This window comes from Pedobacter sp. R20-19 (assembly GCF_000708265.2).
In the GTDB taxonomy this organism is placed as follows: Bacteria; Bacteroidota; Bacteroidia; order Sphingobacteriales; family Sphingobacteriaceae; genus Pedobacter.
On the sequence record NZ_JCKI01000001.1, the window covers coordinates 692058 to 749728 of the forward strand.

Here is a 57671-nt window from a genome sequence, read left to right on the forward strand (position 1 = left end):
CGGTTTTTCCCATCACCAACATAAGCAGATGAACCTGTTTTACGGGCAATTTCAATTAGTATAGGTACGAAGCCATGGAAATCACCTTCTCCATGTACCGATGGAGATAGGCGAACAACGGATACACAAACATTCTTTGCGGCAAGGGCATCAACTGCTTTTTCTGATGCAATCCTGGGATTTAGACCACCATAATCAGGTAGTTTATCTTCCGTAGCAAGTTCATCAGGGCTAACGATTAGTGTGCCTGAAGTAACAATAAAGGGGCGATTGGTTCCCACAAGTATATTTCCTATGGTTTCTATAGCGATGCGATCAATCTCACATACGGCTTTAAAACGGGTAAAATCATGAATAAACCCTAAATGTATAATCCCATCAGCAGCGTTTGCACCCTGGCGTAAACTTTCCAGGTCTTCCAAATCACCTCTATGCACTTCGGCTCCTGCCAGCAATAGTGCTTTCGCTGCAGCCTCATTGCGGGCTAAGCCCAATACCTGATGCCCGGCATTAATTAATTCTTTTACCACGGCTGAACCAACAAAACCTGTTGCTCCTGTTACAAAAACTTTCATAGCGAATTGTTTTAATTTCTTAAATAATGTTATATGAGTTTGGATAGGAGTTATCATATAAATTGCTCCCAAATCACTATACAAAACTCCATCCTTTTTAAGGATACAATTTAGCCAAATCCATTTTTCATTTAGCTAAAACACATCTTATGGCTGATGCACAAAAAAAGCTGATGCGTTTTATGCATCAGCCTGTATTAGAAGTTAAATTTGCTTAAACTTTCTTTGCATTATTCTGATTTTGCTGCATGGCCATCATTTCTTTCATGGTTTTGTTCATGCCTTCGGTACTGCCATCAAGAAAAATAACGTTTCCTTCACTGTACTCTGCAAACTGTTTAATGGCTTCCGTCCACATGGTAAATAAGATTACAGAAGTGTCCAGATTGGCTTGCTGCATTTCATGTGCGGCATTAGTCATACCCTTTGCTACCTCTTCTCTAAATAAGGCAATTCCCTGCCCACGAAGTTGTGCCGCTTCGCGTTCTGCTGTTGCAGCAATTTTAATCGCATTACCGTCTGCTTCTGCACCTTTGGTTTTGGTAATTAATAAAGCCTGACCTTCATTTTCGGCAGCTGCCTTTAAGTTATTTGAAGCCACCACGCGGCTCATGGAGCGCATAATTTCTTCATCGAAAGTAATATCGTTCAATTGCAAATCTTGTAAATGATAACCCCAGCCATCCAAAACCTGATCTATTTGTTCTTTAACATGCAATACAATTTCATTGCGCTGTGCTAGCACGTTGGCCTGTTTTTGAGTGGCTACATATGCCCGGATAGAACCCTCAATGGTTCTAATTAAGGCTTGCATTAAATTGGTGGCATCAACAAATTTAAAGGCTACGTTTTTGATGGTTTCCTCATCCTGGTTTACAACAGAATATAAAAGCATCGCCTTGAAATAAACATTTGCCTGATCTTGTGTTACCGCTTGAAAAGATAATTCAACGGAGCGATTTTGAATAGAGATTCGCGAATAGATTTGTTCAATAAGCGGTATTTTGAAATTTAATCCTGGCCTTAGTTGCCTGCGATATTTTCCGAAAACAGTTACCACAGCTATAGTTCCTTGCTTTACCGTAACAAACGAGCTAAACAGAATTACAATTCCGAGAAAGATAACGATGTAAATGATGTATTGCATAATTAGATTTTTTTTGAAGTTAAAAAAAAATCATACAAATTACATGAAGCTTTTTGTAGCTTTATTTTTTCCTAACTTAATATTACATGAAAAAGAATTTATTTCTTCCTGCGGCGGCAATATTGTTATTTGCGGCTTGTCAGAATGATAAAAACCATCAGGCTACAGAAACAGATCAGAGAACTGTATTTTTTGATACTGCCGGAATGGATTCGACAGTAAAACCAGGCGATAACTTTTTCCTTTACGCCAATGGAAAATGGATGAAAAATGCGAAAATCCCACAAACGGAAACGGGATGGGGCTCTTTCTATACTTTATATAACGATAATCTTAAAAATTTAAGAACCATTCTGGAAAATGCTGCCAAAAGCAATGTTGCAAAAGGAAGTAATGAACAAAAGGTTGGTGATTTTTATGCCAGTGGAATGGATTCTTTAACCATTGAAAAGCTTGGTGTAATGCCTGTAAAACCGCTCCTGGCCAAAATTGATGGTATTAAAAATGATGAGGATCTCATTAATTTCGTATCTGAAGGTTTTAAAAATGGCCAGGGAGATTTATTCGGTTTTGGTGTTGATCCGGATGATAAAATGAGTTCCAAAAACGTACTTATTTTTACTCAAACCGGGCTCAATTTACCAGAACGTAGTTATTATCTCGATCAGGATGATAAGGCTAAAAAAATCAGATCTGAATATTTAAAGTACATCACCAAAGTGTTTAGCCTTTCCGGAGATTCTACTCAAGCTTCAACCTATGCAGACCATATTCTAAAGCTAGAAACTATGCTGGCAAAATCACACTCAACACCAGTTGAATTGCGTGATCCGCAGAAAAACTATAATAAGCTGGCAGTTGCAGATTTTCAGAAACAAATTCCAAATATCAATTTTAATACGGTACTGAAGAATATTGGAGCATCAACAGATAGCATCATTGTTAGACAGCCAAAATACTACCAAACATTATCAACTTTGATTAAAAGCCAGCCTATTGAAACCTGGAAAGAAAAATTAAAGTTTGATGCATTAAATAATGCCGCAAATGCACTGACCAAAGCATTTAGAACGGCAAAATTTGAGTTCTTTAGTAAAACATTGTATGGTCAGCTTGCACAAACTGAAAGATGGAAAACAATGGTTAACAATACGGATAATAACCTTGGCGATTTATTAGGACAGCTTTATGCCGAACAATATTTTAAGCCTGAAGCTAAAAAACGGATGCTTGAACTGGTTAATAACCTGCAGAAGGTATATGAAGAACGAATTAAAAAAGTAGATTGGATGTCTGCCGAAACCAAGAAAAAAGCCCTTGAAAAGTTAAATGCCTTTATAAAAAAAATAGGCTATCCTGATCAGTGGAAAAAGTATGATGATGTAGAAATTTCAAGAAATACCTATTTCGCTAACCTTCAATCGGCCAGAAAACACAGTTATAAAGAAATGATGGCTAAGTTGGGTAAAACAGTTGATAAAACAGAATGGTTTATGACACCTCCAACAGTAAATGCATATTATAATCCGGCTTATAACGAAATTGTGTTTCCGGCAGGGATTTTACAATTTCCATTCTTCGCTTTCAATGCAGATGATGCCATTAACTATGGTGCTATTGGTGCAGTTATCGGTCATGAGATGACGCATGGATTTGACGATCAGGGCAGACAATACGATGCTGCAGGTAATTTAAAAGAGTGGTGGACAAAAGAAGATGCTGCGAAATTTAAAACCAAAGCTGATAAGGTGGTTGCGCTATATGATAAGTTTACGCTTTTGGATAACCAACATGTAAATGGTGCCTTAACTTTGGGTGAAAACCTAGCCGATATTGGTGGTTTAAATATTGCATATGATGCCTTTAAATTAACAGACCAAGCCAAAAGCGATAAAAAGATCGACGGCTTTACACCAGATCAGCGTTTCTTTTTAGGTTTCGCACAGGTTTGGAGAATGAAAACCAGAGATGAATCGATGCGTGTTCGCATTAAAACAGATCCACATAGTCCGGAAATGTTTAGGGTTAATGGTACAGTTTATAATATGGAAGCTTTTTATAAGGCATTCAACATACCAAGTACAGCAAAAATGTATTTAGCACCAGAAAATAGGTTAGGTGTTTGGTAATTCATAAAAAACTGAATATAAGCCACGTTTCTAAAAAGATCGTGGCTTTTTTGTGCACTTTAAAACAAAAGTAAGAATTTGTTGTATTTAATCTATTAATCTAAAATCAATGAACATAAAACGCACTTTTGGAACTATATTAACTATTCTTGGAATTGTTGGACTTATCTACGCCGGATACGGATTTGTAAACCACAGCACAGCTACAAGAGGATTATTCGTATATGGAATTATTGGATTGATATTTTTCGTTTCAGGAATTGGGCTTGTTAAAAATACCAAAGACGAGAGTTAAGCCTACACTGATCAGAATCTCCTGAATTTTAAATAGCTATATTTTAGTATAGTGTTTCTTTAAATAATACTGATGGTGATCATGATTGCAGTCATGATTCAATATGAAAGAATGATGTTAATAACATCTTATTCTCCATATTTAAAATCCAATATAAAATATATTACGATAGCTAAACTTATCAATATAATTGGTGCCAATTTATTTGATGGAGAAAATGCCATAAAAATTGGTAAAATAATTGCGGGCAAAAGAAGGACATTACCCTTATGTTTGATCCATTTATCTTTCATATTATGATCGTTTTCTTTTGTGCTTAATAATCTGATATTGGCTAAACGCAACAACGCATCCTGCTAATATAATCACTCCTGCAGATAAAAGGTTTTTAGGATTTTGGTTGATATAATAAGCCGCAACCAAAACTAAAATTGCAGCAGCAATTCCAATAATATAATGAAGTATCAATCCTTTTTTCATAAACAAAGATTCGTAAATAAACTGTAACTGTTGTAACAGGAAGTTAATTTTTTAAGGTAATCCTATTATTTTCAAAGTTCAGCTGGTGACCTGTAAAATCGATATCCGTTAAGGATTTAATGCGTTTAAAGGCACCTTGGTTTTCATCTAATGTTAAACGGTTAATTTTGTCCTGTTTAACAGAAGTTATATCAGCAAATAAGAAATCGCCTTTTGCATTTATTTTTAATTGAAGTAATGGAGCAATTCCATTATTGCCTTTTAGGCTAAACATGCCATAAGTACAAAAATTACCCAAACTATAAGCAATAAATTTATGCTTATAAACCTCAACAGCTCGGGTAACATGCGGGCCATGACCTAAAACTACATCTGCACCAGCATCAATGACGGCATGTGCAAAGGCATATACATTTCCACGGTTTTCATTATAGAAAATTTCATTTTTACGGGGTACATGCTCAAAGCGTGCTCCTTCACCGCCACCATGAAAAGATACAATTACAATGTCTGCCATGGTTTTGAGACGGGTAACCAAAGCTTTGGCATCAGCTACTTTATTAATGGAAACAGTATTCTCATTTGGAGCAAAGGCGCAAAAAGCATATTTAATACTATCCTTTTCAAAAATTTCGAAAGGTTTATTGAGTTGACCTGCATAATGAATTTGTAAGGAATCTAAAATCCTCGCAGTATTTTTCCTACCCTTGGCATCAAAATCGCCAACATGATTATTCGCAATACTCAATACGTTGAAGCCAGCCTTTTTATAAATTCCGGCATAACGTTCAGGCATTCTGAAAGCATAACAATTGTTTGGATTAATCCCATTACATTTTGTAGAGTTTCCGGAGTTTAAAAAGCAACCTTCAAGGTTTCCAAACACAATATCACCTTTTAATAAGCTGTCCACAGCCTGAAAACTATTTACCGCGTCATCTGGAGGAAGGTTTTCTTTTGAGGGGAAAGCTGAACCGAGCATTATATCGCCCACAGCAGTAATGGAGATGGTATCTTTAATTTTTCTGATCAAAGTATCCTGCTTTTGTACCGACACTTTAACCTGTGCATCATTGCTTGTGCAGCTAATGAAAATAACGATAGCAATAAAAGAAAATAAGAGTGTGTTATAAAATTTCATTATAATTTTTGGTGTATAAAAAAATCCTCCAAAATTACTTCTGGAGGATTATATCTATTCAATCTAGGATTGTAAATCTACAACCTTAAATCGTATTATTCTACTGTAAATTCCTTTTTGAAGGATTCCAATACCCGGCCGCCCTTATAAAAATAACGACTGTAGTATGGCTCGTTTAAATTGCTGATTACCACACCTCGTGAACTTGATGCATGCGCAAATCTGTTATCACCTAAATAAATTCCTACATGAGATATACTTCTGCTTCTAATCTTGAAAAAAACCAGGTCTCCCTCTTTTAAATCTTCTTTAGATAACGGGTCTACCATGCTGAAGATATCACGTGAATTTCTTCTGATTGTGGTGTTGAAAACTTTGTCGTATATCGCTTTGGTAAAAGCAGAACAATCAATCCCTTTTTTGCTTGAACCACCATAACTGTAAGGTGTTCCAATCCATTCGTAAATAAATTTATATAATTTTAAATTCGAAGTCGCATCTACCGCTACACCCATTACTTGAGAAAAGTACTGTGAAGCTAAGTTGTCAGGATCATTTAAGTCTTTACCAGATTCTTTTGTTTTTGTTTGCGCAAATGCGGCTGAGAACGTGCAAATAGCGATTAAGGATGAAAACAAAAATTTTTTAATCATGTTATACAGTTATGTTTGGGTATTCACTTACACAGTAACGTAAACCATTTTGGCTTATTGTTGATTGTCAAAGGTATCAATTATACAAATGTCATCCAAATGTTTGTGTTAAAAAGCAAAAGTTATTAACATCTCCACGTTGTGACATGTTGGTAAACGATATTTTAAAGTTAAAATTATCTCGCTAAAGAAAAGAATTTTGAAGGGTTTTTTAATATGATTGTACTTAAGGTTGTAAATAATGGCTAAATTAATCAGTATTTATCATGTTAGGGTCTAATCCCTTTAAAAGCGCAAACTAATTTCTGGATTTTTTTGACAGCGGTGCCTTGCTTATGATGTGTTTGAAGTGCAGTTTGTTAATTGTGGCAGGATAAAGTTTTGCAGAATAAAATTTCATAATCATTAGAATAAGGAATTTGTTAAATTGTGAAATTAATCATCTGTGAAATTGCCTTTCTAGAGGAATAAGTAGATATGAAGCCCAAATGGTTAAGTAACAAAAGTTAAATGTAATTTCATAGCTGATATTATGATGTTTTTACATTAGAAAGTGCCAAAAATTATAATAAAAAAATTAGATTTGCTGTCGCAAAAAAACAAATACCCTAAAATGAGTGCAGTAGAAATAAATAAAGATACCTGGTTAAAGTGGTTTGAGTCGATGTTGCTAATGCGCAAGTTCGAAGAGAAAACTGGCCAGTTATACGGACAACAAAAAATACGTGGCTTTTGTCATTTATACATTGGACAAGAAGCTGTGGTTGCAGGAGCAATATCTGCAATGCAAAAAGGTGATTCGATGATTACTACCTATCGCGATCATGCTCATGCTTTAGCTTTAGGTGTAAGTGCCGATAGCATTATGGCAGAAATGTATGGTAAAGCTACAGGTTGCTCTAAAGGTAAAGGTGGTTCTATGCACATGTTTAGCAAAGAACATAATTTTTATGGTGGCCATGCAATTGTTGGAGGTCAGATTCCATTAGGTGCTGGTGTTGCTTTTGCAGAAAAATACAAAGGAACAGATAATGTTAATATTTGTTACATGGGCGATGGCGCAGTACGTCAGGGTGCATTAAACGAAACCTTTAACATGGCTATGTTGTGGAAATTGCCAGTAATTTTTGTTTGTGAAAATAATGGTTATGCAATGGGTACTTCGGTACAACGTACTACAAACATGACTGATATTTATAAAATTGGTTTAGGTTTTGATATGCCTTGTGCGCCAGTTGATGGGATGGATCCGGTTGCCGTTCACAATGCAATGGACGAAGCTATTCAACGTGCCCGTAAAGGTGAGGGGCCAACTTTCTTAGAAATGAGAACTTATCGTTACCGCGGTCACTCTATGTCTGATCCGGCTAAATATCGTACTAAAGAAGAATTAGAAGATTATAAAGCTAAAGATCCTGTTGAACTGGCAAGAGAAACGATCCTGAAAGAAAAATATGCGGATGAGGCATGGATTGAAGAAGTAGAAACGAAAGTTAAAGCGATAGTAGATCAGGCCGTAAAATTTGCTGAAGAATCTCCATGGCCGGAAGTTTCCGAATTATACAAAGATGTATACATGACGGAAAACTATCCTTATGTAATGGACTAATATTTTAAAGATTTCAATTAATTAGATATAATGGCTGAGGTAATTAAAATGCCCAAAATGAGCGACACCATGACCGAAGGGGTTTTGGCGAAGTGGCATAAAAAAGTGGGCGATAAAGTGAAAAGCGGCGATGTTTTGGCAGAAGTAGAAACTGACAAGGCAACAATGGATATGGAATCTTACTGGGATGGTACCCTTTTATACATTGGTGTAGAAGAAGGAACCGCTGTTCCTGTTGATGCGGTTATGGCCGTTATTGGTAAAGAGGGTGAAGATTACAAAGCGGCTTTAGAAACAGAAAAAGGTGGTGCAGAAGCTGAAAGCGAAAAGCCAAAAGCTGAAAGTGCTAATGCGTCTAAGGCTGAAGATAAAAAAGAAGAAGCTGCTCCTGCACAAGGTGGTGGTTTAAGTGAAGAAGAATTGGCAGAAAAAGGTGTTACAGTAATTCGGATGCCTTTGCTAAGTGATACCATGACAGAAGGCGTAATTGCTGAATGGCATAAAAAAGTTGGTGATAAAGTAAAAGATGATGATGTTTTAGCTGATGTAGAAACCGATAAGGCGACTATGGAAGTGATGGGTTATGCAACGGGTACTTTACTGCACATTGGTGTTGAAAAAGGTTCAGCTGCTAAAGTAAATGGTATTATTGCCATTGTTGGTCCGGAAGGAACAGACGTTAGCGGAATCTTAGCTGGAGGAGCTCAAAGCGCTAAGCCTAAAGCTGAAAGCGAAGAAAAAACCGAAGCCCCTAAAGAAGAGAAAGAAACAACAACTTCTGATGCAACTTCAGCTCCGGTTGCAGAAGGTTCTTCTGATAGCCGTGTAAAAGCATCTCCTTTAGCAAAGAAAATTGCCAAAGACAAAGGCATTGATTTATCGCAGGTTGCTGGTAGTGCTGAAGGTGGTAGAATCATTAAAAAAGATATCGAAAACTTCAAGGCGCCACAAGCAGAAAGCGAAAAGCCAAAAGCAGAAAGCAGCGAGCAACCTAAAGCAGTTGCAGCAGCCGCTCCGGTAATTCCTACTTTTGTTGGTGAGATTAAATTTACTGAGCAACCTGTTTCGCAAATGCGTAAAGTAATTGCCAAACGTTTAGCTGAAAGTTTATTCACTGCTCCACATTTCTACTTAACAGTAAGTATTGATATGGATAATGCAATGGCTGCCCGTACTGCAATCAATGCTGTTGCTCCAGTTAAAGTTTCATTCAACGATATCGTAATCAAAGCAGTTGCTGTAGCATTGAAGAAACACCCTGCAGTTAACTCATCATGGGGCGGAGATAAAATCCGTTTCAATGAACATACCAATATTGGTGTAGCGATGGCTGTTGAAGATGGTTTATTAGTGCCTGTTGTGCGTTTTGCCGATGGTAAATCATTATCACATATTTCAGCTGAAGTAAAAGATTTTGGTGGTAAAGCAAAAGCTAAAAAATTACAACCAGCAGATTGGGAAGGTTCTACCTTCACGGTATCTAATTTAGGTATGTTTGGTATTGATGAATTTACTTCAATCATCAATTCTCCTGACGGTGCAATTTTATCGGTAGGTGCAATTCAGCAAGTTCCGGTAGTGAAAAATGGAGCAGTTGTTCCAGGTAACGTAATGAAGTTGACTTTAGGTTGCGATCACCGTGTGGTTGATGGTGCAACCGGAGCACAGTTCTTGCAAACCTTAAAAGGGTTATTAGAAGAGCCAATCAGATTATTGGCGTAGTGTGAATTGTCATCCTGAGCTTGTCGAAGGATCTCATAAATAACAAAAGCCATCCTCAAAAAGGATGGCTTTTTTGCGTTCAATACCATTTCTACATTTGGATGATAATTTTACTATTTTTGAAGAGACCTTAACTCCAACTTAATGAAAAAAATAACTTTTTTCGCACTTTGTGCTATTGCGTTACTATCCTGCAAGCAAAAAAACAAACAGGATAATGCAGTTAATAATCCACAGTTTGCTGCAATGTGCGAGCAATATTATCAGGAAGGTTTAAAGCTTAACCCTATTGGCGCAACCTATATTGGAGATGAGCATTATAATGATCTTTTGCCGAATGATGGTTCGCAGACATTTATCCGATCGGTGAAAGACTATAACCAACGTTATCTTGATAGTTTAGGTAAGTATGACCGGGAGGAATTATCTTCAGAAAATGATAAACTTTCTTATGATTATCTGAAAGATCAATTGAGTATTAACCTGGAGGGATTAAAATACCATTCAGAATATCTTCCCTTTAACCAGATGTTTGCTTTACCACTAACCATCGGGCAGTTAGGATCCGGTACTGGTGCGCAGCCCTTCAAAACTGTGAAAAATTATGAAGACTGGCTGAAACGGGTAACTGCATTTTCAGTGTGGGCCGATACGGCAATTGCTAATTTTAAGAAAGGCGCAAAAGCAGGTATAGTGTTGCCGAAAGCACTTGTCGTTAAAATGATTCCTCAAATGCAGAGCATGGTAGTTTCTAATCCTGAAAAGAGTCTTTTTTATGGTCCGATAAATGCCTTGCCTGAAAGTTTTTCAGCCGCTGATAAACAAAAAATTACAGCAGAATACCGCAATGCAATTACCAACGTCATCGTTCCGACTTATAAAAAGTTAGGTGATTTTCTTCAGCATGAATACTTGCCTAAAGCCAGAACAACTTCTGGATATTCGGCCATGCCGGGCGGTTTGGCATGGTATACTTACCTGGTAAAACAACAAACCACGACCAATAAGACGCCTGAGGAAATTTATCAAACGGGATTAAAAGAGGTGGCACGGATTAAGGGACAAATGGATAGTATCAAAAACCTGGTTGGTTTTAAGGGTGATTTAAAAGCATTTTTTGAATACATGAAAACGGATAAGAAATTTATGCCTTATCAAACACCAAAAGAAGTTTTAGCTGCTTTTGAAAGCATCCATCAACGGATGAAACCGAATTTAAAAAAGATGTTTGACGTGGAGCCAAAAACACCTTTTGAGATTCGCCAGACGGAAGCTTTCAGGGCTGCCTCTGCAAGTGCTGAATATAATCAGGGTTCAGCTGATGGTAAACGCCCAGGGGTATTTTATGTGCCCATTCTGGATGCCAGGACATTTAATACGACTTCAGGAATGGAGTCTCTATTTTTACATGAAGCTATTCCGGGTCACCATTACCAGATTTCTTTAACTCAGGAAAATAAGTTGCTTCCAAACTTCCGCCGTTTTGGTGGTCATAATGCTTATGTTGAGGGTTGGGCACTTTATTGCGAATCTTTAGGAAAGGAACTAGGTTTATATCAGGATCCTTATCAGCATATGGGTGCTTTGGGTGATGAAATGCACCGGGCGATTCGTTTGGTTGTTGATGTTGCCATTCACACGAAAAATATGAGCAGGGAACAAGCTATTAAATATATGACGGATCATGAAGCAATCAGTACAGAAGGTGCTACAGCTGAAATTGAGCGTTATATGGGAATTCCTGCGCAAGCCTTGGGTTATAAAACTGGAGCAATGAAAATCCGCGAACTGAGAAGTAAATATGAGAAACAACTAGGGGCGAAGTTTAAGTTAGCGTCCTTCCACACGGCAGTTTTAAAGGATGGTTCTTTCCCGCTTTCGGTATTTGAATCCAAAATGGATGCATGGGCGGAAGGACAAAAGTAGATATGTTGTCACTTCTAATCTCATAGTGAGTTTGTCGAAGTTATGCTAAGCATTTAGATAAGATAAGTATGACAATCTATGGTTATTTTGATAAGTGTTTTTTAAAGGTTATTTGGTCAAAGCTTAACTAGCATGAGCAATATTTTAAATGAGCTAATCAATAACGTGGGCTATTTTTCTAATTATTGGTCCACGTTATATGGTGCATGGACAAAAAATGCTTAAATTAGCCCATGTATTAATATTATAGATTACAAATGGCTAAACTACATAAGATACCAAATTTGCCATTACAACAGGATGTTGAAACAAAGGCCGTATTAAAAAGACTTAATATGGTACGTTCTGCATTAGCTGGATTGAATGGGGTAGCAGAAAGTATCCCAAATGAAAGGATAATATTGAATACTCTTTCTTTACAGGAAGCAAAGGATAGTTCTGCAATAGAAAACATTGTTACTACACATGACGAGCTTTATACTAGCGATAGCATTACTCGTCAATTTACCAGTCAAGCGGCGAAAGAAGTTTATAATTATGCACAAGCTCTTCTGGAAGGGTTTGATCAGGTTAGAGAAAGTGGACTCATCACCATAAATCACATTCTTAAACTGCAAGCCTTGCTTGAAGAAAATGATGCCGGATTTAGGAAAGTACCGGGAACTGCTTTAAAGAATGATCTGACGGGTGAGACTGTGTATACTCCACCTCAGGAACATGATAAAATCATTGAATTAATGAGTAATCTTGAAACATTCATTAATGATGGAGAACTCACTGATCTTGATCCGGTTGTGAAAATGGCCATTATCCACCATCAATTTGAAAGTATCCATCCATTTTATGATGGAAATGGAAGAACCGGACGTATTATAAACATTCTATATCTGATAAAAGAAAACTTGCTTAAGTTGCCAATACTTTACTTAAGTAGATATATTAATCAAAATAAAACAACCTATTATCATTTGTTGCAAGAAACAAGGGAAACTAATAATTGGGAGCCATGGATTCTGTATATGCTTGATGCTGTTGAAGAAACCGCATTACAAACTTCATATATTATTAAGGAAATCAAAAAGCTTATGTTACTTCATAAACAAAAAATCCGATCTGAGCTTCCCAAAATCTATTCACAAGACTTGATTAATAGTCTTTTCAAACATCCTTATACGAAAATCGAGTTCATAAAAAATGATCTTAGAATAGCAAGAAAAACTGCAGGGAGATATCTTGATCAACTTTGTGAAACAGGATTAATTACAAAGAATAAGATTGGAAAGGAAAATTATTATTTTAATAATGATTTAATTGAACTTCTCATTAATGTGAGCAGTTTAAAAAAGGAAAAGGTTGAGCGCATCAACATTATAACTGAACACAATTAAATTTTTAAATGGCATAAACGTGGGTCAAAAAATAAAAAAAAGACACACGTTTTTAGTATGTGGACAAAATATATAAAAATTGACCCACGTAAGTCTTAATGATTTGAGAAGCCCACTTGCCTGTAAAGCAGATGTAAATCCTTCAAAAGATTAAGCATCTTCAATAAACAGAACAAACCCTTTCCATCTTGCTTTGTTAATAAATAAACATCATAATTATGAACAAAGAAAAATTAATACAGGAAGCTTACCTTGTATCACATACAATAGCGGAAAATGGAGACTTTCCCAATAATCCAAAATTACCTTTAATGATTTATAAAGGAGCTTTTCTGATTCATCCTGATGAGACCGAAGAAGCGATTAAAAAAGTCTTCGCCCAGAACGGATATACAAATGCCTGGGTAGATGGAATTTTTGATTACCAACATTATCATAGCAATACTCACGAAGTGATGGGCGTTTACTGCGGTAAAGCAGAAGTTCAGTTTGGTGGGGAACATGGCGTATGCATTGAACTTGATAAAGGTGATGTTGTGATGATCCCGGCAGGTGTAGCACACATGAAATTGCATGCTAGTAAAGACTTTACCGTTGTTGGGGCTTATCCAAATGGAGCAGAGTATAATATGAAATACGGTAAGCCTGAAGAGCGCCCGCAAGCTGATGAAGAAATTGCTAATGTGAAAAATCCAGATAATGATCCTGTTTATGGTAGTAAAGGTCATTTATTCGAATGCTGGTACAACCAAAAATGCGCAAATGTTTAAAACTCTTTCCAATTAACCGTCTAAAATTCTTTAATTTTCGGGTTTTAAATCCCTACTTTTTAATATAAATGAATTTTAGATATATATGTTCAGCATTAGCCCTCTCCATAACTTTATTAACAGCTTGTAATAGTAAAAAGGCTGAAGAGAAAAAGGCAGCTGATGCAAAAATCCGCGTGAAAGAAGATGATAAAGCGGATAGTATTTTAATTGCATACGATCCTGCAAAAGGAGATAAGTGGATCGCTGATTTTGTACAGAACCTGCATAAAAAATATGGGTTTAATGGAAATATGCTGGTTGCGAAGGATGGTAAAATATTATATGAAAAAGCAATTGGCTGGGCAGATTATTTACATCGCGATAGCTTAAAGATAAATTCTGAGTTTGAACTGGCTTCGATTACTAAAACTTTTACCGGAACAGCAATTATGCAATTGGTAGAAGCTGGTAAACTGTCGTTAAACGATAACGTAAAGAAGTTTTTTCCAAACTTTCCTTATGATGGCATTACCGTAAAATTACTTCTTAGTCATCGTAGTGGAATGATGAATTATGTTTATTTCATTGATGACATCTGGAGAAAAGAAAAACGCCCGATGAAAAAAGGTGTAACCAACCAAGAGGTAATGAACGTGATTGCCGAACGCAAACCAAATCCTTATACTAAACCAGATAATCGCTTTCATTATAACAACTCTAATTTTATGGTGTTAGGAGCGATCATTGAAAAGGTTACAGGACAGCGCTATTCACAATACATGATGGAACATGTTTTTAAACCTGCAGGCTTGAAACATACGCATGTATACAGCACTACCGAATATGAAAAAATTCCGGTTGATGTGGTAGGGCATGATCGAACATGGAAGTATTCTGTTGCACAGAATTTTTTAGATGGGCCAGTGGGAGATAAGGGAATTTACAGTACATTACACGATTTGGTTCTATTTGATAAGTATCTGAAAAATGGACGATTAATCACTAAAAAAAGTAGTGATTCATCATACGTTGGGCGTAATAAGCCTGTAAATGGTCACTTTAACTATGGCTATGGCTGGAGGATGTTTGATGGCGAAAAGATGGATAAAGTAGTATATCATACCGGATGGTGGCATGGTTTCAGGCACATCTATGTTCGTGATTTAGATAAAAACATCATCGTAATATTTTTAGGAAATTTAACTAACGGAAGTTTAATGCATCTGGATGATTTATACAAACACTTGAATATGCCAATCATCCGTAAAGGTGCTTATCATGGAAACGGGAGCTTACCGGGCTCCGATGAAGATTAATTTTTATGGCAAAGACAAAATGGATTATTGAGCCAAATACGCTCACCATTTATCCGAAACGGAATTTACGGATAGTTGGATTGGTTTTTTTTATTCTCTTTTTGGGGCTTGTTTACTTTCTTTCTACCCAAATGAATGGCTATTCTCAAAACACTACCTTAACTTACTGTGGGGTACTATTAATGGTTCCTTTACTTTTGGTATTGATGGCAGAATCCAAATTAATCTTTAATGGAACAGATAGAAAATTATATCGGAAGATTGGTTTTTTACCCGTTGGTTCTATTCCATTTGATGATATTGCTGCTGTTGATTCTTATGAAGTTTATGGTGGAGGTTACAGCTATCGGTTATTTAAAAAAAGCAACAGACATGGAAAAGGCTTGGCGGTGTCTAATGGTTATAGTAAGGTTACCGATGCTAATCTGATTCAATATCAGAATGAGGTTTTACCCAAAATTGATGAACTTGTTTTTGCTAATGCACCTATAATTCCGAAGCAAACCATTTATGATTTTGAATTCTTTAAGGAAGAAGGAGGCGTTTATCAATTAAAACAACAGAAAATTGGTGGTGTTATTTTTGGTTTAATCATGATAGGCATTACTGTTGCCATTTTACTCAATCCAAATTTTATGGCTGATGAAAATGCCTTTAAAAGGATTTTGGTGACTTACTTTCCACTTATAATTGGCCTGGTGTTTTTCTATATGATTTTTTCGAGTGTTAAATTTGATAAAAACCAACAAAAGTTAATCCACTCTACTTTCGGCGGACGTAGGGTGAAGGAATATGCTTTTAACGATATTATCCGTTTCCAGATTATTAGAAAAACTACCAACCTCATTTATTCAGGTACAGAGGTTAATGCAGAGATTTATCTGCCAGTTAAAGATAAAATGCATGTCATGTCTTTAAAGAGTTTTATGGGTACAAAAAAGATTGATCGCTTTCTTGATGAACTTAATACTATCCTTGGAAGAATTTAATTGGTTGATGGATCTGAAATTTAACTTACAAACCTATCTGTAGCAAAATTATTGCTGCTATCCTTTTTCTTTTGCAAACCAATTCAACTTAGTTTCGTTTACTATTAAAATAACAATATGTTCGATAAATTATTTGCAGCACAACAAAAGGCTGAGGAAATTAAAAAACGTTTAGATACCATTTCTGTATTTGGTGAAGTTGAAAATGGCGCTATTAAGATTACAGCAACGGCTAATAAAGCCATTACTGGTGTAGCTATTGATGATGAATTTTTAAAAAATGCAGATAAGGAAGAATTAGAAGAATTACTTTTAACCGCAATTAATAAAGCACTTGCAAATGCTGAAGAAGTAAGTGCTACGGAAATGCAGGCCTCAGCACAAGATATGCTGGGTGGTTTAGGTGGCATGTTTGGGCAATAAGTACAAGCCTAAGTACTCTTTTACATTGTTCAGTATATAATAATTAATCCCAATAATATGAAATATACTTATTATGGTCAATCATGCTTTTTAATCGAGGCAGATGGCAAAAAGTTTCTATTCGATCCATTTATAAAATCTAATCCACTGGCAAAGGATGTTGATACCTCTAAAATTGAAGCAGATTATATTTTAGTAAGTCACGGGCACGGTGACCATGTAGCTGATTTAGTGGAATTGGCTAAGCAAACTGATGCACAGGTTATCGCCGTGGTTGAGGTGGCTAAATGGATAAAAGCTCAGGGTATAGATAAAGTTACTGACATTAATTTCGGAACACAAACCATGCCTTTTGGTAAGTTGCGTACCGTTTGGGCTGTTCACAGTAGTTCAAATCCTGATGGAAGTTATGGTGGAAATCCGGCTGGTTTTGTATTGGAGCTGGAAGGCAAGCAAATCTATTTTGCTGGTGATACCGCTTTAACTTTAGAAATGAAATTATTGGCTGAATTGCATCATCTGGATTATGCCATCTTACCAATAGGGGGGCATTACACCATGGATGTAGATGATGCTGTTATCGCTGCAAAGTATGTTGATTGTGATCAGGTAATTGGTGTCCATTATAATACTTTTCCTCCAATTAGTATCAATGAGGAAGATGCAGTAGCTAAATTTAAACGTGAAGGCAAAACGTTACTACTTCCGAAAATTGGTGAAACCATTACTTTATAGATTTCATTAGGAATAGTTTATTCTGATTGATGAGAACACCAACCAGCGGTAAATAAAAAAAGGGTTCCAACTTTCGTCGGAACCCTTTTCAATTATAAACTAAACCTAATTTTTTTTAGCGGCAGTTTTATTTGCTTTATAGCGCATATCTGGTGTACCGTCTTTTTTGGTTTCAATCTTAGTTACTGCTTTAGTTTTATTTTCTTTAAAACGTTTATCTGGCGTACCATCAGCTTTAACTTTGGTAGTTGCAGTAGTTGTTTTTGTTTCTACCTTTTTAGCTTCTTTTTTAGCATCAGCTTTTGCTGGAGCAGCTGTAGTTTTTACTTCTTTTTTAACAACAGTTTTAGCTTTTGCTGGAGTTGTTGTTGCAGGTGTTTGAGCAAATGCTGTAGATAAACCAAATGCTGCGATTGCGATTAAACTTAATAACTTTTTCATGTCTTTAAAATTTTTTGTTTTACTCGTTTATTTGTTGATGTAAAATTCATCAATCGTAATGAAGTTTTAATGAAGATAAGTATTTATTTTTAATGTGCAGCCAGCCAGTTATCTCCTTCACCAATCTCTACTACAATAGGAACGGTTAATTTAATGGCATTGGCCATTTTATCCTGAATAATAGATTTCATCACTTCTTTTTCCGATTTAACCACATCAAAAACAAGCTCATCATGTACCTGCATGGTCATGGTTGACTGCAAATTTTGAGCTTTCATTTCTCTATGTATATTAATCATTGCAATTTTAATCATATCCGCTGCCGAACCTTGAATAGGCGCATTAATGGCATTTCGTTCAGCAAAACCACGTACCGTTTGATTGGCAGAGTTAATGTCTCTTAAATAGCGTCTCCTGCCCATAATCGTCTCTACGAAACCATTTTCCCTGGCAAAGTTCATCGTATCGCTCATATAACGTTTAATCCCTGGATACTGAGCAAAATACTGTTCGATAATGTCGGCGGCTTCTTTGCGGGGTATACCCAGGTTTTGCGATAAACCAAAAGCTGATTGACCGTAAATAATCCCAAAGTTAACTGCCTTTGCATTTCTTCTTTGCGTACTATCTACATCTTCAATGCTTACGCCATATACTTTCGCTGCGGTGGCGGTATGAATATCAATACCATTGTTAAAGGCATCCAGCATGTTTTCTTCTTTACTGATTTCGGCAATTATCCTCAATTCAATTTGTGAATAATCAGCTGACAGGAGGATATGGTTTTCATCTCTGGCGATGAATGCCTTACGCACTTCCCTTCCTCTTTCAGTGCGGATCGGGATATTTTGAAGGTTAGGATTATTGGAACTTAACCGGCCTGTTGCAGCAACAGCCTGGTTATATGAGGTATGAACGCGGCCCGTTTTTGGATTAACCATTAAAGGTAGCGCATCAACATAAGTAGATTTTAGTTTTTGCAACTGCCTGAAATCTAAAATATCTTTCACAATATCACTTTTACTTGCGAGTGCCATAAGCACATCCTCGCCGGTTTGATACTGTCCGGTTTTTGTTTTTTTGGCTTTAGGGTCAAGCTGAAGTTTATCAAATAAAACTTCACCCAATTGCTTAGGAGAAGCTAAATTGAAGGTTAAGCCAGCCTTTTCATAAACGCTTTGTTCTGCTTTACGGATTTCAATTTCCAATTCAGCGGAATAAGCTTTAAGTGTATCCATATCAATGCGAACACCTTCTTTTTCTATATCAGCAAGAACATATACCAAAGGGTTTTCTATTTCTTCTGCAAGCTTAGCCGCATTAAGTTCTACCAGTTTAGGTTCAAAGATATGGGCTAGCTGTAAGGTTACATCAGCATCTTCAGCGGCATAATCTACTACGTCTTCCACCGGAACATCACGCATGGTGCCTTGATTTTTCCCTTTTGGCCCAATAAGTTTGGTGATTGAGATTGGTGAATAACCCAGGTAATTTTCAGACAAAATATCCATCCCATGTCTTGTATCCGGATCAATCAGATAGTGCGCCAACATGGTGTCAAAAATTTTCCCCTGAACTTCTACACCATACCATTTCAGAACCAAAATATCATACTTCGTATTCTGTCCGATTTTCTCAATTTCCGGATTTTCTAAAACTACCCTAAACTCATTAACAATGGCCTGTGCCTCATCTCTAACTGCAGAAAGCGGAATATAATACCCTGTTCCGGGTTTAACGGAGAATGATAAACCTACCAGATCAGCAATGTTGGCATCCGTTCCGGTTGTTTCGGTATCAAAAGAGATTTTAGGTTCTGCTAATAAGAGCTTAATTAAATCTACACGTTTTTCAGCTGTATCAATCAGCTGATAATTGTGTTCAGTGTTTTCTATCGTTTTAGCGGGCAGCTTTTCTGCAGGTTCTTCTTCTAAGGTATTGGTGTACTGGATAGATTCTCCAGATTGATTGCCAAATAAATCCGTTTGTGTACCTTCTCCAAACCTGGCAGTGGTAACAGAGAATTCGTCACCAAAAACGCGGCGACCTAAAGTTCTAAATTCGAGTTCAGTAAAAAGGGGTTCAAGCAAATCGCGACTAGGATCGCAGATTTCTAAACTGGCCTCGTCTAATTCTACTGGAACATCAAGGATAATGGTAGCAAGTTTTTTAGAAATTAATCCCTGTTCAGCAAAGTTTTCTACGTTTTCACGTTGTTTACCTTTAAGCTCATGAGAGTGGGCAATGATATTTTCCATAGATCCATAAGTCTTAATTAAAGACTTGGCGGTTTTTTCACCGATTCCCGGAATTCCCGGAATATTATCTACTGCATCACCCCATAAGCCTAAAATATCAATCACCTGGAGTACATTTTCAATTTCCCATTTAGCCAGTACTTCTTTAACGCCCAAAATTTCCATGTCGTTACCCATACGGGCAGGCTTATAAATAAAGATATTTTCAGATACCAGTTGAGCAAAATCTTTATCAGGCGTCATACAAAAAACCTGATAACCCTTTTGCTCTGCTTTTTTAGCTAGTGTACCAATAATATCATCGGCTTCATAACCATCTGATGTAATTACCGGAATGTTAAAACCGGTAATGAGTTTAATGACGTAGGGCATTGCTGCCGCTAAATCTTCTGGCATGGCCTGGCGCTGTGCTTTATAAGCTTCAAAGGACGTATGTCTTTCTGTTGGCGCATCCGTGTCAAAAACCACGGCCATATGGCTTGGCTTTTCTTTCTTTAAAACATCAAGCAGTGTATTGGTAAATCCCATAACAGCAGATGTATTAATTCCGGAGGAAGTGAAACGGGGGTTTTTACTTAATGCAAAATGAGCCCGATACATCAGTGCCATTCCATCTAAAAGAAAGAGTTTTTTCATAAAATATTGATTACACGAATAAAAAGGATTACTCCGGTTTATTGTTTACTTATTCGAGTAAAAGTAACCAAAGTTAGCCAAATCATTAAAATGCTTTTTCAACAAAATCTAGTGAAAGCAAAGGATTAAAAAAAATGCAACTTTATGGTTTAAATGATAAGATTTAGGTTTGAGTTCACGTTATTTGTATAAAGGCTATTCATATGATAAAGTTTCTATTTGCTGTATCTCTTTTCTTATTCTCAATAACCCATCTTTTCGCTCAGGATTTTATTGTGAAAAATAATGACGATGTGATTCGTGGTACCATAAAAGGAACAGATTATTTTTCTGTTTTAATCAGTGCCAATGATGAAAGTGATGTTATTCTGCCAGCTAAGGACGTGAAAAATTTTTTCTGGAATGGTAATGCTTTCCTAAGTAAGGGTTTTGCTAACGGTAAAAATTTTGAATATCGGTTTGTGAAAGTAATGGAGTTGGGGGCAGTGAATTTGTATTCTTTTGGTGGGGGTGATCTGGTGCCAGCAGCGAAGGATAGAAAAGTTAGGTTTCGTCCGTCTGTGGGGATTGGAGCAGGAACGGGAGGTTTTGGCGGAATGGGCATGGGCGGAGGAATTAGCATAGGTGGGGGAGGTAATGCCAGGAGAGAAAAACCTGCAGGTGCACCGGTGTTGCGATACTTTATTGAAAAACCTGGTGCTGGTCCAATGCAGGAACTACCGGTTAAGGCCATTACAGATGATGATAAGCGTGCTGCTGTGCGAACTATTTTACTGCAAAAGCTGGGCGATGCTCCGGATTTTAAAGAGAAAGTCGAATATAGCTCTGAGTATAATATTCGCGATGTAATTGAATTGGTAAAAGCCTATAATGAGGTGAAGAAATAACGAGGATTTACAAAATTGAATGATTTTAAGATCAATAGATTAGCACTGTGGGCTAAAGCTGTAGCGCGAAAGCTAAGATAACCAGGGTTTCAACGTTAGTATACAACAAATTGATCAGGTTTTAATGTTTGAAAACCATTGATTATCTCGCGCAGCAATTCATTAAATGATCATTAACCATTCCGGTGGCTTGCATAAATGCATAACAAATGGTGGTGCCGAAAAACTTAAAGCCCCGTTTTTTCATGTCTTTGCTAATCCGATCAGAGATTTCCGTACTAGCAGGCACATCGCTCATCTTCAGAATATTGTTTTCAATAGTTTTTTGACCAGGAATATAAGCCCAAATATAATTAGAAAAACTTCCGAATTCCTTTTGAATTTGGATAAACAGTTTGGCATTTATGATTGCAGCATTTATCTTTAGTTTGTTTCTGATAATGCCCGCATCATTTAGAAGTCGTTGAACATCCTGTTCATTAAAGGCTGCCACTTTTTGCACGTCAAAATTTGCGAAGGCTTTGCGGTAATTTTCTCTCCTGCGAAGAATAGTGATCCAGCTTAAACCTGCCTGTGCACCTTCCAGAATCAAAAATTCAAACAATATTTGATCATCATAAACAGACTTCCCCCATTCTTCATCGTGGTATTTAATATATAGCGGATCGGTGCCAGCCCATTTGCATCTTATTGAGTTTGGAGTTAAAGGTTGGGAGTTTGGAGTATGCATAGCAAGTAGCCTAATTAAGTAGCGTTTTTAATTAAAAATTTTTCAGGATTATTCATCATATAAACTAACAATCTGGCAACCTCTTCTGTCTGGTTATTTAACTTGTTAAATTCTTCATTTGAGATGTAATTGCAAGCTAAAGCAAATTCTAACCACGTTTGTGTCTCGCCATTCTCTGTATCCGAATCTGATAATTTACTTACAAAATGATTTGAATACTTTCTCTTTCTATAGGCTTCTGCCAAATTTACACAAACACTTCTGGAAGATCGTCTAATCTGATTGGTGAGGCTATAACGTTCGTCTGATGGAAATTTTTTCGATAAAACAAAATATCCATTGCAAGCACAAAGCCTTTCTGATAGGCGAGTAAGTCTTTAATCGTTCCCATAGATAAATATACTTACATTATCTGAATTTGAACGGCCACCCAAAACTCCAAACTAAAAACTTAAGACTCCAAACTACTTTGTAACTCATCCCAATACTCCACTGCTCTTCTGTAATGCGGGATCACGATGCTTCCACCAACCAAATTGGCGATCATGAAAATTTCATTCATTTCTTCGCTGTTTACACCAGCATCATAACACTTTCCTAAATGATATTTAATGCAATCATCGCAACGTAAAACCATTGAAGCAACCAAGCCAAGCATTTCTTTTGTTTTAACATTTAAGGCGCCATCTGCATATGAAGTGGTGTCTAAAGCAAAAAAACGCTTGATATTCGTATTGGCAGTTTCCATGATTCTATCGTTCATTTTTTCGCGATAACCATTAAATTCTTCTATTAACTTTCCCATATGTTAAAATTTAAATCTTTTTTAAAAGACGATTGTTTAATTTATTAAATAATTGAATATGAAAATTATATCCCCTAAGTTTCATGCCGTTTTAGATTATATGTTGGTGATGTTGCTCCTGATTTCGCCAGATCTCTTTGGTCTTTCTGAGACTGCTTCAACTTTATCCTATACGCTCGGAGTTCTTCAATTTCTTTCAACCATCTGCACTAATTTTAGTGGTGGTATTTTCAAAATCATCAGTCTGAAATTTCACGGTTTATTTGAACTGATTGTCAGCATCATTCTAATCATTTTAGCCTTCACTGTTTTTAAAGGTAATGTAGTTGATGAAATGTTTTATGCTTGTTTAGGACTTCTGATTTTAATCATTTTCACAATCACTGATTACAAGCGGAGTTTACCCGTTATTCTGTAATCTCTTCTAAAGGATTCCAAAAAACCTGTTTAAAATTTAAAACCTTATCATCCTTAACCTTTACACCTTCTTTGGCGAGCAGTTCTTCCATTAATTTTGGCGGATTGAAATGAAATTTCCCGGTAAGCAAACCACTACTGTTTACCACACGGTGCGCAGGAACTGTTGGGTGCGCGGTGCCTGCATAACGCATGGCATGCCCTACCATTCTCGATGATTTTGCTGCGCCTAAACTTTTCGCGATAGCCCCATAAGAGGTCACCCTACCTTTCGGAATCAGTCGTACAATCTCATAAACCTGCTCGTAAAAGTTGGTATTCATTATTCAAATGAAAATTGGATGTAATTGATATTTTTCTCGTGAAGTAAGTATTTTTTCTCGTAATACGTCTTAATGGATAAAACATCATCAACTAAATCTGACGTATATAAATGATCCGTATTTTTATGTACGATTAAGTTTAATTCTGCTGTTTTTTCAACAGTGTAGGCATAAAGCTGGTCGTTGTCTGTTTTCAGATTTACACACCCACCTGGTTTTAAAACAAGTTTATACCGGTTCAAAAATGCGGGGAAGGTCAGGCGTTTCTTTTCCCGGCTATCCTGTGGTTGAGGATCAGGAAAGGTAATCCAGATTTCATCGATTTCGCCTTCAGCAAAGTAATCCAGGATATTTTCAATCTGAATTCTTAAAAAAGCAACGTTATCAATGCCCTCTTCAATCGCCGTTTTGGCACCACGCCAGATGCGGTTTCCTTTATAATCGATACCAATAAAATTTTTATCCGGAAACAATCTGGCCAGGTTTACAGAATATTCACCTTTTCCGCAAGCCAGTTCCAGTACAATAGGATTACTGTTTTTAAAATGGTTATTAGCCCAGTTTCCTTTTAATGCTTGCCCTTCTTCTAATTGATATACGTTTGCAAATGTTTCGATCTCTGCAAAACGCCTAAGTTTATCTTTACCCAAAAGTTTATTTTTTTCTGCAAAAATACAATTAAATCAATATCGTATATGTTTTGACATAAAGATTAATGCCATTCTTATTCAGGAATTGTATTTTTACAGCCTATAAAAATTACTGTGGAAAAAAACGATAAGATATATGTAGCCGGGCATCGCGGAATGGTAGGGTCGGCAATTCACCGGAAACTGCTTAAAGAAGGTTATACAAACATCATCACCAGGACCTCAGCTGAACTGGATCTCCGGAGCCAGCAAGCGGTAACCGATTTTTTTGCTGCAGAAAAACCTGATTACGTTTTTCTGGCTGCGGCCAAGGTTGGTGGCATTGTGGCCAATAATACTTACCGGGCCGATTTTCTTTATGAAAATCTAGCGATTCAAAATAACGTGATTCACAATGCCTACCTCAATGAGGTTAAAAAACTAATGTTTTTGGGCTCGAGTTGTATTTATCCGAAGCTGGCACCTCAACCTTTGAAGGAGGATTATTTATTAACCGGAACTTTAGAGGAAACCAACGAACCTTATGCCATTGCGAAGATTGCGGGCATTAAAATGTGCGATGCTTACCGTGATCAGTACAACTGCAATTTTATTTCTGTAATGCCCACTAACCTTTATGGTTATAATGATAATTATCACCCACAGAATTCACATGTTTTACCTGCATTAATCCGTAAAATTCACGAGGCTAAAACTAATAATGTAAATGAGGTTGTGGTTTGGGGATCAGGGTCGCCGATGCGTGAATTTTTATTTGCTGATGATCTGGCTGATGCCTGTTTTTTTCTGATGCAAACGTACAATGAGCCTCATCTGATCAATATTGGTACAGGCCATGATTTGACCATTAAAGATTTAGCGCTTTTAATTAAAGGTGTTTTAGGTTATGATGGTGAGCTTGTCTTTGATACCACAAAACCAGATGGAACGCCAAGGAAATTGATGGACGTAAGTAAACTTCACAGCTTAGGATGGAAACATCAGGTTGAATTGCAGGAAGGAATCGCATTGGCCTATCGGGATTTTGAAAGCAGGTACTAAGAAATTAGAGAATAATTGAATGAATGAATTTTGAATGAGAGAATGTTAAAGGTATTGAGTATAGCTATATGTCATACACTAATCGGTTAAATATTTCTTCATTCTATCATTTGCTCATTCCATCACTAAATCATTCATTTCTTGTTATAGTTAAAATTTATATCTTTGGATAAATAAATCAATTTCTACTATATGACTTTAGTTCAGCTTGAATATATTGTTGCTGTTGATACTTACAGGAGTTTTGTAACTGCTGCTGAAAAGTGTTTTGTTACACAGCCTACCTTAAGTATGCAGATTCAAAAGCTGGAGGAAATGCTGAGTGTTAAAATATTTGATCGCAGTAAGCAGCCTGTTTTTCCAACAGAAATTGGTGCTCAGGTAATTGCACAAGCCAGGGTGATTTTGCAGGAGAGTGGGAAGGTGAAAGAATTGATCAGCAGTCAGCAGCAAGATGTTTTAGGAGAACTTAAAATTGGGGTAATTCCTACAGTAGCCCCTTATTTATTGCCTGAGGTCATTTCAGCAATGCTGGAAAAATATCCTGATCTTAAACTATTGATTTGGGAATATACTACTGAAGATATCATTCATCACCTTAAAACCGGCGTGTTAGATTGTGGTATTTTGGCTACGCCACTAACTGATGCGAATATTTCAGAAACACCTCTTTACTATGAGAACTTTGTAAGTTATGTCAGCAAAAATAGTAAGTTGTATAAAAAGAAAGCTGTTGATGCTGATGACCTGAACGAGGAAAATATATGGCTGCTAAACGAAGGGCATTGCATGCGCAATCAGGTGCTAAATATTTGTCGATCTACCAAAAATAACAGACTTCAGGGTTTAGAATATAATACTGGAAGTGTGGAGACACTTATTAGAATGGTTGATTTAAATGGTGGGGCAACCTTGCTGCCGGAATTGGCCATTGCTGAATTAAGTGTTAAACAAACTGCAAAAATACGTCATTTCAAATCGCCTGAACCAGTGAGAGAAATCAGTCTGGTGACACATAAAAACTTTATCAAAAAGAGGATGCTGAATGCTTTAAAAGAAGAAATTTTAGAAATTATTCCTAAAACAATGAAGCAAAAGAAAAAGAAAGATATTGTTGGGATTTAATGATCAGTTCTGTCAAGAACATTTAGGGATTACTGATAGTGTAGAAGAATGGGCTTATTGGCAGGAAAGATTGCTTCGTCGTACCTCCTCGCAATGACGACCCATCTTGTTATCATCTATCATTTCAACCTCAATAAAGAATTCTGAACTTTTTAACTTACGAATAATCGTCATTGCGAAGCCAATTCTTCATTGGATGAAGCAATCTATTTAGAAGGGCTCCCTACTTGTGATCACAACACTAGAATTATTGCTTTTGCTGTTCAAGTGGAGGTGCAGAAAGCAAGCCTTTGATATCACCTTCTACTTCTTCCTCTTCGCCCTTTTTCTTTTTCTTGTTTTTTCCTTTGGATTTACCGCTTAACCGTTCTTCGATAACTTTATCGTATTCGCTTTGCTGTTCGCCTTTTAATACATTACGGATGTTTTTAGAAGTTTCATTCTGTAATTTATAGAATTTATCTACATCTTCTTCACGAGAATTTCCAGCTTGTTGTCTCTTAATTAAATCAGCCTGTTCTTTAGCCTGATTAAAAGTAAAACGATAAATAACGCTTTTTTGCGTATCGTTTAGTTTTAATCTTTTATCTAAATCATCTACATTTTTTTTAGCAATCTCATCTGGTGTAGGAACCTTATTTTGTTGTGCATTTGCCAACCCGCTGATCCCAACTAATATAAAGAGTAAAAATATAACCTGCTTCATTTTGAATGTCTTAATAGCTGTAAAGTTAGGTAATTATCTTAAAACAAGAAAGTCCCGATTTTTTATGCCGGGACTTTCTTTATAATTTAAATGGATTGCTTACAATGCTTTTTTGTAAAGTTCTGCAACAGCATCCCAATTTACAGCATTCCAGATTGCAGCTAAATAATCCGGACGTTTGTTTTGATATTTTAAGTAGTATGCATGTTCCCAAACATCAATACCGAAAATAGGTGTTCCTTTTACTTCAGCAATATCCATTAAAGGATTATCCTGATTTGGAGTAGAAGAAACCTGAAGTTTTTTATCAGCACCAACAGATAACCAAGCCCAGCCTGATCCAAAACGTGTTGCGCCAGCTTCCTGTAATTTAGTTTTTAATTCAGCAAATGAACCAAAAGTTTCATTAATTGCTTTAGCTAAATCGCCAGTTGGCTCGCCACCTTTATTTGGACCTAAAACGTTCCAGAATAAAGAGTGATTATAATGACCACCACCATTGTTTCTCACAGCAGCAGGATATTTCGAAATATTTTTAACGATTTCTTCGATGCTTAAATTTGCTTCAGGTTTTCCTTCAACAGCTTTATTTAAGTTAGTTACGTAAGCCTGGTGATGTTTATCATGGTGAATTTCCATGGTAGTTTTATCAATATGCGGTTCTAATGCGTCTGTAGCGTAATGTAACGCTGGTAATTCAAAAGCCATAGTTTTATGTTTTAAATTTAAAAATGTTTGTTGAGCAAATATAACATTCGTAGGTTAAGATTTGTTCATGTTATTATCATCAAATGGTATTTTGGTTTTTAACATAGCGTAGACTTGCTTATTCAAATCAAGAGACTGGATAAAAAAAAATCAAAACCATAAGTTAAGTATAAGGGTATTTTTATTGAAAACATTAAGGGATTAAGGATCATTAAGGTATAGTATTTAGTCTTGATACATAATACTAGCTACTTACTACTAATATACATCAGTTCTTTACTTCTTACTTTAGCGCCTAATCTTGATACCTGATACTCGCTACTAGTTACTACTCCCTCATCTTCTCTTCGCAAAAAAGCTTTTCATCATTGCAGCACATTCTTCGGCCATTACGCCACCTTTCAGCACTGTTTTTGGATGTAGCAAATCTGATCCCTTAGAAATAAATCCTCGCTTTTCTTCTCTTGCACCGTAAACAATTCTACCAATTTGTGCCCAGTAGCTTGCCCCTGCACACATTACACATGGTTCGATGGTTACGTATAAAGTGCAATCTTTGAGGTACTTCCCACCAATGGTTTGCGTGGCAGAGGTGAAAGCTTGCATTTCTGCATGTGCCGTTACGTCATTGAAGCGTTCTGTTAAATTGTAGCCCCGGCCAATAATCCGGTTTTTACTTACCACAATGGCACCAATTGGAATTTCATCTTCAGCCAATGCCTTTTTAGCCTCTTCTAAAGCGAGCTTCATATAATGGATATCTTCTTCGCCTGAATCAGTGTTTTCAAAATTGTAAAAACTCATGAAACAAATATAGGTAATCTTTAATGTTGACCTAAATTGATTTCATGGCATAATGGGTTTTTTGGTTCAGCTTTGAGTAATATATAATATTTAAATGGTTCCCGCTGATTTACGGTGATCTCGCCGATAAAAGAAGATATTAATAATATATTTTAGGTAAACTCAAACCTCTCGGAATCAATTTGACCTGCATTGCCAATTTATATCAATTTACTTCCATTAGGTACCTTCCGTTCCACAGCTGATAATACAATATCGCCATTTTCGTCTGCAAACCCTGTAACGAGAAATTCAGACATAAACTTTCCAATTTGTTTCTTTGGGAAATTAACTACACCAATAATTTGTCTGCCAATTAATTCGGGCAAGGTATAATGTTTAGTAATTTGAGCACTACTGTTTTTAATACCCAATTCACCAAAGTCTACCCTTAATTTGTACGCAGGTTTTTTAGCTTCCGGAAATTCTGTGGCCTCTATAATAGTCCCAATTCTAAGTTCTACCTTTTCAAAATCACCCCAGGATATATGTTGCATCATTTTATTTTATGAGTGACCAAAATAATAAATTATCAATTAATAACATGTTGTTTTAGTAGAAATAAAGTTTTCAGCTTAAATAGTACATCCAAAAGTTTCAAGTTTAGGCTGGTTATTTTATAAAAAAAACAATTAATAAAAGCTAAAAAATTTGCGATTAAGAATTTAAGAATTAACTTTATGCAACCGTTTGCATAACCAAGTATTAAAATTAATTATAACAAATGTATTTATTAGGTATTGATGTAGGTACATCATCCATAAAGGTTGCAGTAGTAGATGTTCATACGCAACAATGTGTTGCAACAGCTCAATATCCAGATCAGGAAACAGAAATAAAATCTATTAAAAACGGCTGGGCAGAACAATCTCCAGTGGAGTGGTGGCAAAATGTACAACAGGCTGTACTAAAAGTTAACGCAAACGCTAATTTCGATCCTAAAGAAATTAAAGCAATTGGTATTGCTTACCAGATGCATGGTTTAGTCGTGGTAGATAAAAGCCAGAAAGTTTTAAGAGACAGTATCATATGGTGTGATAGTAGGGCTGTAGAAATAGGCGACAGTGCTTTCGAAGCCATTGGTCACGAAAAATCACTATCGCATTTATTAAATTCTCCGGGAAACTTTACGGCCTCTAAACTTGCCTGGGTAAAAGAAAACGAGCCGGAAGTTTTTGCGCAGATAGATAAAATTATGTTACCGGGTGATTTTATTTCCATGAAGTTAACAGGATGCATTACCACCAGTATTCCGGCTTTGTCTGAAGGTATTTTCTGGGATTTTCAAAATGATGAAATCTCAAGTGATTTGATGAGCCATTATGGATTTGATGAAAATCTGATCCCGGAGATAAAACCACTATTTTCGTCGCATGGAAAACTGCTTGAAGAAACAGCCACATTGCTTGGACTTACAGCAGGAATTCCGGTTTCTTACAAATCTGGCGATCAGCCTAACAATGCTTTATCACTAAATGTTTTTAAACCTGGTGAAGTGGCTGCAACCGCAGGTACATCTGGTGTAATTTATGGTGTAAGTGATGAGTTGACATATGACCAGGAATCGAGGGTAAATACTTTTGCTCACGTAACCTACACGAAAGAAAAGAAGCATACAGGTGTATTGCTTTGCATTAACGGTACGGGTAGCATGTATCGGTGGGCTAAACATAATTTTGCTCCACAGGCGAGCTATCCGGAACTTAATAAGCTTGCTGCAACATCACCTATTGGTAGCAAAGGTTTAAAAGTACTTCCTTTTGGGAATGGAGCTGAACGCATGTTGAATAATAAATATACTGGCGGACAAGTGCTGGGTATTGACCTTAACCTTCATCAACAGGCTGATATTTTCCGTGCTGTACAAGAAGGAATTGCCTTTTCTTTTAGATACGGTTTAGATATCCTGCGTGAAAACGGAATGCAGCCAAAGGTAATTCGGGCTGGCCGGGCAAACTTATTTCTGAGCGAGGTATTTGCCCAAACATTTGTTGATGTAACGGGAATTCCTGTTGAATTATATGAAAATGACGGGAGTGTTGGTGCGGCATTGGGTGCTGGCATTGGTGCGGGAGTTTTTAAGAATGTAGAAGATGCCTTTACGCAACACCAGGTGATCAAAACCTTAAATCCTCAACACTCGGAACAATACGAGCCGATTTATCAGGAATGGAAAGAAATTTTAATTAAATTATTATAAACAGAACCGCAAATTAAGAGTACAATGAAAAACGTAGTAACAGGAGAAAAAGAATTTTTTAAAGGTATAGATCAGGTTAAATTTGAAGGCTTGGAAAGTGATAATCCACTTGCTTTCAGATGGTATGATGCTGATAGGGTTGTAGCAGGAAAAACAATGAATGAGCATTTTAAATTTGCTTGTGCTTATTGGCATTCCTTTAATGCAAATGGTGCAGATCCTTTTGGTGGTGCCACGCACGTTTTCCCATGGGATGAAAAGAAAGATGCTGTTGAAAGAGCTAAAGATAAAATGGATGCTGCCTTCGAGTTTATCACTAAAATGCAAATGCCTTACTACTGTTTCCATGATGTAGATGTAGTTGATTACGGAAATAATATTGCTGAAAACGAACACAGATTGCAGGCACTGGTTGAATATGCTAAACAAAAACAAGCCGATAGTGGTGTAAAACTACTTTGGGGAACAGCTAACTTATTCAGCCATGAACGTTACATGAATGGTGCTTCTACCAATCCAGACTTTAAAGTTTTAGCACATGGTGCTGCCCAGGTTAAAGCTGCACTGGATGCAACAATTGCACTAGGTGGTGAAAATTATGTTTTCTGGGGTGGTAGAGAGGGTTATATGAGCCTGCTAAATACCAATATGAAACGTGAGCAGGAGCATTTAGCACAGTTTTTACATACAGCCAAAGATTATGCCCGTAAACAAGGTTTTAAAGGTACTTTCTTTATTGAACCTAAGCCATGTGAGCCCTCAAAACATCAGTATGACTACGATGCAGCTACCGTAAAAGGCTTTTTACAACAATACGATTTATTAAATGATTTCAAATTAAATCTCGAAGTTAACCATGCTACCTTAGCGGGTCATACTTTTCAACATGAATTACAGGTTGCAGTAGACAGTGGTTTGTTAGGATCTATTGATGCCAATCGTGGCGATTACCAAAATGGCTGGGATACAGATCAGTTTCCAAATGATATTAACGAATTGACTGAATCCATGCTGATCATTTTAGAAGGCGGTGGTCTGCAGGGTGGTGGTGTGAATTTCGATGCTAAAATTCGCCGTAACTCTACTGATCCTAAAGATTTATTTTATGCTCATGTTGGTGGTATGGACATTTTTGCCCGTGCATTAATTACAGCTGATGCCATTCTTCAGAAATCGGATTACAAGAAAATAAGAACAGATCGTTATGCCTCTTTCGACAGTGGTAAAGGCGCTGATTTTGAACAAGGAAAATTGAGTTTAGAGGATTTAAGAAACTATGCTGCTGAAAATGGAGAGCCTGAAGTGAGAAGCGGCAGACAAGAATATTTAGAAAATCTAATTAATAGATACATCTAAAATTTAGCAATAAGTAAGATCATAAATTAATAAACGTCTTTTTAACGTTTTTTTTCTTAAAAAAATGTCATTATTAATTTATGATTTTACTACATTTAGATTTCTAAACCAAATAACCTTTATATCATTCAATGAAACAAAACTTACTGGACACGAAGGATTACATTGTATTTGCAGTCTACTTCGTTATTGTAGCCGCCTATGGTCTCTACATCTACAATAAGAAAAAATCTGCATCAACAGGTTCCAAAGATTACTTTTTAGCAGAAGGCTCGCTTACCTGGTGGGCAATCGGTGCATCATTAATTGCCTCTAATATTTCTGCCGAGCAGTTTATTGGGATGAGTGGATCTGGCTTTAAAATGGGGCTCGCCATTGCTACTTATGAGTGGATGGGTTCTTTAACGCTGGTGATTGTGGCTGTTTTCTTTATTCCTGTTTACCTTAAGAATAAGATTGCAACAATGCCTCAGTTCCTGCATCAGCGTTACAATGGTACTGTTGCCATGATAATGGCTGTGTTTTGGTTATTATTATATGTAGTGGTTAATTTAACTTCTATCTTATATCTGGGTGCATTAGCCGTAAGCAGTATATCTGGTTTTGATTTAACGTTCTGTATGTATGCCATTGCTGCATTTGCCATTTTAATTACGCTTGGTGGTATGAAGGTAATTGGCTATACAGATGTAATTCAAGTGTTTTTCTTAATTCTTGGTGGTTTGGCTACTACTTATCTGGCACTTAATTTAGTATCCACTCATTATGGTACAACGGGTGTTTTAGAAGGCTATAGCTTAATGAGTACTAAGGCTTCAGAACATTTTCACATGATTTTTAAACCTGATAATGAAAATTATATCGATTTACCGGGCTTAAGTGTTTTGATTGGCGGTATGTGGATTGTTAATTTAAACTATTGGGGTTGTAATCAATACATCACACAAAGGGCTTTAGGGGCAGATTTAAAAACAGCCCGTGGTGGATTATTATTCGCCGCATTCTTAAAATTGTTAATGCCTATCATCGTGGTGCTTCCAGGTATTGCTGCATATGTACTTTATAAAGATGGCGCTTTCCAGGCTGAGATGTTGCAAGATGGTTCTGTTAATCCTGATCGTGCTTATCCCGTATTGTTAAACTTATTACCTGCCGGATTAAAAGGCTTATCATTTGCCGCTTTAACAGCTGCGGTTGTGGCTTCTTTAGCTGGTAAGGCCAATAGTATTGCCACCATCTTTACCCTTGATATTTATAAAAAGGTGTTGAAAACCAATGCTTCAGAGAAAGATCTCGTGTTTACGGGTAAAATCGCTGTGGTAGTAGCCATGGTTTTAGGGGTTTTAATTGCACCTCACTTAGGCATTGACAAAAAAGGAGGTTTCCAATACATTCAGGAATATACAGGTTTCGTATCTCCAGGTATTTTTGCCATGTTTATTTTAGGATTCTTCTGGAAAAGATCAACTTCAAATGCAGCATTATTCGCCACAATTGGTGGCTTCGGATTGTCTTTACTTTTGAAATTCCTACCAGGAATGACGGATCTTTCTTTCTTATCTGGAATAGGTTTTTCTGTTAAAACAGCGGCTGGTATATATGAAATTCCTTTCTTAGATAGAATGGGTATTGTATTTGTGTTCTGTATTTTAGGAATGGTGCTGATCAGTTTAACTGAATTTAGAAAAGGAGTGGCTAATCCGAAAGGACTTGAGATTGATTCTAGCATGTTTAAAACAACAACAGGCTTTGCAGTTGGTGCTTTAATTATTGTTGGATTATTAGTTGCCTTATATGGTATTTACTGGTAGTAGATATAATATCTAGAAAAGAGCCTGAATCATTTGCTTTGATTCGGGCTTTTTTTATAATCTAAATTTGATGTCTGGTTATTCTGGATTTATAATCCAGTCTGATGTTCCTGAGGATTTTTAATCCTCTATACATGATATCATTATAGGGTTGAACGTTAGCTCAATACTATAAAAATAAGCTAGATAAACAAAGTCGTTGAGGGTAGATTATAAATCCACAGGTATAAAAGTCAGGAAAGAATTTCCAGACTAACGAATGAAAGTTAGTCAATTATTGTGCGCAAGGGCCATCAGGAATTTCCTTGCTTATTTTTAAAACTTTTGTAACCACTAATGTAGAATCAAAATCAGCAGAAACAACTGAAGTATCAGATTTTGCAAAATAGCCTTCCAGCTCTACATAAACTGGCTCATATGGTTTTTCGAAATTGAGATTGCTGTATGACAGTTCCAGATTTTTAACACTATCTGCCACCCAGTATTCACGTCCATCATCACACATGGTAAATGACTTCATTTCCGGACCAAAGCTGTATAATCCTTTTACGATTTTGACGTTACTTTCTTCTTCCTTACCGGCTTTCCCGTTTCTGTTACAAGCTGTAACGGCTACTCCAAAGAGTACAACAAATACAAATGCCTGTTTAACTAACTTCATCCCTTTATATCGTTTGATTAATTTGGTCTATCTTTTTAACACTTAAATTTGATGACAAAGCTGATGCCAAAAATGAGAAAAATCCTACCGTTACAAAGACCAGAATATAGTCTTTCCATTTAAGGCCAATTGGATAGGATTCCATCAGTAGATTTGCTTCACCCATTTTTATAATTCCGTATTTGTGCTGAATGAAATAGAAAATCAGCCCAATGATTAAGCCCAGCACACAACCTGACATGGTAATCATCATGCCTTCAAATAAGAAAATACGTTTAATCAATTTTTTACTTGCGCCTAAACTGGTTAAAATGGCAATGTCTTTTACCTTATCAATCACCAACATGGTAAGTGAGCCAATAATATTAAAAATGGCAATGATCAGTATGAAGGTAAGAATAATATAAACTGCCCATTTTTCTGTATTTAAGATGTGGTAGAGCGATTGGTTTTGTTCTGCCCGGTTACGTACTTCAAAATCCTTACCGAGCTTCTCTGCCACTTCTTCCTGAAAATGATCCACATCGGTTCCGGCTTGCAGATTGATTTCTATTGTTGATACATTTTTCTCTTCTCCAAGCAATTCTCTTGCAAAAGCCAGAGGCACAATAATACCATTATCAAATTCTTGCTGTACCTCAAAAACGCCACTTACCCTAATGTTCTTATTCACAAAATCATCAGTAGGATTTAAGGTATTCACCGCAATCGTTTTTTTAGGTGAAAAAATTTCCATTTCGGTAAACGGATCGAGGGTGTTTACAGTGAGCTGACTTTGTAGCGTAGAACCAATGACAGCGTTGTATCCATTTTTATCCTGTAAAATGAAGTGGCCTTCTTTTATGGAACTATCCAGTTTACTGTTTTTTAAATAAGCCAAACTTACGCCTTTCACCATGCCTACGGCTTGCTTTTGGTTGTATTTTAATAATGCATTCTCTTGCAATACCTCTGTGTAGGAGAAAACTGCTTTATTTTTTTTAAGCGATGAAAAGTACTTGGTATCTGGATCAAATGTTTTACCCTTTGCCGGAACGATAACGAGTTCTGGTGTCATGGTATCAAATAGCCCCAGCACAACTGTTTCCAAGCCATTAAATACAGAAAGAATAATAATCAGTGCTGCACTTCCTACCATTACGCCAACCATTGATATGCCGGATATCAGGTTAATGGCATTGGTAGACTTTTTTGCAAACAAGTAACGTTTTGCAATATATAGCGGCGTATTCACAGCGGTAAAGATAATTAAAAGGTAGAGGTTTAAAGTTAAAAGGCTAAAGCTCGTAAATCCCAATACAATAAATGGTTATAAAGCATTTTATTTAAAGAAGGGATTATGTTGTTTTTCATAACCAATAGTTGTTGCCGGACCATGGCCAGGATAGACTGTTGTTTCATTAGGTAAAACGAAAAGCTTCTGTAAAATGTTTTGAATTAATTGCTGATGATTTCCTCCGGGAAGATCAGTGCGGCCAATACTCCCCTGGAATAATACATCACCACCCATTAGCGTATGATCTGCCGCGCTGTAAAAGCATAAATGTGCAGGTGAGTGGCCCGGAGCAAAAATGATAGCAAGTGAACTGTTTCCAAATGTGATCGTATCCTCATCTGTTAAATACCGCTCTGGCAAAGGAGAAACCTGATACCGGGTAAAACCCATAGACGGTGCATAACTGGGTACAGCATTTAAAACAGGAAGCTCGCCTTCATGAAATTGAGGCTTTAAGCCATAAGTATCATCGATAAACTTATTGCCAAAAACATGGTCCAGGTGGCAATGTGTATTTAGCAAAAATACCGGTTTAAGCCCATTATCCTTTATAAAAGAAACCAGTTCATTTTGCTCATATCCATCATACATTCCCGGATCAATAATGACACATTCTTTTGTTTCATCAAATAAAATATAGGTATTCTCGCTATAAGCGTTAAAAGTCAGGGTTTTTACGGTAATCATAAGGCTTTTAGTTTTTCCACCTGAAGGTGGATATTAACGTGTCAATGTCTTTCTTAATGAAATTAATTACTGGAGCAATTGAATCATAATGAGGGCGTTCATTAAAATATAAGGCACCCCTGAAATAATTTTTAGTGCTATCCGTTAAAAAAAACTGAACGGATGAAGCAGTGTTTCCTTCAATTGCGTAATAAATACCATAAACTTTTCTATCCGGATAGTTGATTAGTTTCTGATCTATGGCACTTGCTTTTATCGTGTGCTTGAAAGCCAGTTTACGGGCATCTTCAACCATTTCATCATATTCTTTCTTACCTGAAAAATCGTAGTAGGTGAGGTGTAGAAATCCATTAAACTGTTTAAAGTGTAGATTGTACCAGTATTTTTGAGCATCACGACTTATATCTTTTTCAAGGGTAGCATATTTTGGATAAGTAAAACTGAAAGGAACAGGTGCTAAAAGCGGTCGATAAGATTTCTCAGGATATTGAATCCGATAATAAGCTTTCGGTTTTGGGCTATAATCATTGTTTTGGCAAGCCGAAAAACTTAAAAGCAGAACAAATTGAAAAAGGATAAAGTATATTAATTTCATTGTTCTACGATTAACCATTAATGGATGCTTAAATTACTGATTCCATATCGCCCAGGCTTTTTCAGCTTGCTGGTGCAACATTTTCAGGCCGTTTTTAATTGTTGCTCCCTGAGCTGCGGCCTTAGATAGAAACGCTGTTTCTAACGGGTTATAAACCAAGTCGTATGCTAAATGCTGATCTCCGATTTGAGTATAATCAATTTCTGGAAAAGTCTCCTGATTTGGAGACATGCCCAAAGGTGTGGTGTTAATTAACAATTTATGACTTTCCAGTATCTCTGGTGTAATTTCCGTATATAAAATTGCATTATTAACAGGCGTACGCACGACTATCTGGTATTCGATATTGAGTTTTTCCAATACATATTTAACTGCCTTGGCGGCTCCTCCATCTCCAAAAACCAATGCTTTTGTATGCTGCTGTTGTAATAATGGTGATAAAGATTTTTCGAAACCGAAGGCATCTGTATTATAGCCTTTTAAATGAATTTCGCCTTCAAGTCGGTTAACACAAATGCAGTTTACGGCACCTATTTTTTCGGCAGCTTCATCTATTTCATTTAAAAAAGGCAACACACTTACCTTATGTGGAATGGTTACATTTAAGCCGGATAGTGTGGGATTGTTGCTTAATAATTCAGGGAGTGATTGAATATGTTCAATAGGATAAAGCTCATATTGGTGATCAACGATGCCTTCATCTAAAAATTTCTCAGTAAAATACTTTTTAGAAAAGGAATGAGATAATGGAAATCCGATTAAGCCGTAAGTTTTCATATTCAAATTAACTCCGTTGCAAATCAGGAAGCAATCTTAAAACGTTAGCAATTAACTTCCGTAATAGATTGCTTCTTGCCTCGCAATAACAATATGCGTTATTTAGTCTGGTTCAGGAAATAGTCAAAAGTATCGCCTCTAAGTCCTAAACGTATAGTTTCTAAAGGAATCACTTCTGCAGGTGCAATGTTACCGAGGTTAACGTTTGTACCAATAAGTTTAATAAACCAAACCTGCTGTTCTTTTTGTGGGGCTTCCCAAATAATGGTTTCTTCAGGAATTTGTGTTAGAATTTCATCTACCAAACCTTCACGTACTTCACCACTGCCACGGTAAATCCCTACATTTCCACCTTCACGCGCTTCAGCAATAACTTTCCATGAACCTGCTTCAATTTCTGCCTTCATTAATTTGATCCATTTATATGGCGCAAATATTTTAGCGGCGTCTTTACTTCCAACTTCAGAAATTACGGTTACCTGTTTTGAAAGCTCAGCGATGAAGCCACATTTCAAATCGTGTTCAATTTCAATAGAACCATCTGATACTTCGGCATATTCCATTCCGTATTGATCCAGAATGCGTTGATAATCAGAAAACTGGTTACGGATGATAAAGGCCTCGAATAGTGTTCCTCCAAAATAAGTAGGAATGCCGGCACTTTTATATAAAGCTAATTTTTCTTTAAGGTTTGGTGTAACATGAGATGTTGCCCAACCTAATTTTACGATATCTGTATGTACGCCGGCAACTTCGATAAAATCTTCCACCTGGCGAAGGCTTAATCCTTTATCCATAACCATAGTAAGGCCTTTCTGGCGTGGTTTAGCAGGACGTTCAGGAACGTTTAATAATGGGTAATTCATATGCGTACAAAAGTGAAAAAAAATTTGAGATTTATTTGTTAAATTTTTCTCAAAAGGTTTTTACCGGATATATCGGTTTATAACATTGATAATGGCACTGTTATCTTGCAACTGTGGTAAATATTCAAACAAAATATAATGCTTGTCTGGATCAGTTGTTAAAGCCGTTTCCAGGAAGCCCAATGCATCGGCATAATTCCCAAGCGCAAACAGATAGGCTACCATGCGGTAATAAAGTTCTGCTGCTTCGGGATTATTCTTAATGGCTTCAGCCATTGTTTCTGATGCTTCCAGTAATTTACCCTGTTCGTAAAGAACGGTACTAAAATCTAGCCAGGCTTCAATATCTAATGGATTATATTCTAACACCTTTTCATAGGCCGTAATAGATTCTTCAATCTGGCCCAGTTTGTAATAAGCATCGGCCATGGCAAACCAGAAATCAGGATTTTCGGCCTCTAAATCAATTGCTTTTTTATAGAAATGTAACGACTCGAAGTAGCGTTCCTCATGGTTAAGTGTTACACCAATTCCAAACCAGGCATCAGCCATTTTTGGATCCATTTTAACCGATTTTTTGTAATAAGACCGGGCCTCATCCATTTTTTCAAGCTTCTCGTAACATTCCCCAATGGCACAATAAGTATCGGCATTGGGTTGCTCATACTCGAAAGTTTGCTTGTACACCTCAATGGCCTCATCATATTTATCTAGCTGTACTAAAGCATTGCCTTTGTTAAAATAGGCAGAGCTAAAATCCTCCTTAATTAAAATCGCGTAATCGTAAGCATCTATCGCCTTTTCGAAAAGATTTAATTTATGGAAACTGTTGCCAAGATTATACCATGCGGCATAAGAATAAGGGTCGGTATCAATGTATTGCTGATAAAATTTGATGCTTTCTTCTTGTTTATCTAAAACATCATAACAGAAAGCCAGTTCATACAAACCATCCTGGTTTTCCATATTTTGTTCTAAACTTAGCTTAATGTAGGTAATGGCGCTTTCATAATCACCCATGCTTTGGTACACGTAAGCCATCTGCAATAAAATTTCGTCTGTACTCTCTGCCAAACCTAATGCCTTCTCATAATTTTCCAAGGCCTCACTAAAACGTTCAGTGTTTTGAAAAATATTTCCCCGTAATAAATAAATATCCGGTTCTGATGGTTCCAGCAATTCGGCTTTTTGTAAAGCCAGAAATGCCTGATCGTGGTTATTGGTTAAAATGTAAAGATGTGCCTGTTTAATTAAAAAAACGGTTGCGTAAGGATGTTGGTTAACAGCATAATCTACTACCTGTAGCGCCTTAACCGGATCATTTTTTTCAATGTAAAAATCTACAATATACTCAAAGGCGCCAGCATCAAAAAAATACTGATCCTGATTGCGGATCATCTCCTCGTAGCGCTCTACCGAACGCTGTGCGTCTTCATTGGATTCAAAAAAGAATTCTTCTTCCATATACAATTAAATTAAAGAACCGTGCCAATTGGCAGAAAGATACAATATAAGTTTACCAATTAAAATTATTCAATTAAGAAATAATTATTAACATCAGTTGTTAAAAACCAGGTAAACAACTGAAAATAAAGCTTATTGATCTGATTATGAACTGTGGATAATCAAAATATTTTTTCAACATCGCGGTTCCTTTTCTCTTCTTATGCAAAAATAGGATTAATTTAATTGGCTAAGGTAATGAAGGGGTCATGAAAAGACAAGGCTGTTTTTTCTTCAATCAAGCTCTGTAATTTGTTTTTTAAAATGAAACCATGTACAGAATAATAGCCTGTAAACTGGTTTTTATGATCATTATTTTAGGGTATTGTAGAAGTTAAATACCTTGATCAGATCATTTTCTTGTTTTGGATTGAGCTGCTCATTTTCAATAAATTTTATTACCTGTTTTTTTTTGTCTGCCAAAACTGCGTTTATACTTTTCATGGAAGGGATAAAGTTTTTAATTATTCCATCCTGATTTGTAAAGTATATGTGGTGCTGAACGTTTTTAGTTACTGTCTTTTTGGTAAACCAATCTTGAGTTTCTTCTTTTTTAACGGTGTATTTTTTCAATAACGATATTTTGCCCTCAGCAATAATCTTGTAAAAGCCGGCTACATTTTCAGAATTTAATTTGAAGAACACATTTTCCTTCCCTAGCGAATCCTTCAAGGTGAATGATTGTACCGAATCTTGAATCGCATAAATCTGATCATTTTCAGCGTATTCCAGTTGCTGTGTTGCTAAGTTATATTTCAGGTTATTTATGGTGAATTCTTTCTGGCTAACTGTTTTTATTTTGCCGCTGGTATAGCTTTCATTGAAATAGGGGCTTCCCTGAACCGAAACTTTAACAACTGATTTTAAAAGTGGTTTTGCACTCGATCCTACGGTTACATTTTGTGCAAAAGAATAGTTTGCGATTATCGCGAACAAAAGATAAAGCATAAATTTTTTCATATATAGTTTTTGGATTTTAAATGCGCCTTTCGTTTAGTTTCTTCTGTATAAATCTGATTCTGAAATCAAAATTAAAACAAACAGAAATTAAAGCTAAAATAAGTAGTTTTTAGTGTATGTTTTGTAGTAGATTAATTAATTGCTAAAACATTTTAGTGATATTCTAAGTGCAATTTATATTATTTTAAATATAAGTGTTAATTATTTTGATTTAATGGAAGAAAAAACTGTAATTCGGGAATTATTAACTAAAACAAACTAAGAAAAAATGAAAAAACTCGTACTGTGTTTAGTCATGTTTTTATTTTGTGGCATTATACAAGCAGATGCGCAAAGTAGAAATATTACCGGGAAAGTAGTTGCATCCAATGATGGACTGCCTCTCCCAGGAGTTAGCGTCCGCGTAAAGGATTCTAAAAAAGCTGCTTCAACCGGATCGGATGGAAAGTTTACCATTAATGCTAACCCAAACGAAGTGCTACAATTTACTTATATCGGTTTTGTAGCCAAAGAAATTTCGGTTGGTTCAGAATCAAATGTGAACATAAGCCTTGAACCGGATTCCAAGAGTTTAAGTGAGGTTACGATTTCTACCGCTTTGGGTATTAAACGTAAGCCAAAAGAAATTGGTTATGCTACCCAACAGGTAACAGGTAAATCCTTAACCTCGAGTAAGCCTACAAACCTGGCAACTGGTTTATCAGGTAAGGTTGCGGGGTTACAGATCAATCAGGCAAACAATCAAATCGATGCTGGTGATCAGGTAAGAGTAGTGTTGCGTGGAAACAGATCTTTTACCGGAAACAACCAGGCCCTTTTGGTATTGGATGGGATCATTGTGCCGTTAAGTCAGTTGAACTCAATTAACCCGAATGATATTGATAATGTGAATATCCTAAAGGGTGCAAATGCTGCAGCACTTTACGGATCAGACGCTTCCAACGGTGTAATTATTGTAAGTACGAAACGGGGATCTTCTGAAGGCGGCAGCATCAGTTATACTAATACCACTTTACTAAATCGTTTAAGTTACTTCCCTAAAGAGCAAACCGAATTTGGTGGTGGTACAACCCAGGATGATTTTGGATTTGGACTATATACGCCTTTTGAAAATCAAACCTTCGGCGAACGTTTTGATGGAAGTATCAGACCATTGGGTCGTATATTGGAAGATGGTACCTATCAAATGGTTCCCTATACTTATAAAGAAGGAGAGAAAGAAAGTTTTTTTGAAACCGGTATTGATGAACAAAACGATCTTACTTATTCGGGAGGGAGTGAGAATGGTACCACCTATATTAACCTGCAACGTGTGAATAGCAAAGGGTATGTACCAGGTGATAAATCAAACAGAACAGCTATCCGCGTTAACGGCACACGTAAACTTGATAAATTCTTAGCTGATTATTCTTTTAACTACACACAAAGAAACTATGATAAAAGCACTAATCAGGTGTATAACAATGTGATCAATACGCCGGGTAATGTTCCTTTAACTGAATATAGCGATGTAACATCTAAATATGGTAACCCTAACGATTACTATAATGATTATTACAGTAGCCCTTATTTTGGCTTGCAACAAAACCGTAATAATGAGCGTAGAGATGACTTATTGGGAAATCTATCTTTTACTTATAAACCAGTTGATTGGGTAAGTTTAATGGCAAGAGGCGGTTTTAGCAGTAAGAATACCCAGGGAAAAAACAAAAACTATGCTTACACCTATTCTGATTTTGCACATGATTCTGGTAAAGCAGCTGCGGCAACGCAATACACCAGATCATCAGTAGGCGATTATAATGAATTTGAAAGCAGGTATACCGGAGATTTTCTTGCTACTGCTACTAAAACGTTTAATCAATTTAAGTTTACACTTATTGGTGGTGCACAGGTGATACAGAAAAACTATAAATACATGACTCAGTCGGGATCAAATTTAGTGGTTGATAACCTGTTTAACATTAATAACCGTACTGGTGAAATCGTTGGTTCAGAAACTGAGCGTAACTCTCGTCAACTGGGTGTGTTTGGAGATATCACAGCCACATACAATGATTACTTAACCATCCACATCTCCGGAAGAAATGACTGGGATTCGAGATTGGCCAAAAGTAACCGCTCTTTCTTTTATCCGGCAATTGATGCCGCATTAACACTTACCGACGCCATTCCGGCATTAAAAGAAAGTAAGGTCATCAGTAATCTAAAATCCGTGGAGGGATATCGAAAGTTTATGCTGTACAGATCGATCCTTATAAATTGGTTTCTACAATAAATCCGGCAGGAAACTTTCCTTACGGCAGTACCGCAGGTTACTCAATTGATAACGTTGTATACGATCCAAACCTAAAACCTGAGCAAACCATTTCAAAAGAAATTGGCTTTGACATTGGTTTCCTGAATAATCGCATTACGCTTGAAACTTCTGCCTATTTGCAAAATACAAAAGATCAGGAAATTATCAACGGGATAGATTTATCTGGCACAACAGGTTATACCAGTGCCATTATCAATACAGGTGAAGGCGAAAACAAAGGAATTGAGTTTAGCCTGAATGCCGCACCAGTGATTGGCTTATCAAATGGATTTAGATGGAATGTAGGGGTAAATTATTCCTACAACACCAATAAAGTATTATCATTATATCAAGGACAAAATCAATTGGGTATAGGCGATAATAACTATATTGTTGTGGGCCAGAGTTTTCCTTCATTGCAAGTGAGCACTTATCAAACAGATCCTGAAGGACGTGTAATTGTAGATGCAAATACTGGATTACCACTTTCTAACCCGATTAATAAAGATTTCGGACAAACCAACCCAAGTAGTGTTTTAGGGATTAACACCAGTTTCACCTTTAAAAACTTCACTTTATCTGGTGTAGCAGAATACCGGAGTGGAAATGTTTTTTACAACAGTTTCGCCAGTACACTTGATTTTGCAGGGATTAGTTATACTTCTGCTCAGGCCGGACGTGAACGTTTCATTTATCCTAATTCAGTTATTCAAACCTCACCAGGCGTATTTGTGCCAAACACCAACACCACTACTATAAACGGGAATGGTTCATTTTGGGCTGACGGTATTCGTACCAATACGGCTTCTAACTACGTAATGAGTGCTGCATTCTGGAAAATCAGAGAGCTTTCCCTGGCTTATCAGGTGCCAACACAATGGTTACAAAGCAGAGCTAAATTCATTAAAAATGCAAGCATTGCCCTGATTGGAAGAAATCTCTTCATGTTCAGACCAAGCGATAATATATATACCGACCCGGAAATTAACGTAGGAACTGGAAATGCACAGGGTGTGAATAACTTAAATCAAACACCACCTACCCGCATTTATGGTTTCACTGCAACTATTGGCTTTTAACAATTAATGAATAAAACATGAAAAAGAAATTAATATATGTGTTTACGGTATCAGCAATATTATTGTTTGGTGCCTGTAAAAAAGGTTTTTTAGATATTAACGATAACCCCAATAATGCTACAGTGGTAAAACCTGCATTGGTTTTAACCGGAGCCTTAAATAATACGGCGGCGTACACTACAGGCGGGTCTATTTTCTACAGTTTCGCAGCCCTGTGGATGAACTACTGGATGACACCAGGTGGTGTTTCGGGTTGGTATGAAGAACGCTCTTATAACTTTACCACCAACTGGAGCGGCTCTACTACACTTTGGGCTAATCTTTATGATAATTTAAATGATTATGCCTATTTGGAAACGCAAAGTAAAGCTTCTGGTCAAAACTTTTTTATAGCAGTTGCCAAAACCATGAAAGCCTGGGATTATCAATATCTGGTGGATTTTTATGGTAATGTACCTTATACCCAGGCATCAAAATCGGTGGTTTTCCTGAATCCAAAATATGATAAAGCACAGGATATTTATGAAGATTTAGCGAAACAGCTTGATACTGCAGCTAATTTATTTAAAACAGCAACAGTTAGTCCTGCCGATGCCGGGGCCGATATATATGCGAAAGGAGATGTTAAAAAGTGGGGTAAATTTGCCAATACTTTAAAGCTGCGCATTCTTTTGCGTCAGTCCGAAATGCCAGGCAGAGCACAATATATCAAAGATGAAATTGCTAAAATCACTGCAAATGGATTTGGTTACATCGCAACTGGTGAAGGTATCTTTAACAACCCAGGTTATCTGAATACGGCAGGGAAACAAAATCCTTTCTGGGCGGTTTACGGTTATGGTGTTGATGGAACAAGAACAGCATCACATGGTTATATGTTAGCCAGTTCTTATGGAATGAATTTCCTACAGGATAATGATGACCCGAGATTAGGTAGATTGTACAATACCGTTAATGATGGTGCCGGAAGTACCTATGTGAGTTTGGTATGGGGGCAGGATGTTAACTTCGATCAAACCATTGTAACGGTTTCCAGTATCGGGAAAGGCGTATTAAAATCATACGATCAGTCTCAACCGATCATTACAGATTTTGAAAGTTTGTTTTTACAGGCTGAAGCTTCACAAAGAGGGTACCTTACCAGCAGCGCTCAAAGTAACTACGAAGCAGCAGTAAAAGCGAACTTTGTATACCTGGGTTTAACTGAAGCTGAAGCAACCACTTATCTAACAGACCAGGATGTAGCAAACTGGACCAGCAACAGTGATAAAATTGCTTTAATTATTAAGCAAAAATGGGCTGCAATGAATGGTACCAATGCCATAGAACCCTGGACAGATTACAGGCGTTTAGAGTTGCCTGCAGATATGCCGATTTCTATCGCCTCTACGGTAACCACTAAAAAGATTCCGGTGAGGATGCTATATCCACAAAGGGAATATAACACCAATGCTGCAAATGTTATAGCAGAAGGTACAATTAATCAGTTTACTTCCAGAATTTTTTGGGATGTTAAATAAATCAAGCAAAATGATGAAAAATAAAAATATTTTTAATGGGCTTATTGCAATGCTATGCATGTTAAGTCTATCCTCTTGTTTAAAAAACAAAAACGAACAGCCAGATTTTTCTGCCACAACGCCTGTTGTAGAAATTCCTGTGGGCTCGCCAGTTGGTGATGGAAGTGTAAATTCATTAACCACTTCATTGATTCAGCAAGATACGCCAAGCGAATATATGTTCTATATTAATTACGCTGCCGCGAATACAAAATCTACGGATATTACGGTGACTTTATCTGTTGATCCGGCTGTACTTGCCGCTTATAACGCAGCACACGCTTCAGATCCTGCCTTAACAATCGTTCCAGCCAGTGCTTTTACGATGCCGGTAACCATTACCATCCCGGCCAATCAACGCCGTGTACAGGTTCCTGTAAAATTCATCAGTAATGTGCTAAATCCGGCAATAGGCTATGGCCTTCCCGTTACCATAAAAGATGCATCAGGAGAAGTAATCAGTAAAAATTTCGGTTCGGTAGTGATCAAGGTTGCTGTTAGAAACAGGTATGATGGTAAATATAGTTTTAAAGGCTATGTATTCAGAGAAGGTGATCCTGTTTTAAGTGGTAATTTCAAAGGTTTAACTAAAGATTTACCTAGCAACGGTGCTACTGCTTTAGATTTTGGTCAGGTTTGGTCTAACGGTACAGGCGTTGGTGGTATTGATGGTTTAACCATTAATGTTAATCCTACTACCAATAAAGTAACGATGAAAAGTACTGCAAATGCAACTTTGGTGAACGATCCGGCTTATGATAGCCGTTATGATCCGGCAACCAAAACTTTTTACATCTCTTTCAAATGGGGAGCAAGCCCTTCAAGTCGGGCTGCTACAGATACACTAACTTATGTGTCGCCGAGATAGGAAATCATAATAAATCTTTTACCGAAAGCCTCAAGGATTAGTTTCTTTGGGGCTTTTTATTGAAATAGGAACGTGATTTTGTTATGGACAGCAATGTGTGTAGTTATAGTCTCGCTTATATATCCAGGTCTGCTACTATTCAGGGTTTCTATTTGCCTAAATGCGCAGTGGAGATTATGTTTTATAAGAAAAGTCGTCATTGCTTCGTAGGCAAAAAAGCCAACTCGCAATGACAACTTCTTAATATTCTTATTCCTTTCCTAAATCTGCTGCTGCATTTTTGAATATCTCAGCCTGTTTCATCAGGTTCTTTTTATCATCTCCGCTTGCTGAACCAGCTTGCTTTGATTTGCCTTGGGCGGTGGCTTCATATGCTGATGAAAGTTGCTTGTTTAGGTAAGACTGCAACTTTAGTCTTTCAATGGCATCTTTAATATTTTTGACGCCCTTTTCCGTCACAGCCGGATTGGTGTTGGCCCTTAGGTATTGAAAGTATTGGCCAATCACTGCAAAAACTTTGTTTCGGTCTCCCTTATCCATAATATCGGTATAAAATTGCTGGTGTTCATCTTTCGGGTCGCTAATGTAAAGTTCGGCAATTGAAGGCGCAATATGATCTTTCGTATCTTGATCCAGTGTTGATAATGTACTCAAACTTTCCTGCGGAGCGAGTTTTGCCAATCCGCTTACTCCCGCTGCAATAACACGATATGATCTATCTTTAAGACTTTCAGACATTAAATTTTTATAAGCCTGATCGCCAGTTTCTGCTAGTTTGGAAATTGCCGCCGATCTCACTTCAGTATCCCGGTCTGTTTTGGCCAGCTGTAATAAAATTGGAAGCGCAGCAGCTTTAATTTGTGCATCTTCTAGATTTAATCCAGCAATACTCAAGGCACGTAAATCTCCTGATGGATCTTTTAAGCCCGCTAATAAAATCTGCTGACCGCTTTTTGCTTTGCTTTGCATAATGAATTGCAGTGCTTCGATTCTGTTGGCATAACTTGGTGCGTTTTTATATTGAAAGTAATAATCTTCAGCCACTTTATTGTCGTTTATTTCGCCAACGATAATTTTATCGGCATCAAAATCAATTAAATCTGGTTTGGCACTTACGTCAAACGAAAAAGTTTGTTCACGCTGGTCTATGGTGATTTCCTTTCTAATCTTTTTCCCGCCTACATAAATATCTACTTTAATTGGTAAAGTAAATGTTTGCACACTAGAATCTTGTGTTTGTTTTACTTTAATAGTAGCCTTTCCATTTTGATAGCCATAATCTACAGCTAAAATCGGGTGACCGCCATTGTAATACCATTGATTAAAGTAAGGACTCCAGTCTTTGCCAGTAATATCTTCCATCGCCAAACGCAGTTGATGGGTTTCGCCATTTTTAAAAGCATTTGTGGTTAAATATTTATTCAGTGATTGGTAAAAAGCTGCATCACCCATCTGATTTTTCAACGCATATAAGATCACTGAGCCTTTAGCATAACTGACGTTATCAAACATATCTTCCTTATCTGCATAGTGAAAACGGGCTAAAACCGGGCTTTCTCCATTTTTGGTGGAGCTGATATAAGATTGAAGTTTTTCGTATCGTGATTTATCTTCTGCGTCTTTACCGGCATCATGTCCATGCCAGATAACCTCACCAAAAGTGGCAAAAGATTCGTTCATGGTTAAGTTAGACCATGATTCTGCCGTTACATAATCTCCAAACCACTGGTGGAAGAGTTCGTGTGCAATGGTTCCTTCTTCATTGCCATCCAGTAATTCACGATCTGTTTTTTGGATTTGTTCTCCGTGTAAGGTTGCCGTCGTATTTTCCATTGCACCTGATACATAATCTCTGGCCACCACTTGTGCATATTTATTCCAGGGATAATCTAAGCCTAAAGTTTCGCTATAAAACTTCATCATTTCTGGGGTTTTTCCAAAAATCTGTTTGGCGTAAGGCGCAAACTTAGGTTCCAGGTAATAGTTAACTTCTTTGCCTTTATAAGTGTCTTTTGTGATTTTAAAATCGCCAATAGCCATCATAAACAGGTAGGGCGAATGTGGCAAATCCATTTTCCATGTATCCGTTCTGGTGCCATCTGTGTTGGGTTTCTGGCTCACCAGTTTTCCATTGGATAGGGTAGTGTATTTCGATTTAACTGTCATCGAAATTTCCTGGGTAGTCTTTTGGTCTGGCTTATCTATGGTAGGGAACCAGGCTGAAGAAGATTCAGTTTCTCCTTGTGTCCAGATTTGAGTGGGTTTATCTTTATCCGTTCCGTCAGGATTGATGAAGTACAATCCTTTCGCATCCGTAATGGCAGCACTACCTTTTACCTTTAATTCATCCGGCTTTGCCGTATAAGCAATATAGATGGTATATTTTTCTTGTTTTGTATATTTTTTATTAAGTGTGATGAACAACTTATTGTCGTTATATACATATTTTAAAGGAGTGTTTCCTTTAGCGCCCACCAATGCAACGGTTTTGATATCCATTCCCTGTGCATCAAGGGTTAGGGAATCTGTCGGGTAAAAATGAGGCTTTAAGGTTACCCATTCTTTTCCGTTTAAATAGCGTTTTGCATAATCAAAGGAAACGTCTAATTTGGTATGGACCAAATCATTAATTTTAGTAGGGGTAACACGGTAGACAGATAAATTTTCGAGCTTTTCTGTAGATTTTTCCTGAGCTGAAAGATTACCTGCCATGAAAAAGCTAAGTAACAGTGCGCTGCAGGTGAGAAATTTACTATTCATTTTTTATGATTTTATGGGTCAGTTATCTTTAAAACAACATCTAAATTATTGTGATAAAGTAAAGACTCAAATGTACCCGCTTTCTCTTAATTTTTTGTTTTTTTGTGTAAATCGTTAGATATATGAAGACAGATATTCAATCCATTTTGGATCAGTTAGGCGTAAAAGCCGATAATGCTGCTTTTAGTACAGGAAGTAATTGGGGTGGGGTTTCAAATATAGAATCGCTGGAAAGTTTTTCTCCTGTTGACGGAAAATTAATTGCTTCTGCCAAGGTTGCCACTGCTGAAGACTATAACCAGGTGGTGGAAAAAGCTCAGTCAGCATTTTCGGAATGGCGAACCGTTCCGGCGCCAAAACGTGGCGATATCATGCGTCAGTTTGGAGATGCCTTAAGGACAAATAAAGATGCATTGGGAACACTTGTTTCTTATGAAATGGGTAAAAGTTTGCAGGAAGGTTTCGGTGAAGTGCAGGAAATGATTGATATCTGCGATTTTGCGGTAGGATTATCGCGCCAGTTATATGGCTTAACCATGCATAGCGAACGCCCAAATCACCGCATGTATGAACAATGGCATCCACTGGGGATTGTTGGCATTATTTCAGCATTTAATTTTCCAGTTGCGGTTTGGAGTTGGAATGCCGCTTTAGCTTTAGTTTGTGGCAATGTATGTATCTGGAAGCCTTCAGAAAAAACGCCTTTAACAGCAATTGCTTGTCAGCATATTATTGCTAAAATATTTAAGGCCAATGATATTGCAGACGGAGTTTGTAATCTGGTTTTGGGTGATAGAGCAGTGGGAGAGGTGATGGCCAATGATGGCCGTGTGGCATTAATTTCTGCAACAGGTTCTACCCGTATGGGGAAAGAAGTTGCTGCGGCCGTGGGTGCCCGCCTGGGCAAGACTTTATTGGAATTGGGTGGTAATAATGCTATTATTATTTCAGAACATGCTGATTTAGATATGAGTTTAATCGGTGCTGTTTTTGGTGCGGTTGGTACAGCTGGTCAGCGTTGCACCTCTACCAGAAGATTAATTATTCAGGAAAATGTTTACGATGCCTTTAAAGAAAAATTAGTGAAGGCTTATGATCAGTTGCGCATTGGTGATCCACTGGATCAAAGCAATCACGTAGGTCCGTTGATTGATCAGGATGCTGTGGCTGCATATTTGGATTCGATTCAGAAATGTAAAGCCGAAGGCGGTAAATTTATTGTGGAAGGTGGTGTGTTAACAGGCGATCATTACAGCAGTGGGTGTTATGTAAAGCCATGTATTGCAGAAGTGAAAAATGATTATAAAATTGTGCAGCATGAAACATTTGCGCCAATTTTGTACCTGATTAAATATAAAACTTTAGCAGAAGCAATTGCTTTACAAAACGGTGTTCCTCAAGGTTTATCCTCTGCAATCATGACCTTGAATTTAAGAGAAGCTGAATTGTTTCTGTCATCAAAAGGATCTGATTGCGGCATTGCAAATGTAAATATTGGGACATCTGGAGCCGAAATTGGAGGTGCATTTGGTGGTGAAAAGGAAACTGGTGGAGGAAGAGAAAGTGGATCTGATGCCTGGAGGACTTATATGCGCAGGCAAACAAACACCATTAATTACTCGAATACTTTGCCATTGGCGCAGGGAATTAAGTTTGATTTGTAAGGAAATGATTTGGATAGCGTTACCAACTTTTCAAAAGTGAGTAACGCTATATTAATAAGATAACCATGGAAAATATATCAGGAAAAAATGCAATCATCACCGGTGCAGGTAAAGGTATTGGAAAAGCTATCGCAACCGCTTTGGCACAGGAAGGCGTAAACGTAGCCTTAGTTGGCAGAACAAAAAAACATTTAGATGAACTGGCTGAAGAGTTAAAACAGTATAATGTAAAAATAGCTGTTGCAACCATGGATGTCAGTGATATCCATTCGGTAAACAATGCCATAGAACTGGTTAAAGGGGAATTGGGTTTTATCGAAATTTTGATCAATAATGCAGGTGTGGGTAAGTTTGGTAAATTCTTAGAGATGGAAATAGCAGACTGGGAACAGATTATTCAAACTAACTTAATGGGCACTTATTATGTAACCCGTGCAGTTGTGCCAGAAATGATTGAAAAGCAAACTGGTGACATTATTAGCATTTCGAGCTCTTCGGCATTTAGCCCGGCGGCTGTAACCAGTGCATATTCGGCCTCTAAAGCTGCGGTTAATGCTTTTTCTGTTTCATTGATGCAGGAAATGAGAAAACACAACATCAGGGTAACGGCCTTATCGCCCAGTACCACGGCAACGGATATGGCCATTGATTTAAAACTTACCGATGGTAATCCTGATAAGGTGATGCAACCAGAGGATATAGCAGAACTGATTATTGCCCAATTGAAACTTAACAGAAGGGTGTTTGTAAAAGATGCAGCCGTTTGGTCTACTAATCCGTAAAAAAGAAAGGGGGGTGTTTATTTTCTCATGATACATCCCCCTTCCAAAATAGTTTTACACTATAATTTTTTAATTAATAAATGCGCTTCAATATTAAACCAGCTATTCTGTGAACTACTGCCAGTTTTGTAACCTCTTATTTGACCAATCACATAAGTAAACTGATAATTCTTCACTGTTTTAGAAAAGATAAGTTTGTTAGCAGGCATGAGAAATTCATTATAATTTTTAGTTGATTTTAATTTTTTAGCTTTCGCCAGTTGCACTGATTCCTCAAAAATTTTGGTGAGGTTAATTGCTAATTTGGCCGTATCACCCAGGTTAATAATTAAGTCTTTGTTATCAGTACGATCTATTTTTATTTTGATGCCATTGAACACCTTTTCGGTATTTTCATAGCTATTTATATCCAGAAGGTAATCAAATCCACTGATCGTAAGAAATTGATTATCTGTACTCACAAAAGTATATTCAATGCTGGAGGAAGAAATGTCCTTATCGCTAATCTTTAAAATGGAGAAGGCAGAATCCACTTTTATCTCATCTTTAACATATTGATAATCATCTCTACTGTCAATTACATTTTCAATATTACTTAGGTTTTTCGGAGTAAAAGGCTGCAAAGCATTTAAGCCATGTTTGGATATGATATACCTCACGACAGATGGTTTTTCATTCAGATCTTCTACCTTTTTAGAATATAATATCTTCTTCAGCCTCGCAATTTGCGAGTATTTAGAAATAGCTGATGCACTTTGAGGGCCATAAACCGCGAGCATAGTTAAAATAGCCAAACTGATTGGGATGATCTTAATATTTTGCCTTTTGCTAAAAAGAAAGTAAGCCGTTATGCAAGTTAGCCATAGGGCAATCAGTATTAAAATATACCTGCTTTCTGTTATTCCATAAGGTTCAACCCGCTTCCAAACCGCCAATAAAAGGAGTATGATGAGTGGAATCAGCATACTATAAAAAAAACGCGAGAAAAGTTTTATCCAACTGTTTCCTTCCTGATCTTTCATGGGATAAATCAGGAGCAGTGATAAGATTCCAAAAACGGCATAACCAATAATCAGACTGGAAACTAAACCTTTGGGCAGCGACCAGCTCACCATGATTTTGATTTCATAAAATAACAAAATCGCCAGGTAAATGGTCATTAGCGGAATGAGCACAAATTGCGTAAATATCTTCAAACCTTTTGGATAAGAAGATTCTGCTTCCAGTTGTTCAAAGTTTGTAGGTATACCTGCTAAAAAAAATACAGGACTAAAACCAGCGGCTATTATTGCAAAAACGCTCATGTATGTTTTCCAATCAATAGCAACATTAAATAAACCATCTACAGCCACTAACGCTATAGCCAAACCTCCATACAGCACAATAGAATAAAGCGCTGCTGTTAAAAAGCGCAGGAACAATACTTTATTAAATTGCCAGAAACCATTAATCTGGCCTTTATCCATAAACGGAGAAAAGGCGACAAACAAGTGAAACGCAAATGCCATCAGCGCAATTCTTAATTGATCAGTAAAGTTATCTACAGGATTTAATAAGAAAAAAAGTACCAGGCAGCCCAAAACCGCAAGGATTCTGATCAGCCACTTTTTGCCGTGTTTGTAGGCTTTTTTTTCTGCCAGCAAATCTAAGGCAAGTGTAAGGGTAAGACCAAGATTGCTGATTAATATGGCCTTCGTTAGATTGTTGAGAAGGTATTTATGTTGCAGTGAACCTACGCCGTAGCGATCAATATTAATATAATAGGTCCAGCACACCGTTGCAATCATAATAAACACGAATTGCACAGGGAAACGTTTAACCACAGTTAATAAGCCCTGATAGAGGTGTTGTATGGATGGAAGTTTCATTATTTAAAATTTGGTTAAATATAATTTTTTTAATGATTTAAGTATGACGTGATGATTTAGTTAAAAAAAGTTAAAGGCTTTTTTAACTAACTAATTAGTTTTATATTCGAGCACCAAACTAATCAATTATCTTATGAAACGAACGCTACTCTGCTTATGCTTTCTGGTTTTTGTTACTTCCTACCTGAAGGCGCAAATTGTTCACCAGATTAAAGGCCGTACTATTGACACTGCATCAACGACTTTACTTTCCGGATCTACCATTGCTGTATTAAATGCTAAAGATTCTACGCTGGTAAAATTTACCAGGTCTGCTGAAAACGGCTCGTTTGAAATCAATGGTATTAAAAATGGTAAGTTTATTCTATTGGTTTCTTATCCTAAATATGCTGATTTTGTTGATCATTTTACCCTGGATTCTACCAAGAAAGATATTGATTACGGTAAGATTAATTTAACAGGAATGGCCAAGCTTTTGGCAGATGTGATTATTAAAGGCGAAAAGGCGGCCATTAAAATTAAGGGCGATACCACAGAGTTTAACGCATCAAGTTATAGTATACAGCCTAATGATAAAGTAGAAGATTTATTGAAAAAACTGCCGGGAATACAGGTGGATAAGGATGGCAAAATTACGGCCCAGGGAAAAACCGTACCTAAAGTGCTGGTAGATGGGGAGGAGTTTTTTGGTGATGACCCAACCTTAGTAACAAAAAACTTGCGGGCAGATATGGTGGATAAAGTTCAGCTTTATGAAAAATCCAGCGATCAAGCGGCATTTACAGGCGTTGATGATGGGCAAAAGACACAAACCATCAATATAAAACTTAAAGAAGATAAGAAAAGCGGTTACTTCGGGAAGATTGATGCGGGTTATGGCACAAAAGATTTTTACCAGGGGCAGGCATTGTTCAACCGCTTCAAGGCCAAACAAAAGTTTTCTGTTTATGGTACGGCTGCAAATAACGGCACTACAGGTTTGAGTTGGGAAGACGGTAATAAATTAGGTGCAGGTAATAGTAATATGCAAATGGGTGATGATGGGAGTATGTGGTTTAGCTATGGTGGTGGAGATGACTTAGAAAATGGAAATTATTATGGCGAAGGGATACCACAGGCACTAACTGGTGGCGCACATTATGATAATAAATGGAATAGTGATAAGGAGAGTATTAATACCAATTATAAGTTGGGTGCCTTAGGTATAAAAACGACTAAAAACACTCTTAGTCAAAATAACTTACCTGATGGAATTATTAATACGAATACTGACGAAACTTCTGATCGAAATGTGTTCAGGCAGAAAATTGATGCTGTATATACCATTAAACTGGATACAACCAGTAACCTTAAAGTATCAGTTGATGGCTTGCTTAAAAACAGTGATAATACCTCTAGCTTAAATAGTATTGGATTAAGAGGGGATAACTCTAAACTTAACGAAAATAAGCAATCGAATAGTAACGATGGTAAAGAACAAAATTTTAACATCTCTGCCTTTTATACCAAAAAGCTAAAAAAAGTAGGCCGTAATTATTCTGTGAATATTAGTCAAAACCTCAATAATATCAATTCTGATGGTTTTTTAAATTCAGTTGTAGAATATTACGATGAATCTGGTTTACCTTTAAGAAAGGAAGTTACAGATCAGTTAAAGAAAAACAATACCCAGAATTCTATATTTAGTAGCAATGTAACCTACAATGAGCCACTAACCAAATCATTGGCTTTAGTATTAAATTATGGTTTTGGTATTAATGAAAGTCGTTCAGATCGTAAATCTTTCAATCAATCATCACCTGGAAATTATGATATTCTGGATAAAGAATTTAGTAACGATTTTAAAGCTAGTCAATACATTAATCAGGGTGGAGCTGTTTTTAACTATAAAAAGCCTAAAACAACGATCAGTTTTGGTAGCAAGGTAAGTGCTGTAAAATTTGATCAATTAGAACAACTCTCTAATCAAAGTTATAGTAGAAGTTTCATAAATTGGTTACCTCAAGCCAGTTATATGTATAAGTTCTCCGCTCAAAGGGCCTTTAGGTTCAGTTATAACGGAAGTACAAATCAACCTACTGTTAACCAGTTGCAGCCGGTAAGGGTAAATGATAATCCATTATATCAACCTCTTGGTAATCCAGATCTGGCACCATCCTTCAATAGTCGGTTTAATGCAAGTTATAATGCTTATAAAGTTTTAAGTCAGCAATCAATATACATTAATGGTAGTTTCAGCTTTGTTAGCAAAGCAATAGTGAGTAGCACAGAAACAGATGCTTCTGGAAAGACAATAGCGAAATCTGTTAATTTATCAGATAAAACCCCGGTTAATTATAATTTATATAGCGGTTTCAGTAGAAAAGTTAAGTTTCTATTTGATACCAATATCGGACTAAATTTAAATGCAAGTGGCAATACAAATTACAGCTACGTAAAAAGTCAGTTAAGTGATGTGGTAGAATTAAATCAAATTGTGAGCACTAGTTTTTCTCCTTCCCTACAAATTAACAGGTACAAGGATAAGAGTGAAATCTATCTTAGCTTTGGCCCGAGTTATAACGCACAGGTAGCCTCGCTTCAAAAAGATCGTGCAAATAAAGGATGGGGGATGCAAGGTTGGGGAGGCTTCGGCTTAACATTACCAAAAAAAATCAAACTTCGTGCGGATGGCGAATATACTTACACACCTAAATCGCCAGCTTTTGATACCAGTTTCGAACAGATCATTATCAATGCAGCTGTAACAAAAGGTTTCTTTAAAAATGAAGATCTGAAACTTACCATTCGTGGGAATGATTTATTTAATCAGAACCGGGGTTTTAGGCGGTCTTCCTATTCCAATATGATCACGCAAACAAGCTATAATAATATCAGTCGTTATTTTATGTTTTCCTTAGTTTGGGATTTTAATAAAATGGGCGGTGGTGCGCTTCAAAAATAAAATATGATTTGAATGGTAATGATTCAAAATCCTTTAAAAATATTATAAATGAAATTAAAATATACTTTACTAATGCTGGTTTGCACAATGAATTATGCAATGGCACAAAATGCTAGGTTTGTAAACCAGGGCATTATAGAATTTGAGAAAAAGATCAATGTTTATGCATTGATTCAAGATCAGGCAAAAAAATATCCTGATAATTTTTGGAGTGCACAAGCGTTGGAGCAGTATCAAAAAAATAACCCGCAATTTAAAACTTTGAATAGTGAGCTTACTTTTAAGAATAACCAAACATATTTTAAT

Annotated in this window: 52 protein-coding genes (2 of these 52 cut by a window edge); 26 read left to right on the plus strand and 26 right to left on the minus strand. The window is 36.8% G+C overall.

What is annotated here, in order from left to right; all coding sequences use genetic code 11:
- Positions 1–575, minus strand: the 5' portion of a protein-coding gene (locus tag AN34_RS03080) for an SDR family oxidoreductase (protein WP_029282194.1). The gene continues 319 nt to the left of window position 1, outside the view; 575 of the gene's 894 nt are visible here — the first part of the coding sequence; the start codon lies at positions 573–575; its stop codon lies off the left edge, out of view.
- Positions 576–789: 214 nt separating this feature from the next.
- Positions 790–1722: an SPFH domain-containing protein gene (locus AN34_RS03085; protein ID WP_029282196.1), complete on the minus strand. Its 933-nt coding sequence runs from the start codon at positions 1720–1722 to the stop codon at positions 790–792.
- A gap of 86 nt (positions 1723–1808) precedes the next feature.
- On the opposite strand from AN34_RS03085, the gene AN34_RS03090 reads away from it, so the two are divergent.
- Both AN34_RS03090 and AN34_RS03095 read left to right on the plus strand, forming a co-directional pair.
- On the plus strand, positions 1809–3851 hold the full coding sequence (locus AN34_RS03090; protein ID WP_029282198.1) for a M13 family metallopeptidase: 2043 nt from the start codon (positions 1809–1811) through the stop codon (positions 3849–3851).
- A 109-nt stretch (positions 3852–3960) separates the two neighbouring features.
- Positions 3961–4146, plus strand: a complete 186-nt coding sequence (locus AN34_RS03095) for a hypothetical protein (RefSeq protein ID WP_029282200.1) — start codon at positions 3961–3963, stop codon at positions 4144–4146.
- A 294-nt stretch (positions 4147–4440) separates the two neighbouring features.
- Here the strand turns inward: AN34_RS03095 and AN34_RS03105 are convergent, their stop codons facing one another.
- The 3 genes from AN34_RS03105 to AN34_RS03115 form a co-directional block, all read right to left on the minus strand.
- A complete protein-coding gene (locus AN34_RS03105) occupies positions 4441–4626 on the minus strand; it encodes a hypothetical protein (protein WP_029282204.1) in 186 nt (61 codons plus the stop codon).
- Positions 4627–4669: 43 nt separating this feature from the next.
- Positions 4670–5767: a CapA family protein gene (locus AN34_RS03110; RefSeq protein WP_029282205.1), complete on the minus strand. Its 1098-nt coding sequence runs from the start codon at positions 5765–5767 to the stop codon at positions 4670–4672.
- 95 nt (positions 5768–5862) lie between these two features.
- A complete protein-coding gene (locus AN34_RS03115; protein WP_029282207.1) occupies positions 5863–6420 on the minus strand; it encodes a C40 family peptidase in 558 nt (185 codons plus the stop codon).
- A gap of 613 nt (positions 6421–7033) precedes the next feature.
- Here AN34_RS03115 and pdhA point away from each other — a divergent pair.
- The 9 genes from pdhA (at position 7034) to AN34_RS03160 (ending at position 17280) form a co-directional block, all read left to right on the plus strand.
- The gene (gene pdhA, locus AN34_RS03120; RefSeq protein WP_029282209.1) at positions 7034–8029 is read left to right on the plus strand and encodes a pyruvate dehydrogenase (acetyl-transferring) E1 component subunit alpha; all 996 of its coding nucleotides are present in this window, start codon (positions 7034–7036) and stop codon (positions 8027–8029) included.
- A 30-nt stretch (positions 8030–8059) separates the two neighbouring features.
- On the plus strand, positions 8060–9751 hold the full coding sequence (locus tag AN34_RS03125; protein WP_029282210.1) for a pyruvate dehydrogenase complex dihydrolipoamide acetyltransferase: 1692 nt from the start codon (positions 8060–8062) through the stop codon (positions 9749–9751).
- Positions 9752–9895: 144 nt separating this feature from the next.
- Positions 9896–11677, plus strand: coding sequence for a DUF885 family protein (locus AN34_RS03130; protein WP_029282212.1), 1782 nt, complete (start codon positions 9896–9898; stop codon positions 11675–11677).
- Positions 11678–11934: 257 nt separating this feature from the next.
- The gene (locus AN34_RS03135) at positions 11935–13065 is read left to right on the plus strand and encodes a Fic family protein (protein WP_051666180.1); all 1131 of its coding nucleotides are present in this window, start codon (positions 11935–11937) and stop codon (positions 13063–13065) included.
- 218 nt (positions 13066–13283) lie between these two features.
- Positions 13284–13835, plus strand: coding sequence for a cupin domain-containing protein (locus AN34_RS03140; protein ID WP_029282217.1), 552 nt, complete (start codon positions 13284–13286; stop codon positions 13833–13835).
- A 68-nt stretch (positions 13836–13903) separates the two neighbouring features.
- A complete protein-coding gene (locus tag AN34_RS03145) occupies positions 13904–15133 on the plus strand; it encodes a serine hydrolase (RefSeq protein ID WP_029282219.1) in 1230 nt (409 codons plus the stop codon).
- Positions 15134–15138: 5 nt separating this feature from the next.
- Positions 15139–16122, plus strand: coding sequence for a hypothetical protein (locus AN34_RS03150; RefSeq protein ID WP_029282221.1), 984 nt, complete (start codon positions 15139–15141; stop codon positions 16120–16122).
- A gap of 117 nt (positions 16123–16239) precedes the next feature.
- Positions 16240–16545, plus strand: coding sequence for a YbaB/EbfC family nucleoid-associated protein (locus AN34_RS03155; protein WP_029282223.1), 306 nt, complete (start codon positions 16240–16242; stop codon positions 16543–16545).
- 57 nt (positions 16546–16602) lie between these two features.
- Entirely contained in the window at positions 16603–17280 is a 678-nt protein-coding gene (locus AN34_RS03160; protein WP_029282225.1) for a metal-dependent hydrolase, read from the plus strand.
- Positions 17281–17385: 105 nt separating this feature from the next.
- On the opposite strand, the gene AN34_RS03165 is transcribed toward AN34_RS03160, so the two are convergent.
- Both AN34_RS03165 and polA read right to left on the minus strand, forming a co-directional pair.
- A complete protein-coding gene (locus AN34_RS03165) occupies positions 17386–17721 on the minus strand; it encodes a hypothetical protein (protein ID WP_029282227.1) in 336 nt (111 codons plus the stop codon).
- A gap of 89 nt (positions 17722–17810) precedes the next feature.
- Positions 17811–20615, minus strand: coding sequence for a DNA polymerase I (gene polA, locus AN34_RS03170; protein ID WP_029282229.1), 2805 nt, complete (start codon positions 20613–20615; stop codon positions 17811–17813).
- Between the two features lie 203 nt (positions 20616–20818).
- Here polA and AN34_RS03175 point away from each other — a divergent pair, with 203 nt between their 5' ends.
- Complete coding sequence (locus AN34_RS03175; RefSeq protein ID WP_029282231.1) at positions 20819–21502, plus strand: hypothetical protein; 684 nt, start codon at positions 20819–20821, stop codon at positions 21500–21502.
- A 142-nt stretch (positions 21503–21644) separates the two neighbouring features.
- Here AN34_RS03175 and AN34_RS03180 read toward each other — a convergent pair whose 3' ends face one another.
- The 3 genes from AN34_RS03180 to AN34_RS03190 all read right to left on the minus strand — a co-directional run bounded on the left by AN34_RS03180 (position 21645) and on the right by AN34_RS03190 (position 23037).
- The gene (locus tag AN34_RS03180; protein WP_029282233.1) at positions 21645–22232 is read right to left on the minus strand and encodes a DNA-3-methyladenine glycosylase I; all 588 of its coding nucleotides are present in this window, start codon (positions 22230–22232) and stop codon (positions 21645–21647) included.
- Between the two features lie 14 nt (positions 22233–22246).
- Entirely contained in the window at positions 22247–22510 is a 264-nt protein-coding gene (locus AN34_RS03185; protein WP_231625478.1) for a four helix bundle protein, read from the minus strand.
- Between the two features lie 173 nt (positions 22511–22683).
- A complete protein-coding gene (locus tag AN34_RS03190; RefSeq protein WP_029282235.1) occupies positions 22684–23037 on the minus strand; it encodes a carboxymuconolactone decarboxylase family protein in 354 nt (117 codons plus the stop codon).
- A 58-nt stretch (positions 23038–23095) separates the two neighbouring features.
- Between AN34_RS03190 and AN34_RS03195 the strand changes: the two genes are divergently transcribed.
- Positions 23096–23455, plus strand: a complete 360-nt coding sequence (locus tag AN34_RS03195) for a hypothetical protein (RefSeq protein ID WP_036676374.1) — start codon at positions 23096–23098, stop codon at positions 23453–23455.
- Here AN34_RS03195 and AN34_RS03200 read toward each other — a convergent pair.
- Together AN34_RS03200 and trmB are read right to left on the minus strand one after the other, a co-directional pair.
- Positions 23445–23777, minus strand: a complete 333-nt coding sequence (locus AN34_RS03200; protein WP_029282238.1) for an MGMT family protein — start codon at positions 23775–23777, stop codon at positions 23445–23447. The genes AN34_RS03195 and AN34_RS03200 overlap by 11 nt on opposite strands.
- The gene (gene trmB / locus AN34_RS03205) at positions 23777–24427 is read right to left on the minus strand and encodes a tRNA (guanosine(46)-N7)-methyltransferase TrmB (RefSeq protein ID WP_029282240.1); all 651 of its coding nucleotides are present in this window, start codon (positions 24425–24427) and stop codon (positions 23777–23779) included. Before trmB ends, AN34_RS03200 begins: the two co-directional genes overlap by 1 nt.
- 114 nt (positions 24428–24541) lie before the next feature.
- Between trmB and AN34_RS03210 the strand changes: the two genes are divergently transcribed.
- Both AN34_RS03210 and AN34_RS03215 read left to right on the plus strand, forming a co-directional pair.
- A complete protein-coding gene (locus tag AN34_RS03210) occupies positions 24542–25468 on the plus strand; it encodes a GDP-L-fucose synthase (protein ID WP_029282242.1) in 927 nt (308 codons plus the stop codon).
- Between the two features lie 192 nt (positions 25469–25660).
- Positions 25661–26593: a hydrogen peroxide-inducible genes activator gene (locus AN34_RS03215; protein ID WP_029282244.1), complete on the plus strand. Its 933-nt coding sequence runs from the start codon at positions 25661–25663 to the stop codon at positions 26591–26593.
- A gap of 247 nt (positions 26594–26840) precedes the next feature.
- On the opposite strand, the gene AN34_RS03220 is transcribed toward AN34_RS03215, so the two are convergent.
- From AN34_RS03220 to AN34_RS03235, 4 genes are all read right to left on the minus strand, one after another.
- Entirely contained in the window at positions 26841–27299 is a 459-nt protein-coding gene (locus AN34_RS03220; RefSeq protein ID WP_029282246.1) for a hypothetical protein, read from the minus strand.
- A gap of 99 nt (positions 27300–27398) precedes the next feature.
- Positions 27399–28007, minus strand: coding sequence for a superoxide dismutase (locus AN34_RS03225; protein WP_029282248.1), 609 nt, complete (start codon positions 28005–28007; stop codon positions 27399–27401).
- Positions 28008–28343: 336 nt separating this feature from the next.
- Positions 28344–28811: a nucleoside deaminase gene (locus AN34_RS03230; RefSeq protein ID WP_029282250.1), complete on the minus strand. Its 468-nt coding sequence runs from the start codon at positions 28809–28811 to the stop codon at positions 28344–28346.
- Positions 28812–29011: 200 nt separating this feature from the next.
- Complete coding sequence (locus AN34_RS03235; RefSeq protein WP_029282252.1) at positions 29012–29347, minus strand: tRNA-binding protein; 336 nt, start codon at positions 29345–29347, stop codon at positions 29012–29014.
- Positions 29348–29574: 227 nt separating this feature from the next.
- On the opposite strand from AN34_RS03235, the gene AN34_RS03240 reads away from it, so the two are divergent.
- The 3 genes from AN34_RS03240 (at position 29575) to AN34_RS03250 (ending at position 34217) form a co-directional block, all read left to right on the plus strand.
- Positions 29575–31050, plus strand: coding sequence for a xylulokinase (locus tag AN34_RS03240; RefSeq protein ID WP_029282254.1), 1476 nt, complete (start codon positions 29575–29577; stop codon positions 31048–31050).
- Positions 31051–31074: 24 nt separating this feature from the next.
- A complete protein-coding gene (gene xylA, locus AN34_RS03245) occupies positions 31075–32406 on the plus strand; it encodes a xylose isomerase (protein WP_029282256.1) in 1332 nt (443 codons plus the stop codon).
- Between the two features lie 131 nt (positions 32407–32537).
- A complete protein-coding gene (locus AN34_RS03250) occupies positions 32538–34217 on the plus strand; it encodes a sodium/sugar symporter (protein WP_029282259.1) in 1680 nt (559 codons plus the stop codon).
- Positions 34218–34491: 274 nt separating this feature from the next.
- Here the strand turns inward: AN34_RS03250 and AN34_RS03255 are convergent, their stop codons facing one another.
- From AN34_RS03255 to AN34_RS03290, 8 genes are all read right to left on the minus strand, one after another.
- Positions 34492–34878 carry a hypothetical protein gene (locus AN34_RS03255; RefSeq protein ID WP_029282260.1) on the minus strand — a complete coding sequence of 129 codons (387 nt, stop codon included), beginning with the start codon at positions 34876–34878 and terminating at the stop codon, positions 34492–34494.
- A gap of 4 nt (positions 34879–34882) precedes the next feature.
- Complete coding sequence (locus AN34_RS03260) at positions 34883–36112, minus strand: ABC transporter permease (RefSeq protein WP_029282261.1); 1230 nt, start codon at positions 36110–36112, stop codon at positions 34883–34885.
- Positions 36113–36199: 87 nt separating this feature from the next.
- Positions 36200–36841, minus strand: coding sequence for an MBL fold metallo-hydrolase (locus AN34_RS03265; RefSeq protein ID WP_029282262.1), 642 nt, complete (start codon positions 36839–36841; stop codon positions 36200–36202).
- Between the two features lie 7 nt (positions 36842–36848).
- Positions 36849–37436: a gliding motility protein GldD gene (locus AN34_RS03270; protein ID WP_029282263.1), complete on the minus strand. Its 588-nt coding sequence runs from the start codon at positions 37434–37436 to the stop codon at positions 36849–36851.
- Between the two features lie 33 nt (positions 37437–37469).
- The gene (locus AN34_RS03275; protein ID WP_029282264.1) at positions 37470–38213 is read right to left on the minus strand and encodes a shikimate dehydrogenase; all 744 of its coding nucleotides are present in this window, start codon (positions 38211–38213) and stop codon (positions 37470–37472) included.
- Positions 38214–38311: 98 nt separating this feature from the next.
- Entirely contained in the window at positions 38312–39079 is a 768-nt protein-coding gene (locus AN34_RS03280; protein WP_029282265.1) for a phosphosulfolactate synthase, read from the minus strand.
- A 60-nt stretch (positions 39080–39139) separates the two neighbouring features.
- Positions 39140–40543, minus strand: coding sequence for a tetratricopeptide repeat protein (locus tag AN34_RS03285; RefSeq protein WP_029282267.1), 1404 nt, complete (start codon positions 40541–40543; stop codon positions 39140–39142).
- A gap of 351 nt (positions 40544–40894) precedes the next feature.
- Positions 40895–41542 carry a hypothetical protein gene (locus AN34_RS03290; RefSeq protein WP_029282270.1) on the minus strand — a complete coding sequence of 216 codons (648 nt, stop codon included), beginning with the start codon at positions 41540–41542 and terminating at the stop codon, positions 40895–40897.
- 268 nt (positions 41543–41810) lie between these two features.
- Between AN34_RS03290 and AN34_RS03295 the strand changes: the two genes are divergently transcribed.
- The 4 genes from AN34_RS03295 to AN34_RS03310 are packed head-to-tail and all read left to right on the plus strand — an operon-like array spanning position 41811 to position 47347.
- Positions 41811–43820, plus strand: a complete 2010-nt coding sequence (locus AN34_RS03295; protein ID WP_082468301.1) for a carboxypeptidase-like regulatory domain-containing protein — start codon at positions 41811–41813, stop codon at positions 43818–43820.
- Positions 43805–44920, plus strand: coding sequence for a TonB-dependent receptor domain-containing protein (locus tag AN34_RS03300; protein ID WP_029282275.1), 1116 nt, complete (start codon positions 43805–43807; stop codon positions 44918–44920). Before AN34_RS03295 ends, AN34_RS03300 begins: the two co-directional genes overlap by 16 nt.
- Positions 44921–44937: 17 nt before the next feature.
- Positions 44938–46440, plus strand: a complete 1503-nt coding sequence (locus AN34_RS03305) for a SusD/RagB family nutrient-binding outer membrane lipoprotein (protein ID WP_029282276.1) — start codon at positions 44938–44940, stop codon at positions 46438–46440.
- Between the two features lie 10 nt (positions 46441–46450).
- Positions 46451–47347, plus strand: a complete 897-nt coding sequence (locus AN34_RS03310) for a DUF1735 domain-containing protein (protein WP_197285470.1) — start codon at positions 46451–46453, stop codon at positions 47345–47347.
- A gap of 249 nt (positions 47348–47596) precedes the next feature.
- Here AN34_RS03310 and AN34_RS03315 read toward each other — a convergent pair whose 3' ends face one another.
- Complete coding sequence (locus AN34_RS03315) at positions 47597–50107, minus strand: M1 family metallopeptidase (protein ID WP_029282281.1); 2511 nt, start codon at positions 50105–50107, stop codon at positions 47597–47599.
- Positions 50108–50229: 122 nt separating this feature from the next.
- Here AN34_RS03315 and AN34_RS03320 point away from each other — a divergent pair, with 122 nt between their 5' ends.
- The gene (locus AN34_RS03320; protein ID WP_029282283.1) at positions 50230–51771 is read left to right on the plus strand and encodes an aldehyde dehydrogenase family protein; all 1542 of its coding nucleotides are present in this window, start codon (positions 50230–50232) and stop codon (positions 51769–51771) included.
- A 65-nt stretch (positions 51772–51836) separates the two neighbouring features.
- Positions 51837–52553, plus strand: a complete 717-nt coding sequence (locus AN34_RS03325) for a 3-ketoacyl-ACP reductase (protein ID WP_029282284.1) — start codon at positions 51837–51839, stop codon at positions 52551–52553.
- A 59-nt stretch (positions 52554–52612) separates the two neighbouring features.
- Here the strand turns inward: AN34_RS03325 and AN34_RS03330 are convergent, their stop codons facing one another.
- Positions 52613–54421 carry a DUF4153 domain-containing protein gene (locus AN34_RS03330; RefSeq protein WP_051666182.1) on the minus strand — a complete coding sequence of 603 codons (1809 nt, stop codon included), beginning with the start codon at positions 54419–54421 and terminating at the stop codon, positions 52613–52615.
- Positions 54422–54554: 133 nt separating this feature from the next.
- On the opposite strand from AN34_RS03330, the gene AN34_RS03335 reads away from it, so the two are divergent.
- Positions 54555–57365 (plus strand): TonB-dependent receptor, encoded by a 2811-nt coding sequence (locus AN34_RS03335; RefSeq protein ID WP_029282286.1) that lies wholly within the window; start codon positions 54555–54557, stop codon positions 57363–57365.
- Positions 57366–57413: 48 nt separating this feature from the next.
- Positions 57414–57671, plus strand: the beginning of a protein-coding gene (locus AN34_RS03340) for a GLPGLI family protein (RefSeq protein ID WP_029282287.1). It continues 516 nt past the right edge of the window; only the first 258 of its 774 coding nucleotides appear in the window; its start codon is at positions 57414–57416; its stop codon lies beyond the right edge, outside the window.

Coding starts and splice junctions, on each gene's coding strand:
- AN34_RS03125 (WP_029282210.1), top strand. CDS start 8,060: ATGGCTGAGGTAATTAAAATGCCCAAAATGAGCGACACCATGACCGAA.
- AN34_RS03320 (WP_029282283.1), top strand. CDS start 50,230: ATGAAGACAGATATTCAATCCATTTTGGATCAGTTAGGCGTAAAAGCC.
- AN34_RS03220 (WP_029282246.1), bottom strand. CDS start 27,299: ATGAAGCAGGTTATATTTTTACTCTTTATATTAGTTGGGATCAGCGGG.
- AN34_RS03285 (WP_029282267.1), bottom strand. CDS start 40,543: ATGGAAGAAGAATTCTTTTTTGAATCCAATGAAGACGCACAGCGTTCG.
- AN34_RS03330 (WP_051666182.1), bottom strand. CDS start 54,421: ATGAAACTTCCATCCATACAACACCTCTATCAGGGCTTATTAACTGTG.
- AN34_RS03215 (WP_029282244.1), top strand. CDS start 25,661: ATGACTTTAGTTCAGCTTGAATATATTGTTGCTGTTGATACTTACAGG.
- AN34_RS03240 (WP_029282254.1), top strand. CDS start 29,575: ATGTATTTATTAGGTATTGATGTAGGTACATCATCCATAAAGGTTGCA.
- AN34_RS03255 (WP_029282260.1), bottom strand. CDS start 34,878: ATGAAGTTAGTTAAACAGGCATTTGTATTTGTTGTACTCTTTGGAGTA.
- AN34_RS03275 (WP_029282264.1), bottom strand. CDS start 38,213: ATGAAAACTTACGGCTTAATCGGATTTCCATTATCTCATTCCTTTTCT.
- AN34_RS03315 (WP_029282281.1), bottom strand. CDS start 50,107: ATGAATAGTAAATTTCTCACCTGCAGCGCACTGTTACTTAGCTTTTTC.
- AN34_RS03225 (WP_029282248.1), bottom strand. CDS start 28,007: ATGGCTTTTGAATTACCAGCGTTACATTACGCTACAGACGCATTAGAA.
- AN34_RS03325 (WP_029282284.1), top strand. CDS start 51,837: ATGGAAAATATATCAGGAAAAAATGCAATCATCACCGGTGCAGGTAAA.
- AN34_RS03265 (WP_029282262.1), bottom strand. CDS start 36,841: ATGATTACCGTAAAAACCCTGACTTTTAACGCTTATAGCGAGAATACC.
- polA (WP_029282229.1), bottom strand. CDS start 20,615: ATGAAAAAACTCTTTCTTTTAGATGGAATGGCACTGATGTATCGGGCT.
- AN34_RS03310 (WP_197285470.1), top strand. CDS start 46,451: ATGATGAAAAATAAAAATATTTTTAATGGGCTTATTGCAATGCTATGC.
- AN34_RS03140 (WP_029282217.1), top strand. CDS start 13,284: ATGAACAAAGAAAAATTAATACAGGAAGCTTACCTTGTATCACATACA.
- AN34_RS03270 (WP_029282263.1), bottom strand. CDS start 37,436: ATGAAATTAATATACTTTATCCTTTTTCAATTTGTTCTGCTTTTAAGT.
- AN34_RS03200 (WP_029282238.1), bottom strand. CDS start 23,777: ATGAATACCAACTTTTACGAGCAGGTTTATGAGATTGTACGACTGATT.
- AN34_RS03235 (WP_029282252.1), bottom strand. CDS start 29,347: ATGCAACATATATCCTGGGGTGATTTTGAAAAGGTAGAACTTAGAATT.
- AN34_RS03115 (WP_029282207.1), bottom strand. CDS start 6,420: ATGATTAAAAAATTTTTGTTTTCATCCTTAATCGCTATTTGCACGTTC.
- AN34_RS03280 (WP_029282265.1), bottom strand. CDS start 39,079: ATGAATTACCCATTATTAAACGTTCCTGAACGTCCTGCTAAACCACGC.
- AN34_RS03105 (WP_029282204.1), bottom strand. CDS start 4,626: ATGAAAAAAGGATTGATACTTCATTATATTATTGGAATTGCTGCTGCA.
- xylA (WP_029282256.1), top strand. CDS start 31,075: ATGAAAAACGTAGTAACAGGAGAAAAAGAATTTTTTAAAGGTATAGAT.
- pdhA (WP_029282209.1), top strand. CDS start 7,034: ATGAGTGCAGTAGAAATAAATAAAGATACCTGGTTAAAGTGGTTTGAG.
- AN34_RS03150 (WP_029282221.1), top strand. CDS start 15,139: ATGGCAAAGACAAAATGGATTATTGAGCCAAATACGCTCACCATTTAT.
- AN34_RS03295 (WP_082468301.1), top strand. CDS start 41,811: ATGAAAAAACTCGTACTGTGTTTAGTCATGTTTTTATTTTGTGGCATT.
- AN34_RS03290 (WP_029282270.1), bottom strand. CDS start 41,542: ATGAAAAAATTTATGCTTTATCTTTTGTTCGCGATAATCGCAAACTAT.
- AN34_RS03160 (WP_029282225.1), top strand. CDS start 16,603: ATGAAATATACTTATTATGGTCAATCATGCTTTTTAATCGAGGCAGAT.
- AN34_RS03250 (WP_029282259.1), top strand. CDS start 32,538: ATGAAACAAAACTTACTGGACACGAAGGATTACATTGTATTTGCAGTC.
- AN34_RS03195 (WP_036676374.1), top strand. CDS start 23,096: ATGAAAATTATATCCCCTAAGTTTCATGCCGTTTTAGATTATATGTTG.
- AN34_RS03095 (WP_029282200.1), top strand. CDS start 3,961: ATGAACATAAAACGCACTTTTGGAACTATATTAACTATTCTTGGAATT.
- AN34_RS03335 (WP_029282286.1), top strand. CDS start 54,555: ATGAAACGAACGCTACTCTGCTTATGCTTTCTGGTTTTTGTTACTTCC.
- AN34_RS03085 (WP_029282196.1), bottom strand. CDS start 1,722: ATGCAATACATCATTTACATCGTTATCTTTCTCGGAATTGTAATTCTG.
- AN34_RS03135 (WP_051666180.1), top strand. CDS start 11,935: ATGGCTAAACTACATAAGATACCAAATTTGCCATTACAACAGGATGTT.
- AN34_RS03175 (WP_029282231.1), top strand. CDS start 20,819: ATGATAAAGTTTCTATTTGCTGTATCTCTTTTCTTATTCTCAATAACC.
- AN34_RS03145 (WP_029282219.1), top strand. CDS start 13,904: ATGAATTTTAGATATATATGTTCAGCATTAGCCCTCTCCATAACTTTA.
- AN34_RS03165 (WP_029282227.1), bottom strand. CDS start 17,721: ATGAAAAAGTTATTAAGTTTAATCGCAATCGCAGCATTTGGTTTATCT.
- AN34_RS03305 (WP_029282276.1), top strand. CDS start 44,938: ATGAAAAAGAAATTAATATATGTGTTTACGGTATCAGCAATATTATTG.
- AN34_RS03155 (WP_029282223.1), top strand. CDS start 16,240: ATGTTCGATAAATTATTTGCAGCACAACAAAAGGCTGAGGAAATTAAA.
- AN34_RS03180 (WP_029282233.1), bottom strand. CDS start 22,232: ATGCATACTCCAAACTCCCAACCTTTAACTCCAAACTCAATAAGATGC.
- AN34_RS03190 (WP_029282235.1), bottom strand. CDS start 23,037: ATGGGAAAGTTAATAGAAGAATTTAATGGTTATCGCGAAAAAATGAAC.
- AN34_RS03130 (WP_029282212.1), top strand. CDS start 9,896: ATGAAAAAAATAACTTTTTTCGCACTTTGTGCTATTGCGTTACTATCC.
- AN34_RS03110 (WP_029282205.1), bottom strand. CDS start 5,767: ATGAAATTTTATAACACACTCTTATTTTCTTTTATTGCTATCGTTATT.
- AN34_RS03230 (WP_029282250.1), bottom strand. CDS start 28,811: ATGAGTTTTTACAATTTTGAAAACACTGATTCAGGCGAAGAAGATATC.
- AN34_RS03090 (WP_029282198.1), top strand. CDS start 1,809: ATGAAAAAGAATTTATTTCTTCCTGCGGCGGCAATATTGTTATTTGCG.